Raw genomic sequence first — 57,671 nt, 5'->3', positions numbered from 1 at the left:
AAATCGCAAATCACCGTTATTGACGGTGAGAAAGAAACGTTACGTTCCTTTATGAGGATGGCACAGAACGAAGGGAAGGCGCAGGCTTTCGAAAGCGGCATAAAAGAGCCGTCCGCTTGGGATCAAAGCGATGCGCTTCAGGAGAAAGCGGTCGCGTACTTGACGAATTTGATATCCTCCGTGGCCGGCACGCCCGCCAGCCGGATGGACCCTGAAGCTCCGATGGAAACGTACGGACTAGATTCCGTCATGGTGATGCAAATCACCAGCCGGCTGGAAGTAGCCTTTGGCTCGCTGTCGAAAACATTGTTTTTCGAATACCCAAACATCGGTCGACTGGCGGCTTTTTTCATCGAACATCATCGGTTCCGTTTGGCCGAATTAGTTGGCGCTAAAATGGCGGCGGAAGATTCTATGAGTCCTATTACCGTTTTACCGAAGCCAAAGGAAGCACGCCGCAAAGCTGCACGTCCGATATCCAAGCAGCCGACAGAAGCACGGGACGGAAGTCGTGTACACGATATTGCGATCATCGGCATAGCCGGCCGTTATCCGGGTGCTAAAAATGTTGAACAATTTTGGGAAAAGCTTCGTGACGGTCAGGACTGCATCAGCGAAATTCCGCCCGACCGCTGGGATCACAGCGTCTACTATGACCCGGATAAGAGTAAGCCGGGGAAAGTGTATACGAAGTGGGGCGGATTTGTGGAGGGCGTCGACCGCTTCGATCCGTTGTTCTTTCATATATCGCCGCGTGAAGCCGAGATCATGGACCCGCAGGAAAGATTGTTTCTGCAATGCGTCTATGAAGCGATCGAAGACGCCGGATATACACGGGAAACGCTCGCTGCCGAGGGGCAAGGGAAGACGAAGCGGGTTGGCGTATTCGTTGGCGTCATGAACGAGGAATATCAGCTATATGGCGCGGAGTTGACTGCTCGAGGGAAGCCAATTGCACTATCCGGTAATCCCTCGTCTGTCGCAAACCGGGTCTCTTACTTCTGCGATTTCAAAGGACCAAGCATGGCGGTGGACACGATGTGTTCCTCGTCGTTGACAGCCATTCATCTGGCTTGCCAAAGCTTGCGGCAAGGGGAAAGTCGTGTTGCCGTGGCCGGCGGAGTCAACGTATCCGTCCACCCGAATAAATACATTTTCCTTTCCCAAGGTAAATTCGCTTCCAGCAAAGGCCGCTGTGAAAGCTTCGGGAAAGACGGCGACGGTTACGTACCCGGCGAAGGGGTAGGTGCAGCTGTGTTGAAACCGCTCGAAGATGCAATTGCGGACGGCGATCTCATTTATGGCATTATCAAGGGAACGGCTATCAACCACGGCGGCAAAACAAACGGCTATTCGGTACCCAGTCCAGCTGCGCAGGCCGATGTCATTGGCGAGGCAATCAAGGATGCCGGTATTGATCCGCGAACCATTAGCTATATCGAAGCGCACGGCACGGGCACTTCGCTTGGCGATCCGATTGAAATCGCGGGCTTGAGCCAATCCTTCCGCGCCCATACGGCCGACGTTCGCTTTTGTGCGATCGGCTCGGCCAAATCGAACATCGGCCATTGCGAAAGCGCAGCAGGCATTGCCGGTTTGACGAAGGTATTGCTTCAGATGAAATACGGTCAACTGGCGCCGTCACTGCATGCGGAGGAGCTCAATCCGAACATCGATTTCGAGCAATCACCTTTTGTGGTACAGCGGACGTTGGAGGCCTGGAACCGACCTGCTCTGACCATAGACGGGACCACAAGGGAACTTCCGAGAATTGCCGGACTCTCTTCCTTTGGCGCGGGAGGCTCCAACGGGCATCTGGTTATCGAAGAATATATTTCAGAAGAACATGTGACAGGCGAAAAGCAGACTTACCATAGGGACCATCCGGCTATCATTGTACTTTCAGCGCGCGACGAAGAGCGTCTACAGCTCGTTGCGCAGCGTCTCTTGTCCTTCATACGCGATCAAAGCTGTGAACACGTAAACCTGGAGAATCTTGCCTACACCCTCCAAGTGGGCCGGGAAGCGATGGAGGAACGGCTGGCGATGCTCGTCGGTTCGATCGAGGAGCTGGAAGATAAGCTACTTGCTTATGTAGCGGATCGCGAAGAGCGGAACAACGTTTTCCGCGGTCACATCCAGACCAATGAACTGATGCAGATGTGGCGGACAGACGAGGATTTATCGGAGACGTTCAAGGCATGGATGAGAAAAGGGAAATTCGGGAAGATCCTCGGTCTGTGGGTGAAAGGGCTGAACATCGATTGGCGTCTGCTTTACGAAGATACGGTTCCACGCCGGATGAGCCTGCCAACGTATCCGTTTGCGGAGGAGAGGTACTGGATACCGGAAACCGACATCCAATTTGCTCGGGAAGGAGAGGGCGGAAAGCCTCTGCATCCTTTGCTGCACCGGAATACATCGGAAGTGTCGCAGCTGCGTTTCAGTTCGCTGTTTACCGGTAAGGAGCATTTCCTGAGCGATCATGTTGTTGATGGAAATAAGATCATGCCGGGCGCCGCTTACCTCGAAATGATTCGCGCAGCCGCTGAGGCTGCAGCCGGCAAGCTGTTAAGTTCGGCAGGCACTCGTCTTCATCAGATCGTATGGAGAAAACCGCTTGTCATGAACGATGCATCCTCCGAGGTGCATATTCGGCTCCGTAAGGAAGACGAAGGATTGGCATGCGAGGTCTTTACCAATCAGGGCGAAGACGAGAATGAGACCTTGTATTGTACGGCAACGGTATCGCTTCAGGAGCCCGAAGAGAGCCCGATTATGGATATTGAAGTCATAAGGGCACAATGCAGCGGGCCGAAGCTGTCAGGCGAGCAGTGCTATCGGGCATTCGAATCAGCCGGACTTTTGTATGGACCCGGCAACAGAGGGATCAGAAGTATCTATACCGGCAACGCTCAAGCATTGGCGAACGTGTTTGTTCCGGCGGAAGTAGCTGGCACGCCGCATGATTATGTGCTTCATCCGAGTTTGATTGATTCCGTCTTCCAGGCAACGATCGGCTTGTTTCCCCGTCAAGTTCTGGAAGCAATGGAGGGGCAGCCGCAATCCGTGAGCCCAATCGTTCCTTTTGCGCTGGAGGAATTGGACATCCTTGGCCCATGTTCAGGAGAGATGTGGGCGTGGAACCGGTTCAGTAGCGATCTTCTACCGGAGAGCCCGATTCGCAAGCTGGATATCGATCTTATCGACAGCAGCGGAATCGTTCGTGTACGGATGAGAGGATTGACGTCCAGACGGATTGACCGAGAAGAGGTTCGTGATCAACCTGTTGCGTCCCCTAAAGAAACGCTTTTGTTCCAGCCGATTTGGGAACGGAAGCCTTGCCATACGGAGAAGAACACGGTGACTTATACCAGGCGGATCGTCTTGTTGGGCGGATCGGACAGCTCGCTTGCGGATCAACTCATGCAACAGGGGGACGGGGCAGAGGTTCATCTATTGGGCGACGGCCTGGAAAATATGACGTTGGCGTCGTGTTATACGATTTATGCCAAACGGATGCTGAAACAGCTTCAATCCGCACTTCATGGTACGGAAGGCAGGACGCTGATTCAATTGGTGCTCCCGAATAGCGACAATCAGCGTGTCTTGGTTGGATTAAGTGGAATGCTGAAGACCGCTGCTCTTGAACATCCCGGTGTCGTCGGGCAGACGATTTTACTGGGTAAGGACTCGGTAGGCCCTGTCATTGCCGGGATTATCGACGAGAATGGGTCTGAACCGGAGGACGACGTCATTCGTTATGAAGCCGGTAATCGTTATGTTCAAAGGCTTGTGGAAATGGGACATAAAAACGGGGTTCCGGTACCTTGGAAACATAACGGCACGTATCTGATCACAGGCGGCTGTGGCAAGCTTGGGATGATCGCTGCGCGAGATGCCGCCGCGCGAACTAGCGGTGCGAACCTGATCCTAACGGGGCGCTCCGCTCATGATGAAGGAATACAGAAGCATCTTGACGAGTTGAAAGCGGTGGGAGCCCATGCAGAGTACCGCAGCTTGGACATCAGCGACGCTTCCGCCATCCAAGAAACAATCGAACAGATAGAAGCTCGCTATGGCGGTTTGTCCGGCATTATTCATTGCGCAGGCATTCGAGCGGACAGCTTCATCTTGAAAAAAACGGAAATGGACATCGATCGGGTATTCGCAGCTAAAGTGGCCGGTCTTATTCATCTGGACCGTTCAACGAGGCATATGGAGCTCGACTTTATGCTGCTTTATTCCTCTCTTGCCGGAACGCTGGGCAATTTCGGTCAAGCCGACTATGCAGCCGCCAATGGGTTTATGGATGCGTTCGCAGCGCATCGGAACGATCTTACGGCTTCAGGACATCGCAAGGGCAAAGCCTGCTCGATCGCCTGGCCGCTCTGGGAGAAGGGCGGCATGCAGATCGATGAGGAAACGCTCTCCATGATGAACAGGCTGACCGGGATGTCTGCGCTTGAAACCGCCGGCGGGTTGCACGCTTTATATGCCGCAGCAGCATCAGCAGCGGATCATGTCCTGACGATAGCGGGAGATCCTTCCCGCATACGGACTGCCTTGACGGCCGGGAGTCAGTCTCCGCCGCAGGCTCAAGCTCGACCGGCAGTTGTTATGCAGCAGCCTATAAAGGCTGACGGCATTCCGGCCATTCCGCAGGATGAGCTGGAGCAGAGAACCATAGCGTACTTGAAATCGCTTGTATCGACGGTAATTAAGCTGCCCATTCAGCGGATGCATGAGGATACGCCGTTCGAGAAATATGGTGTCGATTCAGTGACCATCATGCAGTTGACAGCGAGTCTGGAACAATCATTCGGAACGTTGTCCAAATCGCTATTCTTTGAATATATGACGATCAGGGAGCTTGCCGGCTATTTGATGCGTGCTCACCTCAGCCGTCTGCCTGCTGTCTTGGGCTTGGAGGACGGTTCTTCGTTCGGATCGGCAGCGTCCATCCCTGAACGCGCCGGTCTTTCGCGTCATGACAGCCATGCTGTAGAGAAAGAAGAATCACCTGCCAGCAAAAACGATATTGAATCGGTAAGAGCTGGAGCTACAACCGAATGGCGGCCGGAGGATATCGCGATTATCGGGGTGGCCGGACGCTATCCGGGAGCAAGAGACGTGGAGGCGTTTTGGCACAATATCCGGAACGGCGTCGACAGCATCACCGAAATCCCGGAAGACCGTTGGAATCATGAGGCGATCTTCGATGCAGAGCCTGATAAACAGGGGAAAACCTATTCCAAATGGGGAGGCTTCCTGGAAGGGGTGGATCGTTTTGATCCGTTGTTCTTTCACATTTCACGCAAAGAAGCGGCGTTTATGGATCCTCAGGAGCGATTGTTTCTACAGTGCACATATGAGCTGCTGCAGGATGCCGGATACACGAGGCAGGACCTGCAGCAGCTCGATTCGTCCGGTCTTGGCGGTAATGTAGGCGTTTATGTCGGTGTCATGTACGAGGAATATCAGCTTTATGGTGCGGAAGAAACGGTTCGGGGCCGGCCGATGGCGCTGTCTGGCAGCGCTTCGTCGATTGCGAACCGCGTATCGTATTTTTGCAATTTACATGGACCGAGCCTGGCTATTGATACGATGTGCTCATCTTCGCTCACCGCGATACATTTGGCCTGCCAAAGTCTGCGCGAGGGAGAATGCGATGCAGCTATAGCAGGGGGTGTAAACCTTTCTATTCATCCGAATAAGTACATGGCGCTTGCGCAAGGAAAATTCGCGTCGAGCAAAGGCCGGTGCGAGAGCTTCGGCGAGGGAGGCGACGGTTACGTGCCGGGCGAAGGCGTTGGCGCCGTTCTGTTAAAGCCGTTGTCACGGGCCATTGCCGACAAAGACCGCATCTACGGCGTCATTAAAGGCTCAGCCGTCAACCATGGCGGTAAGACGAACGGCTACTCGGTTCCGAATCCGAAAGCGCAGGCAAGTGTAGTCGAGCGGGCGATCCGGAAGTCGGGCATTGATCCGGGCGCAATCAGCTATATCGAAGCGCATGGGACCGGTACGGCACTTGGCGATCCCATCGAAATAAAAGGTTTAAGTGATGCATGGAAAACGAGTGCCCTTCCGACATCCGTTTGTGCGATCGGTTCCGTAAAATCCAACATCGGTCACTGCGAGAGCGCAGCGGGAATTGCGGGCTTAACGAAGGTGCTGATGCAGTTGAAATACGGGGAGCTGGCGCCATCGCTTCATTCCGAGAAGCTGAACCCGAATATCGTCTTCACGGATACACCGTTTAGGGTGCAGCAGGAGCTGGAGGAATGGAAGCGGCCCGTCGTCGAAGCAGGCGGAGAAAAGCGGGAAATGCCGCGCATAGCGGGCATTTCTTCATTCGGCGCGGGAGGATCCAATGCTCACTTAATCGTGGAAGAATATAATCCGCCCGCAGCGGTACATTCGGCCGATCAGGCTGGGAGGACCGTTCCGATTGTTTTGTCCGCCCCGAACAAAGAGGGACTGAAACGATTGGCTTCTCGCTATCTGGATGCAATAGCGATGCGGCAGATTACGGATGATAACTTGACTGATGCGGCTTACACCCTTCAGGTGGGTCGTGAGGCGATGGAAGAACGAGCGGCTATGACCGTTTCTTCGGTTCTGGAGCTGAAACGCGGGTTGCAGGCGATTGCCGAGAACGGCCAAATGGAGAAGCTGCACCTCGGCAGGGTGAAGTCAGGCGCGGCACTGTCCGAGCTACAGGCCGGAGCGCCGGATGAATCGACCTGGCTGGGATGGTTTGCTTCAGAGAAGTTTGAGCCGCTTCTGTCTTTATGGGTAAGCGGCATTGATTTCGATTGGCGGCTTGTCTACGGCAAAACGACACCAAGACGCATTAGCCTGCCTTCCTATCCGTTCGCTGAAGAAAAATGCTGGTATAACATTAGCGGCAATGGACAGAAATCCGCAGGAACATATGGAAGCGAACCTGCACCAGCTCCAAACGTTCATATTCATGAGGCAGGAACGATGGACCGGGAAGCAGTGGAGACAATTACGTTAAGGCCACTATCGAACATTCCCGATCAAATCGATCACGGAAGCGGACACTCGCTGCAGCTACCGCCGATTAAATTGAAGAAGATCGACGGGGTATCGAAGCAGCGCATATCGCTCGACGTGTTGATTGAGCAGCTGGCCGAGAGCTTGGCCGATACGATGTTTATGGAGCGGGCCGAATTGGACCCAGAGAGAAAGTTTGTCGAAATCGGCGTGGACTCGATTATCGGTGTGGAATGGATCAAAGCAGTGAATAAGAAGTATGACGTATCCATTACGGCGACCAAAATATATGATTACTCGACTTTAAGCGAATTTGCCGCCTATTTGCACGGAGTAATCGCTGAGAAGGCCGCTTCGGTTGGGAAAGAAGCGGAAGCAAAAGCAGAACACGATTACGATCACGTAAGCCAGTTGCCGAAGCAAACGGCGGCACTTACGGCAGCCGAACATGAGGACCCTGCCGAAGAAAGGACGCCCCCTCCAAACAATGGTGTTTCCTTGGAGGTACTCGAAGAACAACTGGTCCAGAGCATGGCGGAGGCCATGTTTATGCAGCCTGACGAGATTGATCCTGAAATCAAATTCGTGGACATCGGGGTTGATTCGATTGTCGGCGTCGAATGGATCAAGGCGGTTAATAAGCAATACGGCACGAGCATCACGGCGACGAAAATATATGACTATTCGACGATCAGACAGTTCGCGGCGTACCTGAGTTCCGAGCTGGGCCGGGGGCAAGGCGCTTCCCTGGAACAGGAAACCGTACGTTCTCCGCTTCTGCTGGATGACATTTTACAGCAAGTAGAAAGCGGTAGGCTGGACATTCAAGAGGCTAACAATTACGTCAGTCGTCTTATCCTTGAGGAGGAACAGAATTGAACAGACAAGAAATAACAGCCCTTATCATAAAAAATTTGTATGAGATCGTCCCAGAATTAGAGGGACGGGAACTAAGGCCGGAGGACCGGCTTTCGGATCTCGGATTGAACTCCATTGACCGCGCGGATCTAATTTCGATGGTGATGGAGGATTTGTCACTTTTGCAGAATCAAAGATCGCAGTTTATTGGATTATCAAGCATAGGGGAACTGGCCGATGGGTTCTTGGGCAAGCTGTAGGCCGGACGATATCGTCATCTCAGGCATTGGCATCACATCGGCCATTGGTCAAGGACAGGCTGCCTTCGCGGCATCCCTCCTTGACGGCCGGAACGCCTTTGCTGTGCTGAACCGTCCAGGTCGCCAAAAAGGCAGCTCTTCTTTTCTGGGAGCGGAGATCGAATCGCTGGTTATGCCGGAAAATCTTTCTAAACGGCTGCTGCGAACGGCTTCCTTCTCCGGGCAGGCTGCGATGGCAACGATGCACGAGGCTTGGGAGGATGCAGTTCTGGATCAGGTTGAGCCAGAGCGTATCGGCCTCATTATCGGCGGTTCCAACTTACAGCAGCGGGAGGCTCTCCAAGTCTATGCCTCGTATTCGGAACGTCCTTCGTTTCTGAGGCCCACTTATGCGATGACGTACATGGACAGCGATTTATGCGGACTATGCACGGAGCAGTTTGGGATTCGCGGATTTGCGTTTACATTGGGAGGCGCATCCGCAAGCGGTCAGGCTGTCATCGCTCAAGCCGTTCAAGCTGTTAGCTCCGGGGAAGTCGATGCTTGCATCGCAGTCGGGGCATTGGCCGACCTTTCCTATATGGAGCTTGCGGCCTTTCGTAGTCTGGGCGCAATGGGCTCCGATCAATATGCCGACAGACCGGATCTGGCCTGCCGGCCATTCGATCGCGGCCGGGACGGCTTTATCTACGGCGAAAATTGCGCTGCCGTCGTCATTGAGCGCGCGTCTTTTGCCGGTAAGAGAGGGGTTCGTCCTTATGCGGCCATTACCGCCACGGCGATCGCGATGGACGGCAACCGAAATCCGAATCCGTCCTACGAGGGAGAAATGCGCGTGATCCGCGAAGCTCTTCGCCGGGCCGGCATTTCAGCCGCCGACATCGACTACGTCAATCCGCATGGAACGGGCTCTCCGATCGGTGATGAAACGGAGCTGCGCGCGCTTAAAGACAGCGGATTGTCGCATGCCTACATCAATGCGACTAAATCGATAACAGGCCATGGCCTTAGTGCGGCAGGAGCCGTGGAAATTGTTGCGGTATTGCTTCAGATGCGTAACTCCCGCCTTCATCCGACGCGTAATCTGGAGCTTCCGGTTGACGAGTCGTTCAATTGGGTGAAGGAACAATTCGTCACGCACTCCATTTCTCGTGCTCTATGCCTCAGCATGGGCTTTGGCGGCATGAATACAGCGGTCACACTGCAAAAGCTTTAAAACGAACGGAGAAGGAGAATGGCCTTGACTCAAGTTGGAATAGAAGCGATGAATGTTTTTGGCGGCACTGCTTTTCTGGATGTCCCGGAACTTGCAGCAAGGCGCCAATTGGATAATGCCCGGTTCGAGAATCTGATGATGCTCGAGAAAACCGTTGCCTTGCCTTACGAGGACCCAATTACGTTCGGTGTCAATGCCGCGAAGCCGATCGTGGATTCGCTGTCTGAAGAAGAGCGGAACCGGATCGAGCTGGTGATTACCTGCACAGAATCCGGTATCGATTTCGGAAAATCGATGAGCACGTATATCCATCACTATCTCGGCTTAAACCGCCGCTGCCGGATGTACGAAATCAAGCAGGCCTGCTATTCGGGAACAGCAGGCCTGCATGCTGCAGTTAATTTTATTCTCTCCGGCACATCACCGGGAGCCAAAGCGCTGGTGATTGCTACGGACATATCCCGTTTTTTCGTGGCTGAGGGTGGGAGCTCGCTGACAGAAGACTGGTCCTATGCAGAGCTAAGTGCTGGAGCTGGAGCTGTTGCCCTTTTGGTCAGCGATACACCGTATGTCTTCCAAATCGATACGGGCGCGAGCGGTTATTACGGTTATGAAGTGATGGATACCTGCCGCCCGATGCCGGACAGCGAAGCAGGTAATTCCGATTTGTCGCTGTCCACGTATTTGGATTGCTGTGAACAAACCTTTATGGCCTACAAATCGCGGGTGCCTGAAGCCGACTATAAGGATACGTTTCAATATTTGGCGTTTCATACGCCCTTCGGTGGTATGGTGAAGGGCGCGCATCGCACGATGATGCGAAGAATCGCGAAGGCGAAAGCGCCGGAGATCGAAGCGGATTTTAATCAACGTGTGCTTCCCGGCATTCGATTTTGCCAGCGTGTCGGCAATATCATGGGTGGCACCGTTTTTCTGTCACTGGCAGGCCTAATCGAGCATGGGACATTTGATACGCCCAAGCGGATCGGCTGTTACTCGTACGGGTCCGGCTGCTGCTCGGAATTTTACAGCGGTGTCGCCACAAGTCAAAGCCAGGTGGCACTGCGTAAATTCAAGCTGAGCGAACGTCTGCAGGAGCGCCGTCTGCTCGGCTTTGACGAATATGAAGCGATGCTGAGAAGCGGTCACGGCATCCGGTTTGGAACTCGTAACGCGAAGCTGGACTTGCAAGGGATTCCCGTATCTGTACGGGGCGAGCAGCGGCTCTACCTGGAAGAGATCCGGGACTTCCATCGGATTTACAGGTGGCTGTAATGGAGTTTAAGACGCTACATGTTCGATATCAAGGAACCGTATGCTTTATCAGACTGCACCGACCCGAAGCGGACAACGCAATCAATGACCAGCTTGTGAAGGAACTGGGCTACGTGCTGGACCGATGCGAGGAAGAAGTGACGGTTGTCGTGCTGGAAGGTCTGCCTCATGTATTCTGCACGGGCGCAGATTTCCAGGAGATTCACGCCCATATGGCTGAAGGCCGATCCATACGAAGCAATCCTGAGCCTCTGTATGCGTTATGGATGAGAATGCGCACCGGACCGTACATCGTTCTTTCTCACGTCAAGGGTAAGGCAAATGCCGGGGGGCTTGGCTTTATCGCCGCAAGCGATATCGTTCTGGCGGACGGGACGGCTCAATTCAGCTTGTCCGAGCTGCTGTTCGGCCTGTATCCCGCTTGTGTAATGCCGTTTCTTATTCAAAAAACGGGCATGCAGCGCGCGCATTATATGACGCTGATGACGCAGACCTTCGATGCGGAAACCGCACTCCGCTGGGGGTTGATCGATGCCTGGGAGCCGGATAGCGAGTCGCTACTGCGCCGTCATCTGCTTCGATTGAAGCGTCTGCCTAAAGCGGGGGTTGCGAAGTACAAACGCTATATGATTGAGCTGCAGCCCTTAATCCGGGAAGGCAGGGAACTGGCAATAACTGCGAATCAAACCATGTTTGCCGACCCGGATACGCTCGCAGTTATCTATAATTTTGTCAATAAAGGCCAATTTCCATGGGAAGGTTGATGTGTAATGCAACCGGTTGTAGAGCTGCGTGAAATCGAGAAGGGTATCGCACTGATCACCATGCAGGACCGCGTATACAAAAACACGTTCTCCGACGACCTGGTAAAGGGTTTGGCGCATGCTTTCCTAACTGTAAAGGAAACAGAGCGGTATAAAGCCGTTATTTTGACCGGGTATGATACTTATTTTGCTTCCGGCGGGACGCAAGAAGCTTTGCTTGCCATTTTCGAAGGGCAATTGAAATTTACGGACAGCAACATTTACAGTCTTGCATTGGAATGTCCGGTTCCCGTCATATCCGCTATGCAGGGTCATGCGATCGGAGGCGGGTTTGTGATCGGATTGTTTGCCGATTTTGTCGTCATGAGCCGTGAGAGTGTCTATACGGCCAATTTCATGAAATACGGCTTCACACCGGGAATGGGTGCAACGTATATCTTGCCGCGAAAGCTGGGATTGAGCCTGGGCAATGAAATGCTGCTAAGCGGCAGCAATTATCGCGGGGCGGATCTGGAGAAGAGAGGCGTGCCTTTCGCGGTCCTTCCCCGGGACCAAGTGATGAGCCATGCTCTGGAGCTGGCGCGGCAGCTGGCAGAAAAGCCGCGCCTTTCGTTGGTTGCTTTGAAGGACCATCTGGTTGAGACGGCGCGAGCCGAGCTCCCGAATTATATTGCGAAAGAGGTCGCGATGCATGAGCTAACCTTCCATCAGACAGAAGTTCGGGACAAGATTCTGTCCTTATTTGGTAAATAGCGAACAGGCAGGGGGTGTGAGGGTGAATATTCAAGAGATACTTCGCGCTTTGCAAGCGGGAGAGGTTAGTTCTGAAGATGCCAAGAGTCGAATTATGGAGCTGAAGGCTGCCGACGGGAGGAATTTCCCGTCTCCAGCAGACCATGCTGATTCCCGTAGTCCGGAACCGGAGAAGGCGGGATTGAAAGTCGACAGCCGGCAGTCAGCGAAATCGGATTCTGCTGGCCTGGTCGTGTCGAACGTTCATCACATCAGCGAGGTTTCTTTGCGGCCATGGTCTGTATCAGAGCCCGGCTTTGGTGAAATGACGATACAAGTCATGGCATCGGCAGTTAATTTTCCAGATCTCATGTGCGTAAACGGGCTATACCCGACGATGCCCGATTATCCATTCGTGCCGGGGTTTGAAGTAGCCGGAATCGTCACATGCATCGGCAAAGGCGTAGAGGAGTTCCAGATCGGCGATGAGGTCATCGCTCTTACAGGCAGGCAGCTGGGCGGCCATGCAAGCGAAGTGAATGTTGCCGCCGCTAATGCCGTCCGGAAGCCTTCCAACATAACGTTTGAAGAAGGGTGCAGCTTGCCTGTTGTTTTCTCCACAGTTTATCACGCTTTCGAGACAGGGAAGCTTGCGCAAGGCGAGCAGGTGCTCATTCAGACGGCGACAGGAGGCTGCGGCCTTATCGCCCTGCAGTTGGCGAATTTGAAAGGCTGCAAGATTTACGGCACGAGCAGCAAAGCCGATAAGCTCGCCCTGCTTGATAGGCTTGGCGTTGCTGCGGCGATCCATTACAGCGCCTCGCCCTTCGATCGGGAAATCGCCTCCTTAACCAATGGCCGCGGGGTTGATGTTGTACTTAATATGCTGTCCGGGGACGCGATTCAGAAGGGCTTGAATTGTTTGGCCCCTTCAGGTCGCTACCTGGAGCTGGCCGTGCATGCACTGAAGACGAGCGGAAATCTGGATCTTTCCGGACTTGTACATAACCAAACAATTCATAGCATTGATTTACGGCGGTTAAGTGCCCAAAAGGGATTTAACAAGGAATTGCTCCATGTGATGGTTGACCTGCTTCAAACACAGAAAATCGTACCCATTGTGTCCAGGATTTACCCCTTCAAGCGAATTCAAGAGGCGCTTGAATATGTCAGCCGCGGACAGCATATTGGCAAAGTCGTCATAAGCCGTACGGCGGAGGACATGACGGACCAGACTGACGAGCTGATCGAGCGGATGCGAAGGCAGAAAAGTCAGAGGCAGGAATCCTTTGGATTGCACAGTGCACAAGTGGTCGTCCGTAGCCAGGAAGATATGACCAAGGAGAAAAGCCGGAAATCGCCCGCTCTGGATGGCATTGCCATCATCGGGATGTCAGGCCAATTCCCCAAGGCCGCTACTATTGATGAATTATGGGACAACATTTGCAAAGGTGAAGATTGCGTATCCGAGATTCCTGCAGAACGCTGGCCTCTCGAGCGATACTACGATCCCGATCCTAAGAAGCCGGGCAAAACATATTCGAAATGGATGGGCGTCTTGGGGGATGCGGACAAATTTGATCCGTTATTTTTCCAAATATCGCCCGTGGAAGCGGAATACATGGATCCGCAGCAGCGGCTATTCCTGGCGAACAGCTGGGCATGCATCGAGAATGCCGGACTGCGTCCATCAGACTTGTCCGGTAGCCGCTGCGGGGTCTTTGCTGGATGTGGCACCGGCGATTACGGACGTATGGATAGTGGAGAAGAGCTCCATGCGCAAAATTTGATGGGGACCTCGGTTTCCATTTTAAGCGCACGCATCTCCTATCTGCTGAATTTGAAGGGTCCCTGCATGGCGATCGACACAGCTTGCTCCTCCTCGCTGGTCGCGATTTCAGAAGCCTGCAACAGCTTGCTCCTGGACAATTGCGACATGGCGTTGGCTGGCGGCGTTAATGTCATGAGCGGACCGGCTATGCATATTATGACGAGCAAATCCGGGATGCTGTCCAAGGATGGGCACTGCTATACGTTCGATAACAGGGCGAATGGATTCGTTCCGGGGGAAGGTACGGGCGTGCTGCTGCTTAAGAGGCTATCCGACGCGGTCCGCGACAAAGACCCGATTCATGCTGTCATACGCGGCTGGGGTATTAATCAGGACGGGAAGACAAACGGAATTACAGCCCCCAGCGCTACTTCACAGGAAGAGCTGGAGAAATCCGTCTTTGATAAATTCGGCATTAACCCGGAGACCATTTCGCTTGTTGAAGCACATGGTACAGGAACAAAGCTCGGCGATCCGATCGAGGTCGAAGCCCTTACGGCATCGTTCGCCGCATATACGGACAAGAAGGGCTACTGCGCACTCGGTTCCATAAAGAGCAATATCGGTCATTTGCTTGCGGCATCCGGCGTATCGGGCGTCATCAAGGTTGTACAGTCGCTGAAGCACCGTATGCTGCCGCCAACCATTCATTTTGATTCCTTGAATGAGCATATCCGACTTGATGGAAGCCCCTTCTTTATAAACACGTCCTTGAAGAGGTGGGAGAGCGAATCCGGCATTCGACGGGCCTCGGTCAGCTCCTTCGGGTTTAGCGGAACGAACGCCTATATGGTCATTGAGGAATACAATCCGGAATCGCCCGGACATTCGGCTCCACCTATGGATCAACCGCTATTATTCCCGGTATCGGCCAAAACCGAAGATCAGCTGGACGACGCTGTCGCATCCCTTAAAGCCTTCCTACTGCGGGAAACAGACATCTGTTTGTCAGATGTGGCGTTGACGCTGCAAGCGGGGAGGGAAGAAATGGATGTCCGTGCGGCGTTCACGGCAAACACGAGGAAGGAACTGCTGCAGGCAGTGGAGGACCATTTGCTGCGGAGGCCTTCTTCTTTTGTATTCACTGGGAAAGTAAACAGAAGGCAAATAAGGAATCCGATCGCATCAAGCCAAGAACTGCCATCGGAGCATGAGACTGGTTCCTCTCAAGAGGTAAAGCTTGCCAATTCCGCAAAGAAGTGGGTGCAGGGCTTACAAGCGCTGCCTTTGGTGAACGGGGGGAAGCGCATCCACATGCCGACCTATCCGTTTGCGAAGGAGCGGTACTGGCTTGAAGCAAAGGCTTCGGACCGGGACCCGCTCCATACGAAAACTTTGACTGAGCGTCTTCATCCGCTTGTGCACAGAAATACGTCGGTGTTAGGGAAGACCCGGTTCAGCGCTTCTTTTACAAATGAGGAGACGCTGCTGCGAGACCATGTTGTCTCCGGACAGTCTATCATGCCAGGAATGGCCTTCCTTGAGATGGCCCGCGCTGCAGTCGAGCTTGCGACTGATTACGTGGATAAGGGACAGGCCATTACGCTGGAAAATGTGGTATGGCTGCGGCCTTTTATTGCGAAAGCAACGACCGAACACATTCATGTTTCCTTAACGCAGGAGGGTGACAACCAAGTTTCATTTTGTATGCTGGCAGGACCTTCGGAGGCTGATGCGGATGAAGGCCTTATTTATAGCAAAGGGACAGCTGTTATTCATGCGGCTTCTGCCCCTCCTCAGCTGGACGTGCAGGCCATTCGCGCCCAATGCTCGGTCGCAAAGCTGGATCAGGAAACGTGCTACGGTGCTTTCGAAAATATGGGAATTGCATATGGTCCAGGTTATAGAGCAGTAAAGACGATTGAAATCGGCGAAGATTGTGCGATCGCTAAGATTCATTTGCCGGCCGCCATGAGTGACGAGATGCAGCGGATTGGATGCAATCCGGTATTGCTCGACGCTGCCGCTCAGTCCACGATCGGCTTCGCCTTGCACAGTCATGGACGCCAAATCGGCGCTGAGGCAAACGGGCCATATGTGCCATTTGCGATTCAGGAGCTTACGGTCTACCGTCCTTGTACTTCAGTGATGTGGGCGGTCACTCGCATAAGGAAAGCAGAAGCTTCAGGTGATTCGCTGCGCGTCTTCGATATCGATTTGTGTGACGAGGAAGGCCATGTTTGTACGGCCATGCGGGGAATGACAACCAAGAGTGCAGGGAAATCAGGGGCCTGGAGCTTTAACCCTGATCAAGCCGAGACGGATGGTTCCCACCGATTACCTGATGGATTGCTGCTGCTTCCTACCTGGGAACTTGCCGCATTCAACGAAGCGCCAAGCCTGCAAAATGTTCCGGATGCCGACATCGTGATCGGCGGAACGCCAGAGCAAATCATTCAAATCAACCACAAGTATCCCGCGGCTCAGCCGCTGTCGTTTGAAGCCAAAGCTTCGATTGAGGATATGGCTCAGAAGCTGAGCAACTATAACGATCTGAAGCATATTATATGGATCTCGCCAGTTCATCCGATTCAAACCGTGCGGGACGAAGGTATGATCAGTGAACAACAGGATGGGGTATTCCAGCTTTTTAGACTCATAAAGTCACTGCTCGAAATCGGCTTCGGGTCGAGGCCCTTGCACTGGTCCATCATCACCGTGGAGGCTCAGCCGATTCTTGCAGGCGAAACATCTGGCTTTGCACATGCCGGTGTCCATGGGTTGGTCGGGTCGATGGCGAAGGAATATCCGAGCTGGAGCGTGCGACTGTTAGACATAGGCCTGAAGGATGAACTGCCGTTGGACGTTCTGCCATCGCTGCCAAGGGATGCCAAGGGAAACGCATGGGGCTACCGAAAAGGCGGTTGGTACAAGCAGATGCTGGTTCCTGTCAAAAGCTTGCCGATTAAGCGTACCACTTACCGGCAAGGCGGCGTTTATGTCGTCATCGGGGGAGCCGGAGGCATTGGCGAGGTATGGACCGAGTATATGATCCGTACCTATCAAGCACAAATCGTGTGGATTGGCCGCAGAGAGATGGATGAAGCCATTCGGGCTAAGATCGCACGGTTAGGGGATCTTGGACCTGCGCCAGCCTATATCCAGGCCGATGCGGCAAATTTGGCATCGCTCCAGCAGGCCTATGAGACGATAAAGTCGCGGTATACGCGTATTCATGGCATTGTTCACTCCGCGATCGTCCTGCTCGATCAAAGTTTGGCAAAAATGGACGAGCAGCGGTTTGAAGCGGGGTATGCAGCCAAAAACGGCACAGCTGTACGAACAGCTCAAGTATTTGATCGTGAGCAGTTGGATTTTGTTTTATTCTTTTCATCTTTTAATTCGTTTCTGAAATCGCCTGGTCAGAGCAATTACACAGCTGGGTGTACATTTAGCGACGCTTTCGCAGTGAAGCTCGCCTCCGAATGGTCTTGTGCCGTCAAGACGATCAATTGGGGGTATTGGGGAAGTGTGGGGACGGTTTCATCCGATGCTCTCCGTGAGAAAATGGCACGGATCGGAATGGGGTCCATCGAGCCGGACGAAGCCATGGACGTCGTGGAAAGACTGCTTGCTGGGAAGGTGAATCAACTGTGCTTCGTCAAAACGACCAAGCCACTACATATAGAGGAAACAGCCGCAGACCAGCATATAGCGGTTCTACCTGAACGCTTCGGATCAGTCCTCAGCAGGATCAGAAGCGTCTTCGCTCCGGCTCCCTTTCAAGCCCTCTCGTCTGCAGAAAGACCTTTAGAGGAAGAGACGGGAAGTATCCCGGATGCGAAGCAGCGGGCAGAGGTGCTGTCTCTCGTGAGGGAGACGGCAGCAATGTTCTTGAAGGTCGACGAACAGGACATAGAACCCGACGCGGAATTAGCGGAATATGGCCTTGATCCGGTTAAGATGAGTTTACTCACGGAAATGCTCAATCAACGGCTCGGAATAGATGTAACGCCGGAGCTGGTCATCCGGCACCGGAGTTTGAGGGAGCTGGCAGATAGGATCGTAGATATAAGATGGAAGCCGGGTGTATAGCAATGGACGAAAGGAGCGGTCAGGTGAACGGTATAGAGGAGAGCATACGAGACGTAAAACGCCTGGAAGAAGAGGTTCTGGTCAAGCTTCTTTGGGTGCAGCTGCAAGCTGCCGGCTTCTTTAACCGAGAGCGGCAATCCAAGGAGGGGCTGGCCGGATTGCTGGGCCAATCTCGGCTTTACGATAGATGGTTGGAGACTAGCATCGATTATTTGCTTCGCTATGGCTTTATATCGGAGGTTGTCGGCGAATACGTCGTCGATCCGAATCGGAAAGAAGACCATGCAGCCGTCTGGGCCCAATGGGATCGGCATTTAGAGCAGTGGAGGGATCACCCGGATTCCGGCGCGCAAATGATCCTTGTCGACGCTGCACTCCGAGCACTTCCACAGGTGCTGTGCGGAAATACGGCCGCTACGGATATTATATTCCCGAACGGATCGATGACGCTTGTTGAGGGTGTCTACAAAAACAATCACATCGCGGATTACTTCAACAAGATCGTATCGGATCTTACGCTTGCGTTTATTAAGGAACGGGTTCAAGAAGATCCTGCTGTCCGCTTGCGCATTTTGGAAATCGGTGCAGGAACGGGCGGAACAAGCGCACGGGTGCTGGCAGGACTTAAACCGATGCAGGAGCATATTGCAGAATACTGCTATACGGATATTTCTCAAGCGTTTTTGCTTCATGCCCAGCACGAGTACGGACCGCATTACCCGTTTTTGACCTATCGTCTATATGATGCCCAGAAGCCCGCGGCGGTGCAGGGCTTCGAGGAAGGCGCATTCGATCTTGCGATTGCAACCAATGTGCTGCATGCAACCCGAAATATGAAGACAACAATCCGAAGCGTCAAGACGGTCCTGAAGCACAGTGGTCTGCTGCTCCTCAATGAAATGAGCAGCAGCAATCTGTTCATCCACCTGACGTTCGGTCTGCTTGAGGGCTGGTGGCTGTATGAGGATCAAGAGCTTCGGATGCCGGGATCACCGGGTTTGACACCCAATTCGTGGCGTTCGCTGTTGGAGGAGGAGGGCTTCCTCGATGTGTTTTTCCCTGCTGAGCATTCACACGGTCTCGGACAGCAGATTATAGTAGCCGAAAGCGACGGTGTAATCCGCATACGAAGTCAAGAGGATGCATCGGATAACGCTGCAGAAGAACAACCCCAACGGAAGCCAATTGCTCGTACAACGCTGTCCGCCAAAAAGGATGAACAAAGCCAGGAGGTGCTCCGCGAGAAGGGCAGAGAACGACTGAAGGCGCTCACCTGCGAAACGCTGAAAATTCCATACCAGCGCATGGAAACATACGTGTCGCTGGAGACATACGGAATCGATTCGATTCTGGTCGTACAGCTTACGGAAGCACTCCGGCCTCATTTCGCCAAAATAAACAGTACGCTATTTTTCGAGCACGCAACGATTAATGCGCTAGCCGACTATTTGCTGCAAGCCCATCCAGAGGAGATGCTTCGCTTCACGGGAATGGAGAGACAAGCAGTAGGCAGCTCCATTTTCGATACGCAAGAAGTGCCCGATAGCAATCTAGCGCCAGATCGTCATATGGAACCGGCAGCCCTTGAGCCGATTAGTGAACAGCAACCCGTCATCGAAATGACGAGGAGCGAAGCGGCAGGCAAACAGGATGTCGCGATCATCGGTTTATCCGGACGTTATCCGGGGGCACGGAATGTAGAACAGTTCTGGGAAAACCTTAAACAGGGAACAAATTGCATTACCGAAATCCCATCCGACCGGTGGGATTGGAGACTCTACTACGACGAAGAGCGGGGCAAGGAGGGCGCTGTCTATAGCAAATGGGGAGGATTCCTGGACGATATCGACAAATTCGACCCGCTATTCTTTCAGATTGCGCCGAAGGAAGCCGAACGAATGGATCCGCAAGAGCGGATTTTTTTGGAAACCGCTTATGCAAGTATAGAGGATGCTGGTTATACCCCTGAACGTTTAAACCGTTCAGGGAAGGTTGGTGTTTTTGTCGGGGTGATGAACGGCAATTATTCGACTGGGGCGAATTTCTGGTCCATTGCAAACCGGCTATCTTATCTTATGAATTTCCAGGGGCCGAGCCTGGCTGTCGATACGGCATGCTCCTCCTCGCTCACTGCGATCCACCTTGCGCTCGAGAGTATCTATTCCGGTACTAGCGAATGCGCGATTGCGGGCGGCGTTAATTTGATCGTAGATCCCGTCCACTACAAAAGGCTAACTTCGATGAACATGCTCTCCTCCGGCGATCAATGCAAATCCTTCGGTGCACAAGCCGACGGATTCGTCGATGGAGAGGGTGTAGGCGCGGTTGTCCTCAAGCCGTTGCATGCGGCGATTGCGGACGGCGATCATATTTACGGCATCATAAAAGGAAGTATGCTGAATGCCGGCGGCCGGACGAACGGCTATACGGTACCCAGCGCTTCCGCTCAAGCGCAGCTGATCCAGGACGCATTAAAGCGGTCTGGCGTACATCCGGGGGCCGTCAGCTATATCGAAGCTCATGGTACTGGAACGGAGCTGGGTGACCCGATTGAAGTCGAGGGGCTGACGCGAGCATTCTCGCCGCTGGCAGGAGAACATGGCTATTGTGCGATTGGATCCGTTAAATCGAATATCGGCCACTGTGAAAGCGCGGCTGGCATAGCGGGACTGACCAAGGTGCTGATGCAAATGAAGCATGGGCAGCTTGCGCCGACTTTGCACGCGGACGAAGTGAACCCGAATATCGCCTTCGAGCACACGCCTTTTGCGGTGCAGCAGCGGCTGACGGAATGGAAACGGCCCGTCGTCGTCTTGAACGGGGAAACAATCACGTATCCCCGTATGGCCGGCATATCCTCCTTCGGTGCCGGAGGAGCGAATGCCCATCTTGTCGTCCAAGAGTTCACAGAGAAGGCCGAAGACCGTCCGGATTTGGCACAGCACGCTTCCATCATCGTTTTATCCGCGATGAACGAGGAGCGTCTAGAAGCGAACGTCCGCCAGTTCGCCGAAGCCATCGGGGCAAGGACATGGCGGAATGAGGATCTTGCAAGTATTGCGTTTACGCTTCAGATTGGCCGGCAGGCGATGGAGGAACGTTTAGCCTTCACCGCAGCGTCAATTGCCGAGCTAAAGGAACAGCTGGAACAGTACAGGATGTATGGCGCGGGCCCCGGCATTTATCGCGGACAGGTTAAGCGGGGAAGAAATTCGTTTCAAGCACTGGCAGCAGACGATGATATGCAGACGGCAATTGATGCCTGGTTTGCCAAGGGAAAGTACGGTAAGCTGCTTGACCTTTGGACGAAAGGGCTCGAAATCGATTGGCAGAAGCTCTACGGCGGCAAACCTCCGCGCAGGGTGAGCCTGCCGACTTATCCGTTTGCCAAGGAACGCTATTGGCTCGCTACTTCTGAACCGGATGCTATTAAGGTCCCTTTTGAAGGGATGACGTTTCAGGAAACGTGGCAGCCGGATGAATGGAAGGAAGTGCTGCGCGAACAGCCGAGGACGGTCGTTTGCTTCCTTTCGGATTCACACCGTCAACTAGAGCTGACGGAAGCCGTTAACCGCTTAAGTCCGAAGACAAAGCTGGTTTTTGTGTCACGGTACGAGGGCGGAGCGTTGAATACATGGCCGCATTCCATAGATAAGTGGGATTCATCCGGCTTCGAACGGGTGCTGGCGGACGTCAACCAGACAGAGGCTGTAGAAGCCATTTTGTTTTTATGGCCTTTGGAGACAGCGCCTTCAGCGCAAACGACGGACGAACTAACCGCGCTCATCCAAGGGATGAATACCTCCGGCCTTACGTCGACCAGGCTGCTGGCCGCGGCGATGTGCTCCACGGATATCGAACGCTGCCATGCGGAGTCTTGGATCGGCTTTGAGCGTTCGATCGGCCCGCTTATGAAGGATGTGCGGATGTCTGTTCATCTCTTTACGGACGGTTTTCAGGCGGAACGCAGTTCGGGTCGCAATCTTTGGGAGTCGTTGTGGATGGAGCTTGGACAGGACAAGGTGCGAAGCTCTTTATATACAGGGGGAGAGCGGCATGTTTGTTCCGTGCGCGAAACCCGGCTTCAGCCGAAAGCGACCAAATTCCGCCGGGGCGGCATTTATCTCATAACAGGCGGCTTCGGCGGAATCGGCATGGTCGTTGCGGAGCATTTAGCCAAAACGTATCAGGTCAAGCTTATCCTGACAGGTCGGTCATCCATTGATGCTGGCAAAAGATCGATGATGAAAAAGCTTGAAGCGGCAGGCGCTGTCGTATTCGCGATCCAAGCGGACGTGTGTGACTATGCCGCCATGAAGCAAGGACTTGCTGAAGCTCGGGCTGCTTTATCGGGAGACATAAACGGCGTTATCCATGCAGCCGGTACGGAAAGCGGTTGCAGCATTCTGGAGAAGAAAACAGAGCAATTCCACGAAGTCATACAACCGAAGATTACCGGCACGCTCTTGCTTGATGAGCTGCTTCAAGAAGAACGCGAGCTTGATTTTGTTGCTTACTTCTCTTCGATATCCGCTGTACTGGGCGATTTCGGATCGTGCGATTACGCTGTCGGTAACCGGTTCATGACCGCCTACGCGGAGAGAGCTTCCCGCATTCGCATGGGAGATCGACGACATGGCGGGTCGATTGTTTCTATTCAGTGGCCGCTGTGGAAGGATGGCGGCATGAGTGTCGGGGATCCGGCTATGACGCAAATGTATCTTCAAGCAAGCGGTCTGCACACCTTGGAAGCCGAGCAGGGGATCGCGCTGCTTGAGCTTCTGTTAGCACAGGATGAGCCTAATCATCTTGTGATGGTTGGGAATCGGGAGAGCGTCCGCCGCTCTCTAGGTCTGGAGCCGGCAGTTGAACAGGAAGCGGTAAAGCCGGTGAAGGCGGCGCCGTTGACATCAATCGCGAAGCGGACAGAACAACGTGTCGAGCCGCATGTAGAAGAGCTGCTGGAGGAAGACCTGATGGCGCACATCAGTCGAATAGTCGCGATCCCGATTGACCGGATCGACAAGGAACAGTATTTTTCTGATTTCGGCTTCAATTCCATCAGCTTTGCCGAGCTGGCTTCATCGCTGACCAAGCATTACCGTATTGATCTTACGCCAGCCGTCTTCTTCTCCTATCCGACGGTGGAGAAGCTTATCCATTTTTACTTGCGGGAGCATCGTGACGACCTGACCGGGTTTTACAAGGACAGATTTGAGGTTCGTCCTGATGGTGTACTGGATGTTCATCAGGAAGCAGTTGCTCCGGAATCCGTTCATACGGAGCCATCTAAACCGATTGAAGAACCCGCCGCTGCGGTTGAAACACAAAGCCATCCATTTCCAGAGCCCATCGCGATTATCGGCATGAGTGGACGGTTTCCTGAGGCCCGTTCGGTTGAAGACATGTGGCGTATTCTCCGGGAGGGCCGCGATGTGGTTCAGCCGATGCCAGAAGAACGAAGCACTCTCATGAACGGTGAGAACTGGACGTGCGGATGGGTGCCGGGCGTCAGCGAGTTCGATCCTGCCTTCTTCGAAATCTCTCCGCGCGAGGCGGAGCTGATGGACCCAAGACAGCGGCTGTTATTGCAGGAGTCGATGCGAGCGCTGGAGGATGCAGGATACGGGAGTAAGCAGTTGCGGGAAGGAAATATCGGCGTTTTTGTCGGAGCCGAGGATGGCGACTACCAGTTTATCGCGAAAGGGGCAGGCAGTGTGACCTCCACGAACAATGCGATACTGGCATCCCGCCTTTCGTACTTCCTTAACCTGAGCGGACCTGTTATGTCAATCAATACCGCTTGTTCCTCCGGGCTGGTCGCCGCCCATCAAGCATGTGTCAGCCTTCGCAACCGTGAATGCGATACGGCTATCGCCGCCGGTGTTAACCTTATGCTGACGCCGTTGTATTTGAACGGGATGAGGGAAGCGGGCATGCTCTCGCCGGACGGCAAATGCTATGCCTTTGACAACCGGGCGAACGGTATGGTACCGGGCGAGGCGGTCGTCGCCGTCGTGATGAAAAGATTGTCTTTGGCAAAGAAAGATGGCGATCCGATTTATGCTGTCATCCGCGGCAGCGGCATCAATTATGATGGCAAAACGAACGGAATTACGGCGCCGAATGCGGCAGCACAGGCCCGCCTCATCCGTTCGGTGTACGAGCAGGCCGGCGTGAATCCGAAGCAGGTTGAGTATATCGTTACGCATGGAACGGGTACAAAGCTGGGGGACCCTGTCGAAATCCACGCGCTTCAGGAAGCGTTTAAAGGGGCTTCGTTGAACGAAAGTACATGCGCGTTAACCTCTCCCAAAACTAATTTTGGTCATAGCTTCGCAGCTTCAGGCCTGGTCAGCCTCGTTAATCTCGTCCAGGCGTTCCGTCATGAGACGATACCGGCAAGTCTTCATATAGATAAGGAAAACGACTATATTCGCTTTGAAGGGAGTCCGTTCTATGTGAACCGCGAGCCGAGGCCATGGCGTTCCAGCTCAGGCGCGCCGTTAACTGGTGCCGTAAGTGCGTTCGGCATGAGCGGTACGAATGCCCATTTCGTTCTTCAAAGCTACAACGAGAAGCAGCACAGCAGCTATTCCGGTCAAACAGCGTATTATATGCTACCCCTTTCAGCAAAGAGCGAGGATGCGCTTTTGCGGAGAATAGAAGATATGCGCCATTACATGGCGAGCCAGCCTGCATCGGTGGAATTATCACAAATTTGCCGTACGCTTCTCGAAGGCAGACAGCCGTTTGCTTATCGCTGCGTAATTGTTGTCTCCAGCAAGGAAGAAGCGGTAGAAGCCTGGGTGGCTGCGGCTGAGAAGCGGTCTAGCTCGCACATTTTGTTCGGACAAGTAGAACGGATGTTTAAAGCCGACAAGGCGAAGGAGCAGGAAAGGGCCGATTGGCTTCATAAAATTCTGTCTATGGACAAGGCTTCGAGTGAATACCGGGGAGCATTGATCGCGCTGGCCAAGTTATACTGCCAAGGCTATAGCGTGGACGGGGATTTATTATTCGGGGATGAGAGGCAAAGTCGTATCCATTTGCCGGTATATCCGTTCTCTCGGGACCACTATTGGGTGCCGGCAGCACCACTTGAGACCTCAAGTAGTGCTACAGCAGACTCCCTTAAGCCCGATACGACACGTTTGCTCTGCAAAGAATGGATAGAAGCGCAGGCATCGGCCGACGGTGAACCGCCAGGTAAAGTCGCTATCGTTACTGAGGATGGAACTCGCGAGCTTGCGATGGAACTTAAATCCCGGATTCCCGGCGCTGTCGTCCTTCATTCTCGCCAACTCGATGAGATGACAGCGGGAGAGGTCGAGGAGATGGATTTCGATGCTTGCATTGACCTTTTAGGCTGCAGAAGCGAAGTGGATCGGAGCCTGGAAGGATTGCCTTGGCTCCAGCGACTAATAGACGTAAGACGAAGAAAAGGGATCAAATTGATCGGCGTAACGAAAGGTCTTGAGCGATTCCGCAACGATGCCGTGGGATTATCCGGAGCTTGCATAGCCGGACTATACCGTATGCTGCAAAGCGAATACGCCAATATTCATTCTAAGCATGTCGATCTGGATGCTTCGGATAATTGTAAAGACTGGGCGGAACAATTGATTGCAGAACTGCATGGTAACAGCGAGTGGCCGGAAATTTGTTACCGCAAATCCGTGCGTTACCGCGCATGCCTACGGGAGCAAGAGACGGCACAGAATGCCAAGCCGTTTTCGTGGCCGGAGGGGCAAGTGTTGTGGATTACCGGCGGAACGCGAGGACTAGGCGCATTGTGTGCACGTCATTACGTTGAAACCATGGGCGTGAAAAGGCTGGTCCTGCTCGGGAAAGAAGCGCTGCCTCCCCGGGAAGAATGGGAATACGAGGCGGTCCAGACTTCACCAGTGGCGAATAAGATCCGTTTGGTAAAGGAATTGGAGAAGATAGGGGCAGACGTGCGGACGCTCGCCATCCCGCTAACGGATACAGGTGCACTGAAGCAGGCGCTTCTTGATATTCGAGAGGAATGGGGACCGGCAGGAGGCGTGATACACTGTGCGGGCGTCGGCGATCGGGAGTATCCGGCTTTTGTTCACAAGCCAACCTCTGTTATACGGCAGGTATTGGAGCCGAAAGTGGAAGGCTTAATGTCCGTATGGGAATGTTTCAAGGATGAGCCGCTTGCCTTTTTTGCTCTATTCTCGTCCGTATCGGCGGCTGTTCCATCGCTAGCTGCGGGACAAAGCGATTATGCGATGGCCAATTCGTTTATGGATTATTTCGCGCAGGCTCATGCGAATCAAAAGCCCATTATCAGCATTCAGTGGCCGAGCTGGAAAGAATCGGGCATGGGCGAGGTACAAAGCAGCGCCTTCCTTGCCACCGGTATGAACAGCCTGACCGATCGGGAAGGGCTGAGATTGCTCGATCATATGATTGCAAATCTGCCGGGAGCGGTCGTTCTGCCTGCTGTCGTTCAACCTGACAAGTGGCAGCCGGAGCGTCTGCTTATGCGGCGACTTGATAGCAGTCTCACCACGCAGGCTCCCGCTTCCGACCCATCGGAAGTGCGCTTGGAGTCACAAGCATCGCTGCCGGGAGCCGTACGTTCATGGCTGTTGGATTTATTTGCAGCAGAATTGAAGCTTGAACGATCCAAGTTGGAGCTTACCATACCGATTCAGGATTATGGTGCAGACTCGATCATATTGGCGCAATTAATTCGGACAATAAGCCGCACCGTAGGTAAGGATATCGATCCATCTGTGCTTTACGAGCATACGACCATTCAGTCGCTCGCAGATTGGCTGACGGCCTCCTACAGCGAGCCGCTGACCCGGGCGTTGCTGTCGGGAAGCCAGGAGCATGAACAGTCAATGCCAATTCATGATTTTAGCGATGCTCCTTCAATGCCTGTAGCAGAGATCTCCCGTCAGTCCAATCATCAGGAACGAATCGGCGAGGAGGATATTGCGGTCGTCGGGATGTCCTGCCGATTTCCTGGAGCAAAGGACTTGACCCATTATTGGTCGCTGCTCACGGAAGGCCGAAGCGCGATACGGCCGGTCCCAGAGGAACGATGGGGGAGCGCCCAACCTTATTATGCAGGGCTACTGGATGAGCTTCGCCATGCCGATCCGTCGTTTTTTCATATTCCGGATGAGGATGCCAGAGCGATGGACCCGCAGGCGTTGCTCATCTTGGAGGAAAGTGTAAAAGCGCTTCATCACGCAGGATATAACCGAGCAGACGTAAAAGGGAAGGCCGTTGGTGTTTATATCGGTGCCAGAACCCAGTATTGGCCGGGCGAGGAACTGCTCCTTCAAACGAGAAATCCGATCGTTGCAGTCGGCCAAAATTACTTGGCTGCCAATATATCCCGTTATTTTGACCTAAGGGGTCCCAGCATGGTGATCGATACGGCCTGTTCCTCTGCCTTAACTGGGATGAGCATGGCCATTCAAAGCCTGCGGAGCGGGGATACGGTGTCAGCATTGGTGGGAGGGGTCAGTCTACTGAACAGCGACTTCTCGCACAAACTATTCGGTCAGCGCGGCATTCTGAGCAAAAGCTCGACATTTCATGTCTTTGACCGCCGAGCTGATGGCGTTGTACTCAGTGAAGGCGCCGGCGTTGTCCTGTTAAAAACAGTGAAACAGGCGCTGGAAGACGGAGACCGCATCTATGCCGTTATCAAGGGAATCGCCGTAAATAACGATGGAAGAACTGCAGGGCCGACGGCTCCAAATATGCAAGCGCAGAAGGACGTCATGCTCGCTGCCTTAAAGAAGAGCGGCAGAAAGCCTTCTGACGTCTCTTATATCGAAACGAACGGCTCAGGCTCGGAAGTAACCGATCTGTTGGAGCTCAAGACGATCCAGCAGGTTTATGGCAACGGTGGAAATGCCGCAATTGCATTGGGCTCCATCAAACCCAATATCGGTCACCCGCTAAGCGCCGAAGGGATTGCGAGCTTCATTAAGGTTGTGCTGATGCTCGATCATGACCAGTTTGTACCGTTTTTATCGGGCGAGCAGCCGATGCAGCATTTTGATTTGGAAGCGTCCCCGTTTTTCTTTCACCGCGAAACGAAGAACTGGAGTGAATCGGTTCGAACAGCGGCGATAAACTGTTTTGGAGACGGAGGCACCAATGTTCATGCAGTTTTAGAATCTTGGCAGGAAATGCGCTCAGGCGACGCCATACGAAAGCCACTGCCTTGGCCGGAAGAATGGCAGGAAAGCAGAAAACAGATCAGCGTATCATCGTCTGATTCGCAGAAGGTCAAGAACCGAACGAATATATGGAAAATGAAAGCGGAAGAGCGGAAGGTCAACAGTCCGAAATCATTCTGGGGCGGAACGAAACCCAAATAACCCCATCGGGCTTAGGGGTAGCGCATTCAAGGGGGACTATTTCATGAAAGAACAATTTTTATTAAGCGGCGATCATCCGATCCTGAGCAATCATAAAGTCTTTGGTCAGGAACTGCTGCCCGGTCCGGCTTATGTCGACCTGATCTACCAAGCATTTCGGGATAACGGGTACGATTGGAGAGAGCTGGAGCTTTGCCATGTATCGATCTATCATCCCTTGACGGTGGGTCACGATTACGAGGTGCTGATCGATATTGTTGTGGAAGAGAAGGAAGCGGGATGCTGGAGCATTGTTGTAGAAGGCCGCGAATCGCGGGATGGAGCAGTCAACCCGGAGGCGAAACGATATGCCGATGCCCAAATGCGGAAGATTCAACCCGTTTCATTTGATAAGACGATCAATCTCGGGCAAGCCATAAATCAGGCGGAAGCTTCCGCTGATCTGGAGGAGGCCTATGCGCAGTTTCGTGCGCTGGGCCTCACTCATACCGGCATGATGAAAGCGGAAGGGCATACCTTCCAAACCTCAACAGGCGTGCTCATTGAGCTTGCATTGGATCGCAATTCGCGCGACAGCGCCGAAGACGTGCTGTTTCATCCCACCTTGTTAGATGCTAGCTGTGTAGGTGCCTCGCTATTGCTGCGAACGCTTGTCGGGGAAGAGCAACAATTGTTTCTGCCCTTATATTTTGAGTCCTTTCGTGCGGAGCAGCTCATTCAAGAGCGCTGCTATACACAGGTTCTCACTCCCAGTGTTCAACGAAAGAACGAATTGCTCAGCATGACGCTGGAGCTATTCGACAGCAAGGGCTGCAAAGTAGCAGAAATGAAAAACTACACGATGAAGCTGGTGAGGGCGGCATCCGGGATCGGTTCATCTGCCGTCTCCGGAGGTGGGGATGACCCGTCCGTCACAGAACCGGCGCCGGCTCCAGTCAAACAGGGACATGCTCTTAGCGGGGAGCGCACTCCAACCGTTCAGGCGGCCGTTTTTCTGGCTGGCATCTTGGCTGAGCGCTTGGATATGGCTGAAGCGGATCTCGATCAGAACGCGGGCTATTATGAGATGGGAATGGATTCCTCAGGCTTGCTGGAGATGGTTAAGAGAATTGAAGCGAAAGTAGGCGTAGTTCTTCCGCCAACGCTGCTTTTTGAATATACGACGATTGCAGATTTATCCGTTTACTTGGCCGAACACTACGCTTCTGTATTTGCGGATGAAAGCTTCGCACCGGTACCGGGCGATGGAATCAATGCCCCCCGATTGCAGCTTGATGAACATCCGGACAATAGGAAGAAACCTGCGGATTCCAGCAACCGCTCAGAAGCATCAACATCGCAAGAAGAGGATATTGCAATCATCGGAATGTCAGGCCGTTTTCCAGGGGCAAGCGATCTTCGCGAGTTTTGGCAAAATCTGAAGGACGGTAAAGACTGCATCAGCGAAATTCCCCCTTCACGATGGGATTGGAAACAGTTTGAAAACTTAAAGTCTCCTTCGGGCAAAGGGGTTTCCAGATGGGGCGGCTTCATTGACGACCCCGATTGCTTTGATGCGCCGTTCTTTCGCATATCGCCTCGCGAAGCGGAAATCATAGACCCACAGGAGCGGATTTTTCTTGAAACCTGCTGGGAGGCCATTGAAGATGCTGGATACCGTCCGTCCAGCCTCGTAACGCCAAGAGGACCGAACAAACGGAACCTTGTCGGCGTGTTCGCCGGTGTTATGCATAAGGATTATGCACTTCTCGGGTCGGAGCTTATGGCGCAAGGCGTGCTATTCCCGCTTTCTTTGAGTCACTCGTACGTGGCGAACCGGGTTTCCTACTCGCTTAATTTCCATGGCCCCAGTCTGGCAGTCGATACGCTGTGCTCCGCATCTCTGACAGCTGTCCACATGGCGGTAGAGAGCATCCGGCGAGGAGAATGTGAAGCTGCAATTGCGGGCGGTGTCAACTTGACGCTTCATCCTGGCAAATATAAAACGTTCGGCATGGCCAACATGCATTCGAGCGACGGTTATTGCCGTACGTTCGGTAAAGACGGCGACGGGTTTACATCCGGAGAAGGGATTGGCGCGGTCGTACTAAAACCGCTAAGTGCCGCTGTCAAGGATGGCGATCAGATATATGCCGTTATCAAAGGCAGTTCAATCAATCATGTAGGTGCGGTTAGCGGCATTACGGTGCCCAGTCCGGTTGCACAAGCTGAATTGATTGAAGACTGCCTGAATAAGGTTAATATTCATCCGAGAACGATCAGCTATCTGGAAGCACACGGCACAGGCACGTCGCTCGGCGATCCCATCGAAATCCAAGGACTGGTGAAAGCATATTCCCGCTACACGGATGACCGTCAATATTGCGCCATCGGTTCAGTCAAATCTAACGTCGGTCACGGTGAGTCCGCTGCCGGGGTTTGCGGGTTGATTAAGGTTGCGCTGCAGATGCATCATAAAACGTTAGTGCCGTCGTTGCATTCCGCCGAAACGAATCCTTATATCGATTTTGAGCAATCGCCATTCTACATCCAGAGGCAGTTAGAGCAATGGGAGCAGCCTCGGGTGATCGAAGCAGGAAAGGAAACGGTATACCCGAGAAGGGCAGGGATCAGCTCCTTTGGCGCCTACGGCTCAAATGCGCATGTCATCTTGGAGGAATGGGTACCGCAGCCTTCCTCCGCGAGCGGCGAGCCGTCTGCCGTCATTGTGCCGTTATCGGCCAAAAATGAAGATCGCTTGAAAGCGTATGCGGATCGGTTAGCGCGATTCCTTGGAGATGAGGCTGGATGCGTAGCTAGCGTTAAGGAAATGGAATCACAGAGCGGGCTGGCGGCCAATATTCTGCGAATGGTTTCAACTGTTCTGAAGGTGGATGAACAAGACATCGATTTCGATCAAGACTGGTCGGAATACGGCATGGAAACGGCACACCTGTCTGCTGTCCGGGAACAGCTGCTGCGGGAATATGAAATCGAGACTGACAGCATCGATTGGTATGAGATTCGATCGATCTCTGATGCCGCTGAATCGCTGCATCTGATTCTGAATCGGAATCGTCATGCGGAAGGCGGGGCATCTCAGGAGATGAGCTTGTCGTCCATTGCGTATACGCTTCAGACCGGACGCGAAGCAATGGAAGAGCGGGTTGTCTTTCTAGTCAGCAGCATTCGGGAACTGGTCGAGAAATTGAAAGCATATGCGGATGGGAAACCTTCCATCCCGAACTGCTGGAAAGGTCAGCTGAAGAAAAAGTCCAGCGTGTCGGCGGATGTGGCGAAGGCTGACGACCGTTGGTTTACAGAAGGAAAGATGGCTGAAATCGCACAGTCTTGGGCTCAGGGCAGCGATATTGAATGGGGACGACTTTACCGTACCGATAAACCGAGAAAAATGCATCTTCCGGCCTATCCCTTTGCGAAAAACAGATACTGGCTGCCGGTTGCGGCGAAACCGCAGGACAGCCTGCCAACAGCGGTACAGCAAGTAGGAAGCACAGCCAAAGCGGCAAGTCCGACCTCGCCTCAGGGAGAAAGCTCAGCCGTAATTCCGGCTTCGAACCGGAACGCGGAGAATAACGCTAACCAACGTATCGTGGAAGCTGACGCAGGTGTCGGTTCGCAGGATATGCTGCGGCAATTTACTCCGGTGTGGGATACTTTCGCCGTTGAGCCGGAAGGCGATTATTTCCCTGCCGTAACGGAACGGATCGCTGTATTTGGTCTCTGCAACGAACGTTTCGCGCAAATCCAAGCCCTATATCCGGGTTCCGTACATTTTGGTAATGACGAAGACGTGTCCGTGGCTGATATCAAGCGGAAGATTTCAGGCTTTGAGGATATCGGGCACTTTATATGGGTAGTTCGTGATCCTGCTGCTATAGACGGCGGTGTAGACGATGCGCTGATTACTGCTCACAATCAGATTACGCTTAGCTGCTTCCGGTTTATTCAAGCGTTGCTGCAATCCGGCTACGGTTCAAGGTCGGTCGGCCTCACGGTCATCACGACCCAGGCCCAAGCGGTATACAAGAAAGACAGCATAAAACCGGCACAGGCAGGCGTTCACGGACTGATCGGCTCGCTTGCTAAAGAATATCCAAACTGGATGATTCGTCTCATCGACTTGGAGTCGGATTCGAAATGGCCGGTGTCCGAGATGTTCCGGATTCCTGCAGACCGGAGGGGCGGGGCTGCGGTATACAGAGGGCGTGAGTGGCACCGTATGCAGCTGATTCCAACTATTCTTCCCGCTCCGAAGGCGCCAGTGTACCAGAATGGAGGCGTATATGTCGTCATCGGCGGCGCCGGCGGGATCGGCATGGTATGGTCGGAGTATATGATTCGTACCTATCAAGCGCAAATCGTATGGATTGGCCGCAGCCCGATGAATGACGCTATTCGAACCAAAATTCACAGTCTTTCAGATCGTGGTCCCAAGATTCGGTATTGGAGTGCAGACGCATCGGACATCCATTCGCTCTCGCAGGCTTATGCCGAGATTAAGCAGCACTTTGGCTCTGTAAACGGCATCGTCCATTCGGCAATGGTATTAAACGAGTACAGCTTGGCTGAAATGGATGAGGTTGCTTTTCAAGCCGCGCTCTCCGCTAAAGTTGACGTGAGCGTCAGGATGGCGCAGGTATTTCGCGAGGAACGGCTAGATTTCGTACTGTTCTTCTCATCGCTCATCAGCCTCATTAAGAATCCGCAGCAGGCTCATTATGCGGCCGGTTGTGTCTTTAAGGATGCTTTCGCGCACTTGCTGGCACAGCAGTGGTCTTGCAGCGTGAAAGTGCTGAACTGGGGATTCTGGTCAAGCGACAAGGTCGAGGATACGGAAAGTTACCGGATGCTGCAGGAGCTTGGAATTGGGCTGATCGAGCCGGAGGAAGGGATGCAGGCGATCGAGAGAGTGCTTGCCCAGCCGCAATTGCAGCTGGCCGTCATGAAAACGACGAAGCCAATCCCAGTCGAAAGCATGAATCCCAAAGAAGAAATGAAGGCTCTTGCTGCAGGGCAGCGGTCAGCTGAAGCAGGCAGAAGCCTGCCGGCCGCCTCTGAGCGACCCGATATCGGACAGCTGAAGCGTGAGAACGCGGAGAAGACGGATGAGATGAACGGACTTCTTGGAAGGCTGTTGTTCGTGCAGCTTCGGCAAACGGGGTTATTCGCTTCCGGAACGTTCGATCTGAAAAAGGCAATGGCTGTTGCAGGAATCGCCGAAGATATGTATGCCGAATGGCTGAGTCAGAGCGTTACTATTCTCGTAGAGCTCGGGCTGCTGTCCCGCAGCGGCCATCTTCTGTCGGTTACGGACACGGCAAAAACCGATCACGGGGCGGTATGGGAGCAGTGGGGGCAGCATACCGCTAAATGGCGGGAGGACGAGAAAACAAGAGCGCAAATCGTATTGGTGGAAACAACGCTGAAGTACTTGCCTGCTGTCCTTACAGGGAAATCTGTAGCGACCGACGTGCTCTTTCCGAACTCGTCAATGGAACTTGTAGAGGGGATTTACAAGAGCAATCCGGTAGCCGATTATTTCAACGATGTAGTGGCCGAGGCAGCCCTGTATGTTGTCAGACAGCGTGTACAGGAAAATCCGAAGGCGCAAATTCGTATTCTGGAAATCGGCGCGGGTACAGGCGGTACGTCTGCGGGCGTGCTTGCCAAGCTAGCTCTCTATAAGACCCATATTGCGGAATACTGCTATACCGATCTATCCAAAATGTTCCTGCTCCATGCGCGGAAGGAATACGGCCCTAGCTATCCGTTCCTGACGTACCGCACGTTCAACGTAGAGCAAGCTCTTGCGCAGCAAGGCGTTGATGCCGGTCAGTATGATCTGGTCATAGCCGCGAACGTCCTTCATGCTACGCGTAACATGCGGACGACGGTTCGCAACGCCAAAGCGGCATTGAAGCCCGGAGGATGGCTACTTTTAAATGAAATTAGCAACGGCGCCCTATTTACCCATCTTACGTTCGGACTGCTGGAAGGCTGGTGGCTGTATGACGATCCCGGCATTCGGATTCCGGGCAGTCCAGCGCTCTCACCTGAAAGCTGGCAGCAGCTGCTTGAGAGAGAAGGCTTCGGTGCGATCGGCTTCCTAGCCCAGGATCATCACGACCTGGGACAGCAAATCGTTGCGGCACAAAGCGATGGAATCATCAGACAGCCTAGATGGGAACAAAGGAAAGGAATAAGCGCTCAGCAGTCTGTAAGTCAATCCGTTTCAACATTGACGAAAGAGCGGAATGATGCAGCACATACGGATTCCAGAAGCGAAAGCGAAGACAGCTTATTTTCCTTGAATGAGCAGATGCTCCAGGGTGAAATCAAATCGTTGATTGCCTCCCAGCTGGCGGAAACGCTGAAGCTGGATGCGTCATCGCTCGATATGGATGACTCTTTCGCAGACTACGGGCTTGATTCCATTTCCGGCGTGCATATCGTCAATACGCTTAACGAACGTTTGCAGATTGAGATGAAGACAACCATTCTTTTTGACTACAGCTCGATCAATCAACTGGCCAGTTATTTGCTGTCTGCGCATAAAGAGGCTGTCGTGTCCGCGTTTAGCGACCGACTCGACGCCTTTTACGAGCAAGGCTCAATTCCTCTCGAAAGGGAGGAGCAGGCTGTCCATTTCGAATCCTTGCAAACGAAGGCGTCCGCGCAGCCGGACGAGGCCGCTGTATCCGTTCGGGCTACGGAAGCAGCAGTTAAAGAGCCCATCGCCATAATCGGTATGAGCGGCCGCTTTGCCAAATCGAACACGCTGGATGAATTGTGGGATCATTTGGCGCAAGGTCATGATCTTGTTGAAGAAGTTACCCGGTGGGATCTGTCGAAGTATGCACCCGAAGGCAAGCCTTACTGCAATCACGGCAGCTTCTTGGATGAGATCGATAAGTTCGATCCGTCCTTCTTTAATATTTCCGGACTCGAGGCTACCTATATGGATCCTCAGCAGCGCATGTTCCTAGAGGAATCATGGAAGGCGCTGGAGGATTCGGGTTATGCGGGCCAGAGTGTAGAGGGTCGTGCCTGCGGCGTGTATGTCGGCTACAATATTGGCGACTATGTGCACCATATCGGAGACAACTCGCCTCCGCAAGCGATGTGGGGGAATGCCCCATCCATTATTCCCGCAAGAATCGCCTATTATTTAAATCTGCAGGGGCCTGCTGTTACGGTTGATACCGCCTGCTCCAGCTCGCTTGTATCCATCCATCTTGCCTGCCAAGGCTTATGGACCGGAGAGACCGAAATGGCGCTGGCAGGGGGCGTGTTTGTCCAAACGACGCCAACGTTTTATATCAATTCCAACCGGGCCGGCATGCTGTCTCCTTCAGGCAAATGTCACACGTTCGATAATCGGGCGGACGGCTTTGTACCTGGCGAAGGGGTCGGTGTCGTCGTTCTGAAGCGGCTGAAGGATGCCATTGCCGACGGCGACCATATCCACGGGGTTATTAAGGGGTCGGGTATTAACCAGGACGGGACGACAAACGGCATTACCGCTCCAAGCGCCAATTCGCAGGAACGGCTGGAAAAGTCCGTCTATGAGCGTTTCGCCATTCATCCGGAGCAGATTCAAATGGTGGAGGCGCATGGCACCGGAACCCGTCTCGGCGATCCGATTGAGTTCGAAGCATTGAACAGTGCCTTCAGCCATTACACGGATAAAAAGCAGTTCTGCGCGATCGGAACCATAAAAACCAATATTGGTCATACAACCGCAGCTGCAGGTGTCGCGAGCGTTTTCAAAATTTTACTGTCGCTACGAAACCAGCAAATCCCGCCTTCCTTGCATTATGAGACGGGCAATGCGCATATCAAGTTTTCCAGCAGCCCGTTCTATGTCAATACGGAGAGTAAAGATTGGGCGGTTCCACCGGGCTCAAGGCGGATTGCGGCCACCAGCTCCTTCGGATTCAGCGGCACCAATGCGCATATGGTCATTGAGGAGGCTCCAGCTCCTTTGCGCATGCATGCATCGAGGCCGTTTTATCTCATTACGCTGTCAGCCCGCAGTCGGGAACAGCTGAGGCAGCAAGCCGAGCGGTTGTTGGAGCATTGCGAGCGGGTACCTGGCATTGACGCGGGAAACATCAGCTATACATTGCTGGTTGGACGCCGTCATATGAATCACCGGTTGGCGTGTATCGTCAAAGACGCTGAAGAGTTAAAACAGCTGCTCTCCAACTGGCTATCGCGCGGTAAAATGGCGCAAGTGTACGTATCCGAGTTAGCGGAAAACGACCTTCGCGAGCAGCAATCGTTAAAGCGGTTCGGCAATGCCGCGATCGAGAGCTGCCAGACGTGCACGAATCCAGGCTTGTATCTGGAGCATCTGTCCACGGCAGCCGAATTGTATGTTCAAGGCTATGCGCTGAATTACAGTCAGCTGTTTGCCGGCGACTCCTATTCGCGTGTTCCGCTTCCGACGTATCCGTTTGCCAAAGAGCGTTACTGGGTTTCGAATACTGACTATCCGCCGCAGGATCCACAAAGACGCGAACCTATGAAAGCGTCTAGCGAATCTTTGCCTCTGCACCTTCAGCGGGCTTCATTGAAGGACACTTCAGGCCTATTGTTTCAAACGGCTCTGACGGGGACGGAGTTTTTCTTGACGGATCATTCAGTTCGAGGTCGAAAGGTGCTGCCTGCCGTCACCTATCTGGAGATGGCGCGGGCGGCTGTGACGGCAGCATGCGAAAAAGGATCAGGTCCGCTAGCGTCCCCCGTCTTGCTGCGACATATCGGATGGGCGCAGCCAATCGTCGTGGAAGATCGTTCCGTCACGGTGAACATTCATCTACAGCGTAATTCCGAAGCGGACTTCTTCTTTGAAATTTATACGGAAGCATCGGGTCATCCGTCGGGAAGAACGGTTCACTGTCAAGGAACAGCGGCATTAGACGAATCCGTTCAAGTGCCACCTCTCGAATTGCTTGAAGAACTTCAGGCTAGATGTGACGTTGGACTGATCACCGGCGCCCAATGCTATGACATGCTTGCCCGTCTGGACATGGATTACGGACCTGGCCATCGTGCGATTGACCGAATCCAGGTCGGTAAAGGCGAACTGCTGGCCCGTTTGGAAATTGCGGCTTCCGTCTTGTCCACACTGGAGCATTATGTGCTTCATCCGGGCATGATCGATTCGGCGCTTCAAGCATCAATCGGAATGGCTCCATTACCTTTAGAGTCGGAGGAAGGAACTGGCTCGGAAGCAGCATTAAGGCCGGGGCTTCCTTATGCACTGGACCGTTTGGTGATTTTGGGTCCAAGTACAGCGGTCATGTGGGCATGGATTCGAAGAAGCTCCGGGAGCACGGCAACAGGGTCGATTCAAAAGCTTGATATCGACATCTATGATGAGCATGGAAAACACTGCGCGATGCTGAAAGGCCTCTCTTCCGACGGCATGACCTTCGATCCCGCAACGGAAGCGATGCAGAGCCAGCATGGCATTCAATCGCTATACGCTACCTTGGCAAGTGGGAAGCACCAAGTTGCGGTGACTAACATGGCTTTGAGCACAACGCCGCTCATGGAAGAGTTGGCGACAGCGCAGCAAGCTCCCGCGGCCGAGTGGCAATCAGATAGAGAGAACCGGCTCGGATCAGACAAGCTGTATGAGAGAACGATACACTACTTAAGAGAGACCCTGTCATCCTATATACGCATGCCGCTGCACCGCATGGATGCCAAGACCTCTTTCAGCAAGTTTGGCATTGACTCGATTATGGCGCTGCAGCTTACGGAACATCTTGAGAACGAATTAGGCTCGCTGCCGAAAACCTTGTTCTTCGAGTATGAAAATATACAAGCGCTGAGTGAATATCTTCTCGGTCATTATGAGAGTAAACTACGTCGGCTGCTTGCGCCCGAGCTTACACAAGTGATAACAAACGCAGCTTCACCAGTCTTAGCGGCTGCTCATTTATCCGTTACGCCAGCTCCAGCGGCGACAAAGCCAGCGTTAAAGCAAGTAACGCTGACCCGCGAGGAGATATCCGAGTGTCAACTTGCGTCCGATATCGCGATTATCGGATTGTCGGGCCGCTATCCGGGAGCGGACGATTTAGACCAGTTCTGGGACAATCTGAAGAGCGGGAAGGATTGTATTGAAGAAATACCCGCTGTTCGTTGGCAAAGCGGCAAGTATTATGATCCTGAGAAAGGCAAGCCGGGCAAGAGCTACTGTCAATGGGGCGGGTTTCTGAAAGATATCGATCAATTCGATCCGATCTTCTTCCAGCTCTCACCCCTGGAAGCTTCTTATATAAACCCGCAAGAGCGGCTGTTTCTCGAATCTGTATTGAACACGCTGGAGCAAGCCGGATATACAAGCCAGAGGCTTGAGCATGAGTACGGTAGCAAGGTTGGCGTGTATGCCGGTTGTATGAACAATCATTATCATTTGCTTAATAAGGACCCGTCGAAGGAGCCGCTTCTTGCTCTGTCCTCGTATAGCTCCGTCGCCAATCGGGTGTCCCATTTCTTTAATCTCAAAGGTCCGAGCATCGCTGTCGATACGATGTGCTCTTCCTCGGCGGTCGCGATCCATATGGCATGCGAAAGCTTGCGGAAGCGTGAATGCGAGCTAGCGATCGCCGGCGGCGTCAATCTTTCGCTTCATCCGCAAAAGTATGTCGGCTTAAGCATGTTGCGTTTGGCTGGCAGTCATCCCGGAAGCAGAAGCTTCGCGGACGGGGACGGTTATTTGCCATCGGAAGGAGTCGGTTCGGTCCTTTTAAAACCGCTGGTCAAAGCCATCGAGGATGGTGATTCCATATTAGCGGTGATTAAATCAACCGCTGTCAATCATGGCGGACAGACAAACGGCTACGGAGCGCCGAATCCGAATGCACAAGCCCAATTGATGGAAGAAAGCATGCGCCAGGCCGGCATAATACCAGAGTCGATCAGCTATATCGAGTGTGCGGCTAACGGGTCATCCATCGGCGATGCAATTGAAATGGCGGCGATGAACAAGGTGTACCGCAATCATTTCGGTACGAAGCGTGCTCTGCCGATTGGGTCCGTCAAATCCAACATCGGGCATGGGGAAGCTGCCTCGGGCATCGCCCAATTAACAAAAGTCGTTCTTCAGTTAAAGCATCGCCAGCTTGTTCCGACAATCGGCTCGGACACAGACTTGAATCCGAATTTACGCCTTGAGGAAACGAATTTCCGTATTCAGCGGCATTTAGAGGAGTGGCAACAGACGGAAAATGAAGCGCCACATGGCGGGAAATTCCCGCTTCGCGCGGCGATCAGCTCCTTTGGTGCCGGCGGTACGAATGCTCATCTGATTGTCGAGGAATATGTGCCGCCTGCTGAAGAGCCGTCTGTACAGGAAACAGGAAATCAATTATTGATCCTCTCGGCCAAAAGCCGGGAACGTCTGAAGGAAGCCGTGTACCATGTACGTCAGTATGTGAAGCGGAACGAGGAGCTTTCGCTGAACGATTTGGCCTATACGCTGCAGGTCGGTCGTGAATCCATGGACTTCCGCCTTGCCGTAACAGCGAGCAACAGGGAAGAATTGATGGCCGCGCTCTCGTACTATCTGGATGATACCGGCAGTTCGGATAGTCCGCTTTCCGGGAGTTTCGGGTTATACGAAGGAAATGCGGGAGGACCTTCAGATGATATGCTCAGGCTCCTTTCTGGTAAGAATGGCCAGATGTATTTGAAGCACTTGATGGATGAACTTGATGTCGAGAAGCTTGCCATCTACTGGTCAAAGGGCGGCGATATGGACTGGAGGGAATTGTATCGCAGCCGAAGAAAGGGGAGAATCGTACCATTGCTCACTTACCCGTTCGTCAAGCAGCGCTGTTGGCTTGAAATCCAACCGGAAGCGGGCTTAGAGCGGATGGAAGCTGAGATGAGCAAGAACGATGAGATGAGCGTACAAAAGGCTCAGCTTGCCATGAAAGGGAATGATGCAAAGACAATCGTCTTAAACAGCGTCGCTCAACTTCTCGGCATGATGCCGACAGAGATTCAATTGGACAAGCGATTGATGTATTACGGATTGAGTTCGCTTCATCTCGCGCAATTGCTTGCAGGCCTACAGAAAGTGGCTGCTCCGTCGATGGAGCTCCCCGATCTGTTGACTTGCGAAACGATTCAAGACTTGATCGACAAGGTGCAAGCGAACTTCCCGCCGGAAATCGATGATCTTCATGTTGACGGCTCTTTTTTGGAGGAGAACTTCAATCAGCAGATCATTCAGCTAAATTCTATTACGGATGGAAGGCCGGTATTTTGGATTCATGGCGCATCCGGAGGCGTGGAAGTATATCGTTCTTTGGCGGCGTATGCGGAAAGACCGTTCTACGGTATCCAATCGTTCAGCGGTACCGGCGATGAAGCACCTGAGGGCATAGTAGCTATTTCTTCCCAATATGTCCGACTCATCCAAGCGATTCAGCCGGAGGGCCCTTATGATCTTGGCGGATATTCGCTCGGCGGTATGTTGGCCTACGAAATGACGCGTCAGCTGCAGGAAGCGGGGGAGACCGTATCGTCTTTGGTCATGCTGGACACGATGTTTAGCCCAGAGATCCATAGAACGACCCTCGATCAGAATTCTATAGCCCTGCAAACCGTTAACATGGCGTTGGCAGCCATCCATGGCATTGTCTCCACTGATGAGAAAGGTAATCTCATTCATAGGGATGAGATTGACTGCGACAACGGATTCGATGTATTCTTTGAACGCCTAACCGAGCTAGCCGAGCATAGAGGACTGGATATTCCTAAGCGGCTGCTGGAGAAGCAATTTGAGCGTCAGTTTTCCATGCAGCAGCGCTACAGGTTGATAGACTATAAACCCCTGCCTCTGCCTGATGAGGTGACTTGCTATTACTTCCGAAACCAGAGTGGGGTGTTCATGGGACCATGGGAACCTTATTTAACGGCTAAAGAAGGAACTGTTCCATTCGACCATCTGCCTTACTGGGAGGAATGGGTTCGACAGATCCCGCAGGCGTACGTGATGGACGTTGAAGCCTCGACACATATGACAATGCTCGAAGACGAAGCCTCAAGGCAAACGATTTATGCGTTCTGCGAGAAACTTTATGACAAGCGGCCGCTTTCGGCACGGTTTTTTCAATCTTTCTATAAGCAGCACGCCATGCTCGTATAATACAACTGACAAAAGCGAGGTACGCAGATGCGTATCTCGCTTTTTTTGTTGTACGCAGCCAAGAGCAAGGGTGTCCATCGTTAGGTGGAATCTGAAGAAAGCCAAGGTACACAAACCCAATTTGAGGCTAGGATAGCTGGATGATCCTGCCAAACAAGGCAGAGTCCAAAGTGTTCGAAGAAAATATTGTTGTAGACTCGGAAAATAAAATGCTAGACCGTGAAAATACTGTTTTAGACTGAGAAAATATAGTGTTAGACTTACGATGCGCATTATATGTAAACCTACTTATATTTCGATTAATTACCGTATTAATGGGATTAATCACAGTGCTATACTGAGGAGGAGGGAAGACTTAAAGGAGAGACAACATGCTAGAAGAATTAATTAGCTTCACGGTTGATGAGGCAGATGCAGGACAAACCGTGCGAGAAGTCCTGCAAAAGCGGTATGGTGTATCGAGGCGTTTGCTCATTCGTGCCAAGTTTAAAGGCTCCATTACACGGAATGGCGTTCTCGTATTTGTAAACGAAAAATTGCAAGCCGGCGATAAAATAGCAGTCATGGTTGAAGAAGAAGCAGAAGAGACTGTTGCTCCAGAGGACATGCCGCTCTCCATTCGTTACGAGGACGAAGATTTGATGGTCATCGCAAAGCCAGCGGGATTGGTCGTTCATCCGACAGGAAATCATCCCAGTGGCACTTTGGCAAACGGGATGATCGCTTATTGGAAAAAGCGTGGCGAGAACAGAAAGTTCCGGGCCGTGAACCGTTTGGATAAGGATACATCAGGCTTGATGATCGTAGCGAAAAATCAATGGGCGCATGAACAATTCAGCCGCATGCAGCAGATCAGGACGTTGCAGCGGACTTATCGGGCTATCGTCCAAGGAATCGTGGAGTCAGACGAAGGTACAATTAATGCGCCGATTGGCCTTGCGGAAAATTCGTTTATCACCAGACAGGTAAGGCCGGATGGGCAGACAGCTGTTACCCATTATCGTGTGCTTGCCCGAGGGGAAGGAATGAGTTTTGTCGAGGTGAAGCTAGAGACGGGGCGTACGCATCAGATTCGCGTACATATGAGCAGTGAAGGGCACCCACTTGCCGGAGATGATCTGTACGGGGGAGAACGGGAGCATATCGGCAGACAAGCTTTGCATGCATGGGGGCTATCCTTTGTTCACCCGCGTAGCGGTCTTGCGATGAGCTGGGAGGAGCCGCTGCCAAATGATATGGAGCAGCTAGCCCAGCAATTTTTTCCCGATTATCTGTGCAAGGAAATGACTTAAGCGAAAAATTTCGTCATTTCCCTCTGGAAAGCTGTAAGCGTTTTCGATATGATAGAAGAAATTCGTTACAAACTTTGGAAACACAACAGTGAATAGCTGGCTGTCTGCGGGGGAAAATCCAGAAAAGATTTTTTTCAGTAGCAGACTAGACCCAGCTTGCGCCTGATGCCTGTTTCGGATCGTTTTGACAAAGAGGGCTCCCCTTTTATTTGTCACGCACCGGAATTGCTTTGGGGGTGAGCTGGGTTTTCTTATAATATCGGAAAGCATAAACCTCTTCGGGTTTCTTCCAGATATTACGTAAAACATTCCGCTAATACGCGGTCGCTCATCCTTGAGCAAGCATCGATATAGGTTTTCTTATTGCCCAAGAGAAGGAGAGGGTTTCATGAAGCTGGTTTCCTATCGAGAAAGGGAAAGGGATGCTTGGCGAGCGGGGCTTTTGCACGAAGGAAAAGTCAAAGATATTGCACATACTTGTCCGGGGGCGCCGAGTACAGTGCTAGGTTTGCTGGAGGAGTGGGCGGACTGGTTACCTGTTCTCCAAGCGGCACACGAGGCACAGGATGGCTGGGATTTGGAACAAGTCGAGCTAGGTTCGCCACTTCCACGTCCTTCCAGCTTTCGTGACTTTTACGCCTTCGAGGCCCATGTGATGACAGCGCGAGCCAAACGCGGACTTCCGATGGTTCCCGAATGGTATCACTTTCCCGTCTTTTATTTTTCGAATGCAGCGGCTTTTACAGGGACGCAATCGAATATTCGCAGACCCAAAGCAACCGAGTGGCTGGACTATGAGCTGGAAATTGCCTGCGTGATTGGAAAAGCAGGAGTAAACATTCCAGTAGAACGAGCGGAAGAGCACATCGCAGGATATTGTATCTTAAACGACTGGAGCGCCCGGGATATACAGCGGGAGGAGGTCAAGGTCGGCTTAGGACCTGCCAAGGGTAAAGACTTCGCAACGTCCATGGGACCGTGGCTGGTTACACTGGAGGAGCTGGCGGATGTACGCCTCACAGGCGAAAAGGGCAGCCGCTACGATCTGGAGATGGTGGCACGCATCAATGGTAGAGAGTATTCGAAAGGAAACTTCAAAGACATTCACTATACATTCGCTGAAATGATTGCCCGTGCTTCGGAGGATTGCTCCTTGTATCCCGGAGATGTTATTGGGTCGGGGACAGTAGGGACTGGCTGCATTTTGGAGCTGGGGACAGAGCAGTATGCTTGGCTTGCGCCAGGTGATGTAGTGGAGCTAGAGGTGGAACGCCTCGGTGTGCTTCGCAATACGATTTGTAAATAGGGATGAAAAAGGAGGAAGGAACGTATGGCTTTTTATCATCGAATGGGGGAAGTTCCACAAAAGCGGCATACGACGTTTTACAAGGCGGATGGGGGGCTGTACCGCGAGCAAGTGATGGGAACCAAAGGTTTTTCTGGGATTCAATCGATTCTGTATCACCACAATCCGCCTACCCAAGTGAGGGAGACGCGCAAATACGCAGACGTCCGTTTGGAATATGTGGAGCAGGTTGATTTAAAGCATCAGCATTTTAAAACGTTTGATGTTCAGCCGGGTGGGGACCCGATTTTTGGACGTCGCTACATGCTGGGGAATAACGATGTCGTCATGGCAGTCTGCGCACCGACAGAGCCGATGGATTACTTTTATCGCAATGCGGATGGGGATGAAGTCGTCTTTGTCCATCAAGGCGAGGGAGAGCTGCAAACGATTTTCGGCACACTCACTTACAAGCCGGGCGACTACCTCGTCATTCCAATCGGCACGACCTATCGGATTGTACCTTCAGAACAGAGTCGCTTCCTCGTCATCGAGTCCCAGAATGAGATCGTGCCACCAAAGCGGTATCGCAACGAACACGGTCAATTGTTGGAACATTCACCGTTTTGCGAACGCGATATTCGTTTGCCAGAAAAATTGGAGACACATGTGGAAAGCGGAGACTTCGAGGTGCGCGTCAAACGCCAATCCGTGGTCTACAGCTACTTCTTTGACTTCCATCCGTTTGATGTCGTGGGCTGGGACGGTTATTTGTATCCCTATGCACTGAGTGTGCATGATTTTGAACCGATTACTGGACGCATTCATCAACCGCCACCTGTCCATCAAACTTTTGCTGGTCAAAACTTTGTCATCTGCTCGTTCGTTCCGCGGATGTACGACTATCATCCGCAAGCGATCCCTGCGCCTTACTACCACAGTAATGTAGAAAGTGACGAGGTGTTATACTACGTAGATGGTAATTTTATGAGCAGAAAAGGTATTTACGAGGGTTCGATCACCTTACATCCAATGGGGATTCCTCATGGGCCGCATCCAGGCAAGGTAGAGGCGAGCATTGGGAAAAAAGAAACGCAGGAGCTAGCTGTCATGCTGGACACATTCAACCCGCTTCACGTTACAAAGCAAGCGTTGGAAATGGAAGATGAGGCATACATGTCAAGCTGGTTGCCACCGAAGGAATAGGAAGAGGTGCAAAAACGCAATGGAAATCGCTATTCACGAGATTGAACGGCAGGAAAAATACAAGCTCTTGATCGGATGTATCGTCCCGAGGCCGATCGCTTGGGTCACCTCGTTAGGGGAGGGAATGATCGTCAATGCCGCTCCTTTCAGCTATTTTAATGTCGCCAGCATTGAACCGATGATGGTTTCGGTTGCCGTCATGCGCAAGCCGGGAAGTGTCCCAAAAGATACGGCACGAAACATCATCCAAACGGGAGAATTCGTGGTCAATATGGTAGACGTACACAATGTGGATGCGGTCAATCAGACTTCTGCCGATTATCCTCCAGAGATCAGTGAAGTAGAGGCAGTGGGGCTCGAAATCGCACCATCCGTTCGTGTCAAGGTGCCAAGACTGCGTGCATCCCGCATTCATTTTGAGTGCAAGCTGCATCAGATTGTGGAATTAGGTAGTCCGACGACTTCGGATTTGATTATCGGGGAAGTAGTGCATGTACATGTAGCGGATGAGCTGTATCATGCAGGACGGATTGATGCTACAGCGTTTGCACCCGTTAGCAGATTAGCGGGCCATACGTATGCGACTCTGGGTGAACAGTTTGATCGTCCCCGCCCCGTTTATGAGCCACCTGTCAAATGATTGATCTCCGTCCAGCGACGGAGGACAAATCCCTCTACGGACCATTTTACCGCAATCGCCTATCGGGTATCCTGTAGATACAAGGCAGGCGGATACTGTAGAGAGGGTGGAAAACAATGATGGAAAGACGACTATACCGTTCGCGTCATGATAAACGGTTGTTTGGAGTTTGTGGTGGGATTGCGCAATTTTTGCGCTTTGACTCTTCGTTGGTACGTATAGGAGTTGTCGTTCTCACTGTTTTTACAGGAGTACCGATTTTGCTTTACTTGCTGATGGCGATGATCATGCCAAAAGAACCGCATTGGTCATACGCTTCTGACGGTTTCCCGATGCATGATGGGCCATATAGTGGACATGCACGCATGAACGATTTGGATCAGGAAATTGACCGTCTGGAGAAGCGTGCTTTGGTACAGGAAGTGTATCGCCTGCGCGAAGAGTTGGGCAAATACAAAGGACTTTAAAGCAAAAAAGGACTTCAAGGGCAGAATTGTGACCCGTTAGATGGATGCTTTGAACAAAGTGACCGTCTAACGGGTTTTTGCGTTTTCATCATCATGAGCGAGAATTGAGTACTAAACAATTGATACGCATAGTCGGTGAAAACTTCAAATGTACATGGAGTAAAGGGTAAAAGTTCAAGTTTGCCGCTGTCTAGGCATACGAAGGTTCGTGTCTCTTAACTTACAAGGGAGAGAAGTATTAAGCTAACCAATGATAATGGACTTGTGTCAAAAAAGCGTGATATGAAAAGGGGAGCAAAATTTGATCAAAAAGGGCTTCTATGCCCTTTTTACCAAGGAAATCAGTATTTCATATAAAAATAAAAAAGGCAGCCAAAATTGACTGCCAAGAGTTTCTTGGTTATCGTTCATATCATTAAAACTTGTATGTGCGTGTCGCGTCAAAAATGGGTGTTTCTTTTTTGTTAAACGCTGACCTACTAACGTAAACTTTAACACGTATATTTAACCCATTGCCAGAGTACCAACTTGTTGTCTCATAATAATGCCCTTTAACTGGTGTTGGAAATCCAATGCTTTGTGATTGATTATAACCTTCCCAAAGACTCCAGCCGAGATAGGTTCTACCAACAACTTTTCCCCATTTCCCAAGCGGTGAAAATTCGAAGTAAACAGCAGGAGCTGCGGAATATATAAAGAAGGAAGCGCCTGCGTCAAAACCCGAAATTTCATAATAAGCGGTTCTCTTTGTGCTATCAGGGTAGTGAAAAATTGACTTTCCACCCTTCACCTCGTTATATCTATTAGCATTTACTTTTGCCTGAACGCTCAATGTACCTACATAAGCTCCCGGTTTGGGAATGGTAAGGACATGAGAACCTTTCGAGTAGTTGGCTTTGACATAGTAATCTTTTAGTGCGCCCCTGTATTGAGATGGCCAACTATAGCCTATTTGAAGAGGAATGGTAGCTGAACCGCCTAAATCTTTGTCCCAAGTCTTTAGCATTGTGTAATCAACTCTTATGGAACCATCACTATTTCTAGCAATTGAATCAAATCTTAAATACTGGTCAATCAGTGGAGAGGATGCCGACACTTCTTCAACCGAGACAATTGAAATCAGCATTGCAAAGACAGCGATTATTGATAAATATTTGCCGATAGTTTTGAACAAAACGATCCCTCCTATAATTTGAATTTTCCAAGAAACTCTATGATAATAATCCCGCAAAAAGTATAATAAGGTAATTAATGTAAATGATAATTTGATAGAAAATACAAAATGAAAAGTAGATGTATATAAGGGAAGAAATGATGATAGAAGAGGTGATATAATTCATCAAAAATATCAATATCGAAAACTTGTTGTTTAGTTTAAACTCATTAGATCATTGGAAGCCGTTCCTAATTGTCATTACAGATGAGAGCTTAGTTGTAGAATATTCACATGTATCAGATGATTTTAAAGATCTTCAATTCGTGAACTTGTATACTGATTCTGCGATAGGGATAACCGCATTATCATTATCAAAGCTCCGGAGGACACCAGTTTTTTACAAAACCGAAAAGAACACACACCTGAAACAGAACTGGCTTTCAATTGCTTGTCCGATATATAATCAATTTGATCAAATTGTTGGATTGTTGGGATGTTCTCACAGGAGTGGATACATCCAACTCCTGCTATAACATTCCTTGAGCTTTTATCAAAGTTTATTTCAAACAGCTTAAGCAATTGGAAGAATCCTATTAACATATCTGATGAACAAGTAAAAAGATTGTTCCTACTTAGTAGAAGAGAAAAAGAAGTACTTCGGTTGATTGGACAGGGATTATCTGATTCTGAAATCTCTAAATCACAGCATATAAGCCTTTCAACAGTCAGAGCTCATGTGAGAAACATTTTTTTTAAAATTGAAAGTTGATAAAAGAACAAAGTTAATATTATTTTATTTAGCAAGTGAGGCACTGGGTCTCTATACTGAATCAAAGGAGAAATTTAATGATTCTTAAAAAAAGACTAATAGGAATTCTTGGTATAGTGTTACTTTTTTCAGGAGTAGTTGTTCCATTGGGCATTGCTCCAAAAGAAGCGTGGTACTACACATCCCTACCAGGTTTAATTCTGCTTTTGGTGTCAAGTTTCATAAAAAAGTAGTACCATTTATTAAATGTTTTATTAATGTATAAGATGAACTGTGACCCGCTAGACAGATACCTTGAAAAAAGTGACTGTCTAGCGGGTTTTTGTGTTTCGATTTATTAACGAGAAATAAGTGAGGTTACGGAAAATGAGTCGAAACAGAAAAACTGAAAAATCCATATCCATTCCAAATGTAACCATCGAACATAAAAAAGATGACCCCTGATAAATTCAGGAATCATCTCATAGCTACACGCCGATTAGCGGACCGATCTGATTGGGTCGGCAGACGTACCATGCTTTTGATCGGCTTGCTCGGTCTCGCCGCCCACGTTATTATCTGCTTTCTCTGAAAGAATGGCCTTATTGATTACCGAGCGTTTCGTTCAGGTAAAAGCCACAAGAAGTCTCTTTCCAGTTTACCTAATTTTGATCCCACAAAAAAATGGTCAGCAACTTCTGGAGATCGCTGCATAACATGTAAGGTGGAAAACCTACATAGGGAGGGAAAAGCAGTGTATCTCGGCGTGTTCGATTTGAATCAGCGTTTGGAGCAAACCCGCAAAATTTTGCGGGAAAAGCAACATCTGAAAAAACTGATTGAAGAAGACATCCATGACTTGGAACAAGACGTCAAAGAATTAGAAGCAATGACGTCGAAACAAGACAAGTATGCGACCAGCGCTCAGCGCTAAAACAGCTGTATGATCGACAAAAAGAGGAAGTGGCAACTGCCAGAAGAAGGCAGGGAGCCACTTTTTTAATTGGGAAGCGCTTGGTCCAAAACTTTTTCTACGATGGCAGGAACCATGCGGATCGCTGCACTATCGGTTCCGTACGTCTGGCTATCCGCGTAAGTACCTTCCATCAACAAGATAAGCGTATAGGCCAGCTCGCATGGATGAGCAGCGCCAAGGGCTGTCGTGCGTTCCAAAAAAGCGTCGCGGATACGTTTCTGATGGGAGCAAACCAACTCGCGAACGGGATGAACCGGATCAGGAAACTCGACAGCTACATTGATAAAGCAACAGCCGCGAAATTGCTCGTTGGACGCGCGCGCAGCCAGATCAGCAAAAAACTGAATGAGTTGCTCTCGTGGCTGATTGGGATGTTTGGCGATGCTCTCTTCCCACTCTTGCCAAAAAACGTCTTGCTTACGGGTCATGTAGGCGAGAATCAGGTCTGTTTTCGAGGAAAACTGCCGATAGACGCTCATCTTATTCATTCCAGCACGCTCGACAATAGCGTCTACACTGACGGCATGGATCCCTTCTTGATAAAACAATTCTTCAGCAGCGTTCAAGATGATCTCTTGTGCTTTTTCACGAGGAACGCGAGGCCGTTTTGCTTCCGTCATATACCATCCCCCATTTAGGACTTCCAGACGTCGGCGACAATTTCAAAAGAGCGCACACGATCGGCATGGTGGTACATTTGCGTCGTAATCATGAGCTCATCTGCTCCTGTAGCAACGAGCAACTCTTGTAGTTTGCTTTTCACAGTGGCAGGGCTACCAATAATGGAGGAACGCAGCTGTGCTTGGACAGACAGTTTTTCGAATTCGCTCCAGAGCTCATCCATATTGTCCACAGGTGGTTGGATTGGCTTGAGATCACCGCGGACGAGATTTAAGAATGCCTGGTAATGGGAGGTGGCCAGTCGATTCGCGAGCTCATCCGTATCGGCTGCCATCACGTTGACGCCAACCATGGCATATGGCTGATCCAGCACTTCCGATGGGCGGAAACAATGGCGATACGTCTGTAGGGCAGGCAATGTGAAGTTCGGTGAAAAATGCCCGGCAAAAGCAAACGGCAATCCGAGCATGCCTGCTAGTCGCGCTGAGAAATCGCTGGAGCCGAGCAACCAGATCGGGATGTTCAGACCTTCGCCAGGGATAGCGCGGATAGCAGATGCCGACTCGCTTGTTCGTGGACGAAGATATTCACGCAGCTCCTCCAATAACTCCGGGAAATCCTCTCCACCAATCCGCAAATCGCGGCGCAGCGCACGTGCTGTTCGTTGGTCCGCCCCGGGTGCGCGTCCTAGACCTAAGTCGATCCGGCCTGGATAGAGGGACTCCAGTGTCCCGAATTGCTCGGCGATCACGAGTGGAGCATGGTTGGGCAGCATGATGCCGCCTGAACCTACACGGATTTTGCTGGTGCCGCCGGCAATGTAACCAATGAGAACAGAAGTAGCAGAGCTGGCTACGCTGGGCATTGCGTGGTGTTCGGCGAGCCAATAACGTGTAAAGCCCCATTTTTCCACCTGTTGTGCCAGATTGAGACTGTTTTTATACGATTCAGCAGCGTTGCTACCCTCCGTAATGGGTGCTAAATCGAGAACGGACAATGGAATCTCTCGAAGTGGCTTAGACGAGATTGTATCGGACATGGGTTGGAACCCTCCTTGTGCTTAGCGGTTGCTGGTCGGATAACTTTGTTACTAGGTAGTAACAAAACGTACTTGCATCATACGGAGCGGCAGAAGGGATGTCAACACTTGGATGTGCGAACAAGCACATTGGGAGAAAAAGAAAAAGCCCTGACAATGCAAGGGCTCTTCGTACTTCCTTATTGTTTTGTTAAGATAACAGGTCCATTCGCGGTAATAGCGAGGGTATGCTCGTATTGAGCGGAGAGCTTCCCATCGCGTGTACGTGCTGTCCAACCATCTTCATCGACCTTCGCATGGTACGTCCCGATGTTCAGCATGGGCTCAATGGTAATAACCATGCCTTCTTTAAGGCGTTGTCCTCTGCCAGGAGGGCCAAAGTGAGGAACGAACGGCTCCTCATGCATTTCCTGACCAATACCATGTCCGGTAAAATCGCGCACGACGGAGTAGCCTTGTTCTTGCGCATACGTTTGGATGGCGTGGGAAATGTCACCGATCCGATTGCCTACGACAGCTTGCTCAATACCGAGATACAGCGATTTTTCAGTGACTTCCAGCAGTCTTTTCGCTTCCGGGGACACAGTTCCCACTTCATAAGACCAAGCGGAGTCAGCCAGCCAACCATTTTTTCGAACAACCATGTCGATTGTGACGATATCGCCATCACGCAGAGGCTCTTTTTTCGGGAAGCCATGGCAGATGACATCATTGACTGAACCACATGTGGCATAGGGATATCCATGAAACCCTTTTTGCTCAGGGGTCGCGCCATTTTTAGCCAAAAATTCTTCTACGAATTGATCAATCTCCCAGGTAGAAATGCCTGGACGAATCATCTTGGCAATCTCACGATGACAAGCAGCCAAAACCTTGCCTGCTGCATGCATGAGTTCAATTTCTTCAGGTGTCTTGAGGATAATCATCGACTCTCTCCTTCTCCTCGTTAGTCAAGATCTCTCTATAGTATATAGTGTAGTGCCGTTCTGCGCCAATTGCCACACCGAAAACGGCATGGTAGGATGAGGAAGAAATAATCAACCCTGGGGGTAGGTAGCGTGGACAAGTTTCAAGAGCATCTGGCGAACTACCAGATTCATGTAAAAGAAGACGTGGAAAAACGTATTGCCTTTATTCGTGAGCAAATTGATGGAAATGGCCTCGGCGGTGCAGTCGTCGGTATTTCTGGTGGAATTGACAGTGCCGTTACAGCAGCGTTGTGTGTGCGTGCTTTAGGCTCTGAACGTGTCATTGGCGTTTGGTTGCCTGCATACTCGCAAACCGTTCATGAAACAGATTCCAAGCAACTTGCTGAAGCGATTGGAATGAATTTGCACACGGTAGATGTAGGGGCAGCCTACGACGCTTTGGTTCCTGTTATCGAAGGTGTACTTGGGCTTGATGACAAAACAAAGGGAAATACAAAGGCTCGCTTGCGCATGACAGTGCTGTATGCCATCGCTAACCAAAAGGGATACTTGGTAGCGGATACGTGCAACCGCAGCGAGATTCATGTTGGTTATATGACAAAAGGCGGAGACGGTCTTGCTGACTTTAACCCAGTAGCTAGCCTGACGAAGCATGAGATGCGAATTCTTGCTGCTGAGCTCGGGGTGCCTGGAGAGATCATCACGAAGCCGCCTTCTGCTGATTTGTGGGAAGGGCAGACGGATGAACAGGAGATGGGCTTCACTTATGAGGATCTGGATCGTTTGCTGATTACAGGAGAAACTCGACCGGAAGCCAAAGAACGTATTGATTACCTGCATCGAATCTCTGAGCATAAGCGCAACATCATGCCAGGTATATAAAATATGGCAGAGACCTACAGGCTGTTTACAAGTTGTCTGTGGCAAACGACAAGTGCAGTCGTCTCAACCGAGCAACGTATTTACTTGTTTGATCCGGCCTATTTTCCCCATGAGGTAGAGGCGATTGCTGATTATGTGCAGCGTGAGAGGAATGGGAGAGAGCTTATTCTCGTCCTGACACACGGTGATTGGGATCATGTAGTCGGAGTCGGAAAATTTCCGGATGCCACAGTCATTGCACAAAAGGAAATCCTGACCGATGGACGGATCGAGGGTATGCTGAACAAGGCGAAAAAGTTTGACGGGTCGTATTACGTGGTCAGATCGTATGAAGTAGGAATGCCGAAATTCGCGAAGCTTGTGGAGGATGCACAAGAGTGGCAGGAAGTCTTTTTCCTGCCTGTACCAGGACATACACCCGATCAGATGGCGACCTTGTTCCGGGAGCAGAAGCTGCTTGTTGTCGGTGACATGCTATCCAATTTAGAGTTCCCGTTTATCGATGACAGCAGTGCCTATTTGGAGAGTCTGGAAAAGATCGAACGGTTGGTTCTTCAAGGAGAAGTAGAAGAAATCATTCCTGGACACGGCGTACCTGCAAAAGGACGCGAGGAAATCCTGCATCGAATTGAACGGGATCGCCAGTACTTATTGGATGCACGTGCAGTTGTTTTCGAGGGTATCGCTAATAATGTAGGGGAAGACATACTGGGAGAAAAGTTTTCCCAATTGACGTATGATGGTGTTTCGATCGATGAACATCTCCGTTCATCCCATGACCAAAACCGGGATCAACTATGCAAGGAAGCTATTTCGCAGAAAGGTTGATTATTCCACGGTTTTATAAGATAATAGGGGTTACGCAAATCTTTCTAGGAAAGAGGTGGAACAGATGTCTACGACTGAATTGATGCTGAGAACTAGTCTGGAAGGACGTGTGAAGCGTACGTTGCAAACGTACTTCCGTCGCCCTAACGACGTGTTGATCAAGGAAAGCCTCGGAGCGAACGGTTTGTCCCCAGAGCAAGTGGAAGTAACCGTGAAGCTCTTGAATGAAGAAAAAACTGTTGCCGAAATCATGGAGTACCTTCACGATAAAGGCTACTTTGCATAACATTGCGAGCAAAAAAGACCGGACTGACATTGATTGTCGGACCGGTCTTTTTCGTTCCAGCAATTAAGGGGAAGGACTTTCCTCAGGTAATGAGCGCCGTAATTTCTTGCGGCGATATAATTGAAGGCCAGTTAAAACGAGAAAGTAGCTCGCGAACGCGACAATCACCCCCATGATGGCACTTCCTGTAAAATAGATAAGTCCTTTTTCTTTCACCCAGACAAGCCATGGCATCCCAGACTCGTGATGGTTCAAATGTCCTTGTAACGGTTTGCCAATCAACACGTATCCAATATTGTAATTGAAAAGAATGAAGAGCGGTAAGATGAGCTTTCCGATGACAAACGCAACCAAACCAGCGGGAAAACTGGCGCGAAACAGCTTGCAGAGTGGGAAGAGCAACAGAAACGCGATGCCAAAAGTAGGCAGGGTAATAAACTCGATAAAGATTCCGAGCGAAAATCCGCGGGCGACGAAAGCTGGCGCCCCTTTCATTCTCAGTACCTTGTAGTATTCGAATTTTAGCTTTCGATATGCTTTTTTCCACATCCGTGCTATCCCTCGTTTGTTCCAAGTCATTTGTCCGTAAAATCCCCTAAGGGCATGGCGAATGGTGAAGCTGGATTCGTTTTTCGGTTGATGTTGTAGAGTATCTCCAAGTTGGCAAAAATTAATAGTTGCTATAGGAGCTCTTATTTGTGAATGCGCCTTTCTTTTGGCATAATGGAAGAGGGTAGCTTGCTGGAAAAGTGGTGACATTTGTGGAAGGTGTAATGGGAACCTTCGGTGATTATATTGCGCAATATGGGTATGGCGCCTTGTTTGGATTGTTCTTTCTAGGAATTTTGGGGATGCCCTTGCCAGAAGAAACGCTGCTTGTTTTTTCAGGATTCCTTGTTTCAACGGGGAAATTGGAATATTGTCCTACTTTTTTTGTCTGCTTTCTCGGTTCCGTTACAGCGATGACGGCAGCATACTGGATCGGCAGAACGCTAGGCTACGCTTTTCTCGAGCGATATGGGAAACGATTGGGGATGGGCTATACCGTTTACAAAAAAACAGAAGAGTGGTTTAATCGCGTCGGAAAATGGGCGCTTCCGCTGGGCTATTTTATCCCTGGTGTCCGTCAGTTTACGGCCTATTTTGCCGGGATCACGCGATTGCCATTTCCGACTTTCATGCTCTATACCTATTTGGGAGGGCTGATTTGGAGTTTGCTTTTTGTGACGCTTGGCTGGCAATTAGGAGAACGTTGGGATGAGCTGTTTGATTTGATTGCCCGTAACCTTGCGATCTTCTTTATCGCTTTGCTGGCATTGATCGCAGCTTGGTCGTATTTCAGACACAAGGCGAATGTAAAAAAGCAATTACGGAGGGATCAGAATGAGTGAAGAAAATCGCAACGAAAATCTACTGCCTGTGGTTCGCAAGCCAACGGAACTGGTACCTGTCGTATTACCGGAAAAACACCAGCGTTTTTATGATAAATTGCGTGAGAAAATCGAAACGTTCATTAGAGACAAGGGAATCAATGATTCTGTAGCCAACTTTATATTGCTTGCACCAGATTTGTTTGTTCTCTTGGCCCGTCTTATGCTAGACAAGCGCGTAGGAGTTCAATCAAAAGCGTTAGCGGGTGTAGCCGTTGCCTACTTCATTACCCCGATTGATTTTATTCCAGAGGCATTAGTGGGCGGATTCGGACTAGTGGATGACGTTATTTTGGCTGTTTATGCTTTGCGCAAGATTTTGGTGGATATCGATGAATCGATTGTACGTGAGCATTGGAATGGCGAAGAAGACCTTTTGGCTGTCATTACGAAGGTGGTTCGATCAGCGGATGATTTAGTCGGCAAGAAAATAGTGAAAAAGCTGGAAGAAACCCTGTTCCGAAAAAAATAAGCTAGGATGGGACATATAGATGAAATATTTATTGGATTATCAAGAGGGAGAGCGTGTTGTCGCTTTTGGCCTGATTAAAAGCAAGGAAGCGGGCGTAGCGAGTAATCAGAGTGAATACTTGAATCTGGAGCTGGGAGATCGCTCCGGTACGATCATGGCAAAGCTGTGGGATGTCAATGCAGAAATGAAGGAATGGATTAACGTCAAATCTGTTGTGAAGATCGATGCTGCTGTCCAAATGTACCGTGGGAAAAAGCAACTGGTGATTCAACGAATCAGACCGGCTGCGGCATCAGACGAAGTTCAGATGGAGTCGCTCATTCCGATCTCGCCCGTTCCAGTGGACGAACTGTGGACAAAGCTGACCCATGCAGTCGACAGCCTGCAGAGTGCCACACTCAAGGCGATTATTCAAGAGGCGCTGGCAACAGAGGAGATTCACGATCGCCTTCGCCATTATCCGGCTGGCGTTCGCATGCACCACAACTATTATCACGGTTTGCTCGAGCATATTGTCTCTTTGTTGACGGCGGCGCAGAGTCTCTTGCCACTGTATCCGCAAGTAGACAGGGATGTACTGATTGCGACTTGTATCTTGCACGATATCGGAAAGCTGTACGAGCTATCGGATCCCATCGCTCCGGATTACACCACGCCAGGTCAGTTAATTGGTCACTTGGTCATGGGAGTCGAGATGGTAAGCGGCATTTGCCGTAAGCTAGATATTTCTTTAGGGGACGCAGAAGTTCTGCACTTGAAGCATTGCATTTTGAGTCATCATGGAGAGGTAGAGAACGGCTGGGGCAGTGCTGTATCTGGAAAAACGCCTACAGCTGTCATGTTCCATTACCTGGACCAGATCGACAGCAAAATGAACGCTTTGAGCCAAACACTAGCGGACATGCCGGAAGAAGAGGAATGGGCGTACGCTGGCGTGCTTAGACGAAAAGTCTGGCGCGGATATTAATCGATAGAACAAAAAGCCAACTGCTAAGCAAAACAAAGCAGTTGGCTTTTTTTAGATAAATCAGAAACGTTTTTGCAAGATGCTCGTCTTACCAGTAATGTCTTGTAATGAGGAGGTATTCCTGTGAAAAAGCGAAACAGAGCTGCTATGTTTGTGCTGGCAGTCAGCATGGTCACGACACCAGTGGCACTTCTGCATCCGTTGTCTTCTTATGCGTATGATGGCAAATCAAGTCTGGAGCCTATTCAGTTGCCAGAAGACATCGTCCACTTGTTAACGGAATTGAAAGAGGACTACGTGCCTCTCATGAAAGGCCTTCATGTGGACTCTTACGGAGGGACAAGCAATTCAGGGTATGTCATTCATCTTTCGGATCGAAAGAGTGTCATTACCACGAATACGACGCTCACCATCTCCACAAATGCAAAGGGAGATATGACCAGTTTTGTCCTGCATGATGTGAATCGGGACAAAACAACCAAACTCAATCAAAAGGAAGCCTATCAAAAGGCTGTGGACTTTATTCGGAATTACATAGCAGTTGACCATGTTATTTCCCCGCAAGCGATGCTTTCTTACGATCGTGCATCTGAGCTGGATCATCTGGCGGTTGTCAGTGTCTACCCACAGTTGAACAACACATGGGTGGACAAAGAGACAGCACGGGTCATGGTTGACGCAAAGGGGCAGGTTGTCCATTTTCAGCAAGAAAAGCTAAAGTTTCCTACCGCAGAAGAAGTAGCGGACCCAAGCAAGGCTGTACCGCTTGAAAAGGCAATGAAGGAGTGGCAAGACAAGGTATCCTTAGAATTGGTCTACGATGAGTCAGCGGGCAAGCTCGTTTACGTGCCTGACCAATTGCTAACGATAGATGCTCTGACTGGTGAAGAAGTT

Annotated in this window: 28 protein-coding genes and 1 pseudogene (2 of these 29 running past the window's edge); 24 read left to right on the top strand and 5 right to left on the bottom strand. The window is 51.3% G+C overall.

Going from position 1 to position 57,671, the window contains the following annotated elements:
- The 15 genes and pseudogenes from HP570_RS05310 to HP570_RS05245 all read left to right on the top strand — a co-directional run.
- Positions 1-7,905: the 3' portion of an SDR family NAD(P)-dependent oxidoreductase gene (locus HP570_RS05310; RefSeq protein ID WP_173625094.1), read on the top strand. 5,499 nt of this gene lie to the left of the window's left edge; the window shows 7,905 of its 13,404 coding nt (coding positions 5,500-13,404); its start codon lies beyond the left edge, outside the window; it ends in the stop codon at positions 7,903-7,905.
- Positions 7,902-8,144 carry an acyl carrier protein gene (locus tag HP570_RS05305; RefSeq protein ID WP_106780905.1) on the top strand — a complete coding sequence of 81 codons (243 nt, stop codon included), beginning with the start codon at positions 7,902-7,904 and terminating at the stop codon, positions 8,142-8,144. The genes HP570_RS05310 and HP570_RS05305 overlap by 4 nt, the downstream gene beginning before the upstream one ends.
- Positions 8,122-9,360, top strand: coding sequence for a beta-ketoacyl synthase N-terminal-like domain-containing protein (locus HP570_RS05300; protein WP_173625093.1), 1,239 nt, complete (start codon positions 8,122-8,124; stop codon positions 9,358-9,360). Before HP570_RS05305 ends, HP570_RS05300 begins: the two co-directional genes overlap by 23 nt.
- Before the next feature lie 24 nt (positions 9,361-9,384).
- A complete protein-coding gene (locus HP570_RS05295) occupies positions 9,385-10,635 on the top strand; it encodes a hydroxymethylglutaryl-CoA synthase family protein (RefSeq protein WP_085974945.1) in 1,251 nt (416 codons plus the stop codon).
- Positions 10,635-11,399 (top strand): enoyl-CoA hydratase/isomerase, encoded by a 765-nt coding sequence (locus HP570_RS05290; protein ID WP_173625092.1) that lies wholly within the window; start codon positions 10,635-10,637, stop codon positions 11,397-11,399. Before HP570_RS05295 ends, HP570_RS05290 begins: the two co-directional genes overlap by 1 nt.
- Positions 11,400-11,405: 6 nt before the next feature.
- The gene (locus tag HP570_RS05285; RefSeq protein ID WP_173625091.1) at positions 11,406-12,152 is read left to right on the top strand and encodes a polyketide synthase; all 747 of its coding nucleotides are present in this window, start codon (positions 11,406-11,408) and stop codon (positions 12,150-12,152) included.
- 22 nt (positions 12,153-12,174) lie between these two features.
- Entirely contained in the window at positions 12,175-17,997 is a 5,823-nt protein-coding gene (locus tag HP570_RS05280) for an SDR family NAD(P)-dependent oxidoreductase (protein WP_173625090.1), read from the top strand.
- A pseudogene (locus tag HP570_RS30105) lies at positions 17,979-19,028 on the top strand (class I SAM-dependent methyltransferase); the annotation flags it as partial. The gene HP570_RS05280 and the pseudogene HP570_RS30105, both read left to right, overlap by 19 nt.
- An 18-nt stretch (positions 19,029-19,046) precedes the next feature.
- Positions 19,047-28,376, top strand: a complete 9,330-nt coding sequence (locus tag HP570_RS05275; RefSeq protein WP_483862085.1) for an SDR family NAD(P)-dependent oxidoreductase — start codon at positions 19,047-19,049, stop codon at positions 28,374-28,376.
- 43 nt (positions 28,377-28,419) lie between these two features.
- A complete protein-coding gene (locus tag HP570_RS05270) occupies positions 28,420-41,553 on the top strand; it encodes an SDR family NAD(P)-dependent oxidoreductase (protein ID WP_173625088.1) in 13,134 nt (4,377 codons plus the stop codon).
- A gap of 371 nt (positions 41,554-41,924) precedes the next feature.
- Positions 41,925-42,845 carry an RluA family pseudouridine synthase gene (locus tag HP570_RS05265; RefSeq protein ID WP_173625087.1) on the top strand — a complete coding sequence of 307 codons (921 nt, stop codon included), beginning with the start codon at positions 41,925-41,927 and terminating at the stop codon, positions 42,843-42,845.
- Between the two features lie 388 nt (positions 42,846-43,233).
- On the top strand, positions 43,234-44,151 hold the full coding sequence (locus tag HP570_RS05260; RefSeq protein WP_173625086.1) for a fumarylacetoacetate hydrolase family protein: 918 nt from the start codon (positions 43,234-43,236) through the stop codon (positions 44,149-44,151).
- 24 nt (positions 44,152-44,175) lie between these two features.
- On the top strand, positions 44,176-45,336 hold the full coding sequence (locus HP570_RS05255; RefSeq protein ID WP_064203366.1) for a homogentisate 1,2-dioxygenase: 1,161 nt from the start codon (positions 44,176-44,178) through the stop codon (positions 45,334-45,336).
- A gap of 19 nt (positions 45,337-45,355) precedes the next feature.
- Positions 45,356-45,976: a flavin reductase family protein gene (locus tag HP570_RS05250; RefSeq protein ID WP_173604455.1), complete on the top strand. Its 621-nt coding sequence runs from the start codon at positions 45,356-45,358 to the stop codon at positions 45,974-45,976.
- 116 nt (positions 45,977-46,092) lie between these two features.
- Positions 46,093-46,443: a PspC domain-containing protein gene (locus tag HP570_RS05245; RefSeq protein ID WP_142497679.1), complete on the top strand. Its 351-nt coding sequence runs from the start codon at positions 46,093-46,095 to the stop codon at positions 46,441-46,443.
- A 415-nt stretch (positions 46,444-46,858) separates the two neighbouring features.
- On the opposite strand, the gene HP570_RS05240 is transcribed toward HP570_RS05245, so the two are convergent.
- Positions 46,859-47,617 carry a hypothetical protein gene (locus HP570_RS05240; protein ID WP_173625085.1) on the bottom strand — a complete coding sequence of 253 codons (759 nt, stop codon included), beginning with the start codon at positions 47,615-47,617 and terminating at the stop codon, positions 46,859-46,861.
- 475 nt (positions 47,618-48,092) lie between these two features.
- Here HP570_RS05240 and HP570_RS30025 point away from each other — a divergent pair, with 475 nt between their 5' ends.
- A complete protein-coding gene (locus HP570_RS30025) occupies positions 48,093-48,368 on the top strand; it encodes a response regulator transcription factor (protein ID WP_173625084.1) in 276 nt (91 codons plus the stop codon).
- A 733-nt stretch (positions 48,369-49,101) separates the two neighbouring features.
- Complete coding sequence (locus tag HP570_RS05230) at positions 49,102-49,281, top strand: hypothetical protein (RefSeq protein ID WP_015892331.1); 180 nt, start codon at positions 49,102-49,104, stop codon at positions 49,279-49,281.
- A 65-nt stretch (positions 49,282-49,346) separates the two neighbouring features.
- Here the strand turns inward: HP570_RS05230 and HP570_RS05225 are convergent, their stop codons facing one another.
- The 3 genes from HP570_RS05225 to map all read right to left on the bottom strand — a co-directional run bounded on the left by HP570_RS05225 (position 49,347) and on the right by map (position 51,909).
- Positions 49,347-49,943, bottom strand: a complete 597-nt coding sequence (locus HP570_RS05225; protein ID WP_015892330.1) for a TetR/AcrR family transcriptional regulator — start codon at positions 49,941-49,943, stop codon at positions 49,347-49,349.
- A gap of 14 nt (positions 49,944-49,957) precedes the next feature.
- Positions 49,958-50,983 carry an LLM class flavin-dependent oxidoreductase gene (locus HP570_RS05220; protein WP_173625083.1) on the bottom strand — a complete coding sequence of 342 codons (1,026 nt, stop codon included), beginning with the start codon at positions 50,981-50,983 and terminating at the stop codon, positions 49,958-49,960.
- Positions 50,984-51,162: 179 nt separating this feature from the next.
- On the bottom strand, positions 51,163-51,909 hold the full coding sequence (map, locus tag HP570_RS05215; protein WP_064203411.1) for a type I methionyl aminopeptidase: 747 nt from the start codon (positions 51,907-51,909) through the stop codon (positions 51,163-51,165).
- A 132-nt stretch (positions 51,910-52,041) separates the two neighbouring features.
- On the opposite strand from map, the gene nadE reads away from it, so the two are divergent.
- From nadE to HP570_RS05200, 3 genes are all read left to right on the top strand, one after another.
- Positions 52,042-52,794, top strand: coding sequence for an NAD(+) synthase (gene nadE, locus HP570_RS05210; protein ID WP_173625082.1), 753 nt, complete (start codon positions 52,042-52,044; stop codon positions 52,792-52,794).
- A 3-nt stretch (positions 52,795-52,797) separates the two neighbouring features.
- The gene (locus HP570_RS05205; RefSeq protein ID WP_173625081.1) at positions 52,798-53,622 is read left to right on the top strand and encodes an MBL fold metallo-hydrolase; all 825 of its coding nucleotides are present in this window, start codon (positions 52,798-52,800) and stop codon (positions 53,620-53,622) included.
- 64 nt (positions 53,623-53,686) lie between these two features.
- Complete coding sequence (locus tag HP570_RS05200) at positions 53,687-53,908, top strand: hypothetical protein (protein WP_064203414.1); 222 nt, start codon at positions 53,687-53,689, stop codon at positions 53,906-53,908.
- Between the two features lie 63 nt (positions 53,909-53,971).
- Here the strand turns inward: HP570_RS05200 and HP570_RS05195 are convergent, their stop codons facing one another.
- Positions 53,972-54,457 carry a DUF2062 domain-containing protein gene (locus HP570_RS05195; RefSeq protein WP_173625080.1) on the bottom strand — a complete coding sequence of 162 codons (486 nt, stop codon included), beginning with the start codon at positions 54,455-54,457 and terminating at the stop codon, positions 53,972-53,974.
- A 212-nt stretch (positions 54,458-54,669) separates the two neighbouring features.
- Between HP570_RS05195 and HP570_RS05190 the strand changes: the two genes are divergently transcribed.
- From HP570_RS05190 to HP570_RS05175, 4 genes are all read left to right on the top strand, one after another.
- Entirely contained in the window at positions 54,670-55,299 is a 630-nt protein-coding gene (locus tag HP570_RS05190) for a DedA family protein (RefSeq protein ID WP_173625079.1), read from the top strand.
- Positions 55,292-55,810 (top strand): YkvA family protein, encoded by a 519-nt coding sequence (locus HP570_RS05185; RefSeq protein WP_015892322.1) that lies wholly within the window; start codon positions 55,292-55,294, stop codon positions 55,808-55,810. Before HP570_RS05190 ends, HP570_RS05185 begins: the two co-directional genes overlap by 8 nt.
- Positions 55,811-55,829: 19 nt before the next feature.
- Positions 55,830-56,777 (top strand): 3'-5' exoribonuclease YhaM family protein, encoded by a 948-nt coding sequence (locus tag HP570_RS05180; RefSeq protein ID WP_173625078.1) that lies wholly within the window; start codon positions 55,830-55,832, stop codon positions 56,775-56,777.
- Positions 56,778-56,900: 123 nt separating this feature from the next.
- Positions 56,901-57,671, top strand: partial view of a YcdB/YcdC domain-containing protein gene (locus tag HP570_RS05175; protein ID WP_173625077.1) — the 5' portion only. Its footprint extends 792 nt past the window's final position; only the first 771 of its 1,563 coding nucleotides appear in the window; the start codon lies at positions 56,901-56,903; its stop codon lies off the right edge, out of view.

The organism is Brevibacillus sp. RS1.1 (genome assembly GCF_013284365.1).
GTDB classification, from domain to species: Bacteria; Bacillota; Bacilli; order Brevibacillales; family Brevibacillaceae; genus Brevibacillus; species Brevibacillus brevis_D.
Note: the sequence above shows the minus strand (reverse complement) of the source record. Positions and strands in the feature narration are given on the sequence as shown.

Excerpts from the sequence above, each read along its gene's own strand:
- HP570_RS30025 (WP_173625084.1), top strand. The coding sequence starts at position 48,093 with ATGTTCTCACAGGAGTGGATACATCCAACTCCTGCTATAACATTCCTT.
- map (WP_064203411.1), bottom strand. The coding sequence starts at position 51,909 with ATGATTATCCTCAAGACACCTGAAGAAATTGAACTCATGCATGCAGCA.
- HP570_RS05290 (WP_173625092.1), top strand. The coding sequence starts at position 10,635 with ATGGAGTTTAAGACGCTACATGTTCGATATCAAGGAACCGTATGCTTT.
- HP570_RS05225 (WP_015892330.1), bottom strand. The coding sequence starts at position 49,943 with ATGACGGAAGCAAAACGGCCTCGCGTTCCTCGTGAAAAAGCACAAGAG.
- HP570_RS05195 (WP_173625080.1), bottom strand. The coding sequence starts at position 54,457 with ATGTGGAAAAAAGCATATCGAAAGCTAAAATTCGAATACTACAAGGTA.
- HP570_RS05260 (WP_173625086.1), top strand. The coding sequence starts at position 43,234 with ATGAAGCTGGTTTCCTATCGAGAAAGGGAAAGGGATGCTTGGCGAGCG.
- HP570_RS05205 (WP_173625081.1), top strand. The coding sequence starts at position 52,798 with ATGGCAGAGACCTACAGGCTGTTTACAAGTTGTCTGTGGCAAACGACA.
- HP570_RS05255 (WP_064203366.1), top strand. The coding sequence starts at position 44,176 with ATGGCTTTTTATCATCGAATGGGGGAAGTTCCACAAAAGCGGCATACG.
- HP570_RS05200 (WP_064203414.1), top strand. The coding sequence starts at position 53,687 with ATGTCTACGACTGAATTGATGCTGAGAACTAGTCTGGAAGGACGTGTG.
- HP570_RS05220 (WP_173625083.1), bottom strand. The coding sequence starts at position 50,983 with ATGTCCGATACAATCTCGTCTAAGCCACTTCGAGAGATTCCATTGTCC.
- HP570_RS05185 (WP_015892322.1), top strand. The coding sequence starts at position 55,292 with ATGAGTGAAGAAAATCGCAACGAAAATCTACTGCCTGTGGTTCGCAAG.
- HP570_RS05265 (WP_173625087.1), top strand. The coding sequence starts at position 41,925 with ATGCTAGAAGAATTAATTAGCTTCACGGTTGATGAGGCAGATGCAGGA.
- HP570_RS05180 (WP_173625078.1), top strand. The coding sequence starts at position 55,830 with ATGAAATATTTATTGGATTATCAAGAGGGAGAGCGTGTTGTCGCTTTT.
- HP570_RS05250 (WP_173604455.1), top strand. The coding sequence starts at position 45,356 with ATGGAAATCGCTATTCACGAGATTGAACGGCAGGAAAAATACAAGCTC.
- HP570_RS05270 (WP_173625088.1), top strand. The coding sequence starts at position 28,420 with ATGAAAGAACAATTTTTATTAAGCGGCGATCATCCGATCCTGAGCAAT.
- HP570_RS05285 (WP_173625091.1), top strand. The coding sequence starts at position 11,406 with ATGCAACCGGTTGTAGAGCTGCGTGAAATCGAGAAGGGTATCGCACTG.
- HP570_RS05300 (WP_173625093.1), top strand. The coding sequence starts at position 8,122 with ATGGGTTCTTGGGCAAGCTGTAGGCCGGACGATATCGTCATCTCAGGC.
- HP570_RS05245 (WP_142497679.1), top strand. The coding sequence starts at position 46,093 with ATGATGGAAAGACGACTATACCGTTCGCGTCATGATAAACGGTTGTTT.